Origin of the sequence: Stenotrophomonas sp. SMYL20 (genome assembly GCF_036320045.1) — a bacterium.
Taxonomy (GTDB): Bacteria; Pseudomonadota; Gammaproteobacteria; order Xanthomonadales; family Xanthomonadaceae; genus Stenotrophomonas; species Stenotrophomonas maltophilia_A.
The window spans coordinates 171,400-214,032 of the sequence record NZ_JAWIRT010000005.1 but is presented as its reverse complement, the minus strand read 5'-3'; the positions used below and the strand labels follow the sequence as shown (position 1 = coordinate 214,032).

The window sequence follows — 42,633 nt, the reverse complement described above, 5'->3', positions numbered from 1 at the left end:
AGGGCGCGCCAGTGCTGCGCCAGATGCTCTACATGGCCGCCATGGGGCTCAAGCGGTGTCGTCGGGGGCAACCGCTCTACGACGAGCTGTCAAAACGCGGTCACCCCAGCACCGCCGTCTTCAACATCCTGGCCAGAAAGCTGGCCAGGATCGCCTGGGGTGTCTTCAAAAGCGGCCGGGACTTCGATCCGGCCATGCTGAAGGTGGGTCAAGCCTGCTTCCAGCAGGCTTGACCACGAACATAGGATCTCGACTCTACAAAGCGGGCATGCAGGCCGGCACGATAGAATGGCCACCACTGAATCCTGCGGAGCCTCGCCCATGCCTTCCTTCGACGTCGTGTCCGAAGTCGACACCCACGAGCTGACCAACGCCATCGACCAGGCCAACCGCGAACTGGCCACCCGCTTCGACTTCAAGGGCGTGGACGCCAAGTTCGAACGCGATGGCGATGTCATCAACCAGACTGCGCCGACCGAGTTCCAGCTCAAGCAGATGAACGACATCCTGCGCGCACGCCTGGCCGCGCGCGGCATCGACGTGCTCAACCTGGAGTTCGGCGACATCGAAACCAACCTGGCCCAGGCCCGGCAGAAGATCACCGTCAAGCAGGGCATCGAGCAGAAGATCGCCAAGAAGATCGCGGCGGCACTGAAGGACGCCAAGCTGAAGGTGGAAAGCCAGATCAACGGCGACAAGCTGCGCGTGCAGGGCAAGAAGCGCGACGATCTGCAGGACGCCATCGCCGTACTCAAGGCCGGCAAGTTCGAGCTGCCGCTGCAGTTCAACAACTTCCGCGACTGATGCCCCCGCCGGGCCCTGCCCGGTGGACTACGCGGTCAATCGCGCAGCAGCTTGTACAGCGTGGTACGCGAGATTCCCAACTGGCGTGCGGCCAGGCTGAGGTTGCCGTCAGCGGCCAGGGCCGCGCGACGCGCGACCTCACGCTGCTGGTCACGCAGCAGCGGCGCGCCTGGATCTGCCGGGGTGCTTCGCACAGTAGACCGGTGCGCCGCGCCCCGCGGCCCCTGCAGACGCTGCAGGTAGACCGCACGGCCCTCGCCCAGCCGGACCCGATGCGCTGCGCCCGGTTGCAGCAGCCGACGCCGTTGCGCCGCACTGGCACCGGCAAACAGCGCTTCCAGACCCAGCAGCGGCAACGGCCCGCGCCGTGGCAGGCCCAGCAGGCGCCGTGCAACGCGGTTGGCTGCACGCAGCTGGCCATCCTCCTGCACCGCCAGCAGTCCCTGCAGCGGTGACGCCAGCCAGCGCGGATCATGTTGCACGGCCAGCAGGTGTACGTCGGTAAGGCTGTGGAACAAGCGATTTTCGCTAGCCAGCGCAGCCTGCCGGAAATAGCCCTGCAGCAGCGCGGGATCGCGCTCGCCAAGACCGGTGATGTCGATCACTCCGCAGACCCGACCGTCGAGATCGTGCAGTGGCTCGCTCAGGCAGAACACCGGCGCGAACCGCTGCAGGTAGTGTTCGTTGCCGCGCACCAGTGCCGGCACATCGTCGGCCAGGCTGACCGCTGGCGCGGTGGTGCCGATCTCGGTCTCGCCCAGCTGTCGCCCGACCTGGATCGGCCGCAGCAAGGGAGCATCTTCCAGCCCGTGGGCCTGCTGGGCGATCACCATGCCGTCGCGGTTGGCGCAGAACATCGTCCAGCCACGCCCACCGAAGGCCGCCCAGAGCTGTTCCAGCTCCGGCTGCACGCAACGCGCCAGGCGCCGGTCATCGGGATGGGACAGATGGCGGCCATCGCCCAGCAGCGGCCGATAGTCCGGCTCCTGCCCCGGCTGCAGGCCCGCCGCGCGCGAACGCAGCCATGACTGCTGCAGCGGCAGCGGCAACACGCCCAATGAGCGCGCATCGCCGTCGGCGAAAGCGGCACGTGCCGCCACCAGTTGTTGCTGCCCGACTGTCGTGGCCATCATGGACGCAGCGTACACCCGCCAGCGGCAACGCCATGTTACGTCTCGGCAACGGAGCGTTTCCGTTTCAAGACGCGTTCAAACAAAGGGGCAGAGCCGTTATGGAAAACGGATCTGCCCCATGCAGGCCAGCGGCCGGCACTACCAACAAGGGAAACTACGCCGCGATGCGCAGCACCGGCTTCAGGGTAATGCCACGGGTACTGTCTTCGGCGGCCTGGTTGATCTGTTCCAGCGGATAGAACTTCACCAGTTTGTCGAACGGGAAGCGTCCCTGCTGGAACAGGGTCACCAGCTGCGGAATGAACACCTGCGGCACACTGTCGCCCTCGACGATGCCGCGGATGCTGCGACCGCCGAGCAGCAGGTTGTTCACATCGAAACTGGCGGTGGTGCCCAGCTTCGGCGCACCGACCACGCCCATCATGCCCAGCCCACCGAGCGCTTCGATGCCAGCGGACAGCACGTCCGGACGACCGGTTGATTCCAGCGCGAAGTCAGCACCCCCACCCGTGATCGCACGCACCGCCTCGACCACATCGGTCTGCCGGCTGTTGACCACGTGGGTGGCCCCCAGCTCCAGAGCAAGCTCCAGGCGCGAAGGCACCACGTCGATGGCAATGATGGTGGTGGCCCCGGCCACCTTGGCCGCCATCACCGCGCTCAGGCCCACCGCACCGGCACCATAGCTTGCAAAACTGCTGCCCGACCGCACCTGCAGCGAGTTGAGCACCGCACCGGCACCGGTCTGGATGCCGCACCCCAGCGGGCCCAGCAGTTCCAGTGGTGCGTCATCAGGCACCTTGATCGCATTGATCTCGCGGGCCAGCGCGTAGGTGGCAAACGAGGACTGGGCGAAGAAATGATCGTGCAGCGGCTGGCCCTGCGCATCGGTGATCGCGGTATGGCCGTGGCCATCATCGCCACCGAAGTTCAGGGCGAAGAAATCCCTGCAGTAAGCACCGTGTCCCCCCCGGCAGGGATTGCAGTGACCACAGGCGCCGTAGGTCAGCACCACGTGATCCCCCGCCTTGAGGTCGCGCACGTTCGGGCCAACCGCTTCGACGATGCCCGCCCCCTCATGGCCCAGCACCGCCGGCAGCGGCACCGGATAGTACTGATCGCGCACGATCAGGTCGGTATGGCACAGGCCGGTGGCCACCACCTTCACCAGCACCTCGTCGTCCTGGGGACCGCGCAGCGTCGCCTGCTCGATGACGAAGGGCTGCTCCTTGCCGCGTACCACGGCGGCGGTGATCTCACGCGTTGCGTTGTTGTCGTTCATCGTGATGGCTCCTTCGATCAGATCGGGTATGCGGGCGCTTCGCCCTTGACGGTCAACCACTGCCACTGGGTGAACTCCTCGCCGTTGGCCGGGCCACCGATGCTGGTGCCGTTGCCGGACGCGCCGACGCCGCCGAAGGGGTTGATCACCTCGTCATTCACGGTCTGGTCGTTGATGTGCAGCAGACCGGTACGCAGGCGCTCGCCGATCTTCAGCGCGCGGCCGACGTTGCTGGACACGATCGCCATCGACAGCCCGTACTCGCTGTCGTTGGCCAGGCGCACGGCTTCGTCGTCATCGTCGAACGGCACCACCACCGCTACCGGCGCGAAGATCTCCTCGCTGAAGGCCGGATTGTCGGCCGCAACGTTGCCGAGCACGGTGGGTGCGAAGAACAGCTCCCGGTGCGTGCCGCCCGCTTCCAGCGTGGCACCGGCCTGCACCGCCTGCTCGACCACGCGTGCAGCATGGTCGCGCTGGCCAGCATTGATCAGCGGGCCGATCGCCACGTCCTCACGTGCCGGGTCGCCTACCTTCAGCGCGTTGGCCTTGGCCACCAGTTTCTGCAGGAACGTGTCGTGGATCTTCCGGTGCACCAGCACGCGGCCGGTCGCCATGCAGATCTGGCCCTGGTGCAGGTAGACGCCCCACGCGGTGTTGGCCACCGCCAGGTCCAGGTCCGCATCGTCCAGGATGATCAACGAATTCTTGCCACCCAACTCCAGCGAAACCTTTTTCAGGTGCTTGCCCGCCGCTTCGCCGACCTTGCGCCCGGCGGCGGTGGAACCGGTGAACTGGATCATCGCCACGTGCGGGTCACTGGTCAGCGCAGCCCCGGCCGCGCCATCGCCGGGCAGCATGTGCAGCACGCCTGCCGGCAGGCCCGCCTGCTCGAACAGGCGTGCGATCACCGCGCCACCACACACTGCCGTACGCGGGTCCGGCTTGAGAACCACAGCGTTGCCCAGCGCGATCGCCGGGGCCACCGCACGCATCGCCAGATAGAGCGGGAAGTTGAACGGCGAAATGACCCCGACCACACCCAGCGGGCGGCGCCGCGCCAGATTCAGCTTGCCCGGCTCGGAGGGCAGGATCTCACCCGTGCTGCGCGACGGCAGTGCGGCGGCCTCGTGCAGCGCCTTGATCGTCACCTTGGCCTCGAAGCCGGCCTTCAGGCGGGTCGAGCCGCTTTCGCGCACCAGCCACTCGACCAGGGTGTCGATGTTTTCTTCGGCCAGACGCGCGGCCTTGCGCAGCACGTCGGCACGCTGTTCGTAGGGCGCCGCCGCCCAAGCCTGCTGCGCCTGTGCCGCGGCAGCCGCCGAACGCGCGATCTGCGCCGGGTCGGCCAGGCCGATCTCGCCCAGCTCCCGGCCAGTGGCCGGTTCAATCACCGGGTGCCGTTGCGGGGCAGCCTGCCAGTGGCCATCAAAGAAGGCGCCGGCCCAGAGGGCGTCCGGCAGCCACGGGGAAGATGCAGTCATGGGTGTCCTCCTGTGTCGTGCATCCATTCCACGCCGGTCGCCCCGGACTGGCAATCGGCCATCCATCGGTAGCGCGCAACGGTTTGAATCTTCAGGAATTTCCAGCTTCGCCACTGTCCAGTTCCTGCACAGTGGACAGCGCAGCACCGGCACACTGCCTACAATGGCGGCCCCGCCAGCCCACGTGCCCGCCATGACCGATTCCCACCTGCCCACCGATGACCCGATCGCCGCCACCCGCCTGTGGCTGGAGCGCATCGTCATCGGCCTGAACCTGTGCCCGTTCGCCAAGGCGGTGTACGTGAAGGACCAGGTCCGCATCGTGCTCAGCGATGCGACCACGCCGGAAGCGCTGGTTGAACAGCTGGCCGAGGAGCTGGTGCTGCTGCGCGATACGCCGGCCGAGCAGATCGACACGACGCTGATCGTGCATCCGCAGGTGCTGACCGATTTCCTCGACTACAACGATTTCCTCGACAACGCCGATGCGGCGATCGAGGCACTGGACCTGCAGGGCATCCTGCAGGTGGCCAGCTTCCACCCGGACTACCAGTTCGATGGCGTGGCCGCGGACGACGCCAGCAACTACACCAACCGCGCACCCTTCCCCACCCTGCACCTGCTGCGCGAAGACAGCGTGGCACGCGCGGTGGATGTCTATCCGGACCCGGACGTGATCGTCGAGCGCAACATCCAGACCCTGGACCGCATCGGTGTGGACGGCTGGCATCGCCGCCTGCGCGGCGAAGACCTGACGTGAGCACGGTGCCGCCGATCGCCGCATGGCCGGCCGCGCCACTGTCGGGCAAGGTTGTGCTGGTCACCGGCGGTGCCAACGGCATCGGCCGTGGTATTGCCCAGGCCGTACTTGGTGCCGGTGGACGCGTGCTGATCGGCGACCTGGACGTGGAGGCCGGAGAAGCGTGTCTGGCGGAATGGCCGCGCGGCGAGGATGCCGCGTTCCAGCGCCTGGACATCACCGACGAAGCCAGCGTGCGCGACTTCATCGCCGTGGCCCAGCAGCGTTTCGGCCGTATCGACGGACTGGTGAACAACGCGGGCATCGCCGGTCCACACGGCACAGGGTTGCAGGATATGGACTGGGACGAGTGGCAGCGCCGGCTGTCGTCACTGCACGGTGCATTCCTGTGCAGCAAGCACACGTTGCCAGCACTGATCGCCAGCGCCGCCGGTGCGATCATCAACATCGCCTCCACCCGCGCCTGGCAATCCGAAGCACACAGCGAAGCCTACGCGGCAGCCAAGGGTGGGCTGGTGGCCTTCACCCATGCACTTGCGATCAGCGCCGGCCCGGCGGTGCGGGTGAACAGCATCAGCCCCGGCTGGATCGGCACCACTGCGTGGCAGGCCCCCTCACGGCGCCACGCGCCGGAATACTCAGCCATCGACCATGCGCAACACCCGGTCGGCCGGGTCGGCCGCCCCGAAGACATCGGTGCACTGGCGGTGTACCTGCTGTCGTCGCTGTCCGGTTTCACCACCGGCCAGGACTTCATCGTGGACGGTGGCATGACCCGGAAGATGATCTACGCCGAATGACCCCAAGGCGCGACGCCCGGTAGAGGCCAACCTTGGTTGGCCTGGGCTTTTCGCCAACCAAGGTTGGCGCCTACCAAGGCGTTACGCCATGTCCGAACATTCCGATAGATCCACGCCATGCGTGGATAACGGTAACGTGCCAACCAAGGTTGGCACCTACCAAACACCTTACGCCATGCCCGAGTGGCGCAGCAGCGCGTCGATCTGCGGTGCGCGGCCGCGGAAGGCCTTGAAGTTCTCCGCCGCCGGGCGGCTGCCACCGCGCGACAGGATCTCTTCGCGGAAGCGCGCGCCGGTTTCAGCCAGCGCCTGCGGTGCTTCCTCGAACGCCGCATAGGCATCGGCGCTCAGCACCTCGGCCCACTTGTAGCTGTAGTAACCGGCTGCGTAGCCGCCGGCGAAGATGTGGCTGAACTGATGCGGGAAGCGGTTCCAGACCGGCGGGTGGTTCACCGCCACTTCCGCGCGCACACGATCGAGCAGTGCCAGAACGCTGTCCTGCGCCGGCTCGAACTGGCTGTGCAGCAGCATGTCGAACAGGCCGAACTCCAGCTGGCGAACGGTCGCCATGCCGCTATGGAAATTGCGTGCGGCCAGCATGCGCTCGTACAGCGCGCGCGGCAGCGGCTCACCCGTTTCCACATGCGCGGTCATGCCCTGCAGGTGGTCCCATTCCCAGCAGAAGTTCTCCATGAACTGGCTGGGCAGCTCCACCGCGTCCCATTCCACGCCGTTGATGCCGGCCACACCCAGTTCGCCGATGCGGGTCAGCAGCTGATGCAGGCCGTGGCCCATCTCATGGAACAACGTGGTTACTTCGTTGTGGCTGAAGGTCGCCGGCTTGCCGTTGGCACCACGGCCGAAGTTGCACACCAGGTAGACCAGCGGCGTCTGCACGCTGCCGTCGGCACGCTCGCGGCGGTTACGGCAATCATCCATCCACGCGCCACCGCGCTTGCCTTCGCGCGCGTACAGGTCCAGGTAGAACTGGCCCACCAGCCCGCCCTGCGCATCGACCAGGCGGAAGAAGCGCACATCCTCGTGCCACACCGGCGCGCTGTCCTCCTGCACGCGCAGGCCGTACAGCTGCTCGATCACCGAGAACAGGCCGCCCAGCACCTTCGGTTCGGTGAAGTACTGCTTCACTTCCTGTTCGGAATAGCTGTAACGCGCCTGCTTCAGGCGATCGGCAGCGAATGCCAGGTCCCAGGCCTGCAGGCTGTCGATACCGAGTTGCTCGCGTGCGAACTGTTCCAGTTCAGCACGGTCCTTGGCCGCGAACGGCTTGGCGCGCGAGGCCAGGTCACGCAGGAAACCGAGCACCTCGGCCGGGTCCTGCGCCATCTTGGTGGCCACCGAATAGTCACCATACGAACCGAAGCCGAGCAGTGCGGCGAGTTCCGCGCGCAGGGCGAGGATGCGGTCGATGTTGCCGCTGTTGTCCAGCGTGTCATCGCCGAATTCGGACGCACGCTGTGCGCTGGCACGGTACAGGATCTCGCGCAGGTCGCGGTCCTCACCCCAAGTCTGCACCGGCAGGTAGCACGGCATCTGCAGGGTCAGTTTCCAGCCAGACTTGCCGTCCTTCTGTGCTGCGGCATGCGCGGCGGCCTTCACGTCTTCCGGCAGGCCGTTCAGTCGCGCTTCGTCCTCGATGATCAGCGACCACGCGTCGGTAGCGTCGAGCACGTTCTGCGAGAACTTCGCCGACAGTGCCGACAGCTCCTCCTTGATCGCCGCGAAGCGCTGCTGTGCCTCGGGCGCCAGCTCGGCACCGCCAAGGCGGAAGTCACGCAGCGTGTTGTCCAGCACCTTGCGCTGGGCCTCGTCGAAGCCCGCGGCCTCCGCGCTGGCGGCCAGTGCCTGGTACTGGCGGTACAGCGCCAGGTTCTGGCCCAGCGCACTGGCGAAGCGGGTCACCCGCGGCAGGTTGCTGTTGTAGGCCTCACGCAGTTCCGGGGTGTTGACCACGCCCTGCAGGTGGCCGACCAGGCCCCAGGCGCGCCACAGCCGCTCGGTGGCATCGTCCAGCGGGGCAACGAAGGTCTCCCAGCGCACCGGCTGCACCTGCTCGGCCGCGCTGACGGCGGCTTCGGCCTCGGCCAGCAGCACGTCCAGCGCCGGCGCCACGTGCTCGGGGCGGATGGCCTCGAAGCGCGGCAGGCCGGAAAAATCGAGCAGGGGGTTGGCAACGGTCACGGTAGATCTCCAGGGTACGGGCCCGGCGGGCGGGCAGCATGCAAGATATGGCGCTGGCAGGCGGGGCTGACAAGGGGGCACGGCCCGGCATTCACGTCGGCCTTACGGTCCCGCGCTGAAGCTCTGGCTGCGGGGGAGTCCGCAGCGGTACGCACCGAACGAGGCCCTACATGGAAGGTCTGGCTGCAGTTGCATCCGCCTCACCGGCCCGGTCACTGGCATTGTCTGCCAGCCCGGCCGAACTGACCTGGATCGCCGCATTGTGCGATGCCGGCGACGACGCCCCGCGTCACCTGCAGCAACTGCAGGCAGTGCTGCAGCAGGGCGGCATGTTCAACGATGCCCAGGAGTGGTACCCGTTCGAGGTGATCGAACGTGGCGCCAGCCAGCTACGGCTGGGCCATGAGCGCGAGTTCGTGATCTGCGTGCTGCTGTGGCTGCAGGCGCTGGCCCAGGGCCGTGCCAGCATCCTGGACCCAAGCCTGCATCTGGATGATCGCGCGATGGACATCGAGGCCTTGCCCGATGCGCTGCGAGATGCAGTGCTGGATGCGTTCACCGCGGCGGGGTATTGATCGGGGTACGACACACCGCTGCGCTCGCCGGGCATGGCCCGGCGGAAACGCCTGCCGGCTACAACGCTTCCAGGCTGCACCACGGCAGTTCGGGCAGTCCCTGCCCAGCCACCGCCGCTGCCAGCTGTGCATCGGCGCCGTCGACATCGATGCCCTGGCGCGCGTACCACGCCGGGTCGTAATAGCTCTGCGCGTAGCGCTCGCCACTGTCGCACAGGATGCTGACAATGCTGCCCTGGTGGCCCGCGTCTCGCATCCACTGCGCGGCCTGCAGCACACCGATGAAGTTGGTGCCGGTGGAGCCACCGACACGGCGGCCGAGCTGGCGGCTGACATGGCGCATCGCGGCCAGGCTCAGCGCGTCGGGCACCTTCACCATCGCATCGACGCTGGTCGGGATGAAGCTCGGCTCCACCCGCGGCCGGCCGATGCCTTCCACGCGCGAACCACCACTGCAGGTCAGGCCACGCCAGTCCTGCTCACCGGCCACGGCGGCCTGGTAACCGTCGAAGAACACCGACACTTCCGGGTCTGCACAGAGGATGCGGGTGTCGTGCCGGCGGTAGCTGACATAGCGGCCCAGCGTGGCCGCAGTACCGCCGGTACCGGGGCTGCACACGATCCATTCCGGAACCGGGCTGGGCTCCTCGGCCATCTGCTTGAAGATGGACTCGGCAATGTTGTTGTTGGCGCGCCAGTCGGTCGCCCGCTCGGCATAGGTGAACTGGTCCATGAAGTGGCCACCGGTTTCGCGGGCCAGCTTCTCCGATTCACCGTTGAGTTCGCAGGCGCGCTCGACCAGGTGGCAGCGGCCCCCGTGGAACTCGATGGCGGCGATCTTCTCCGGCGAGGTCGTGGCCGGAATCACCGCGATGAACGGCACCCCCAGCAGGCGCGCGAAATAGGCTTCGGAGACGGCGGTCGAGCCGCTGGAGGCCTCGATCACCGGCCGTCCTTCGCGCAGCCAGCCGTTGGTCAACGCATACAGGAACAGCGAGCGCGCCAGCCGGTGCTTGAGGCTGCCGGTGGGATGGCTCGATTCATCCTTCAGGTACACATCGATGCCCGCGAACCCGGGCAGCGCCAGCGGGATAAGGTGGGTATCGGCGGAACGGTTGAAATCGGCTTCGATCTTGCGGATGGCGGCAGCCACCCATTCACGCTGCGACATGGCGGGCAATGCTCAGAACGGAACGGTGCGATCCGCCCATTGTACGTCGCGGTGCCGTCAGGTGACGGCCGGTAGAATGGCCCCATCCGGCCAGCAACGGCCCTGTCTGAAGGACCTCCCCCATGACCATTCCCGCCCTGCGCGATGTCCCCGGCGTCGCCGCCCAGGCCCCGGCTGAGACCACCGGCTTCGTGTTCAACCACACCATGCTGCGGGTGAAGGACATCACCGCCTCGCTGGACTTCTACACCCGCGTGCTCGGCTACCAGCTGATCGACAAGCGCGACTTCGCCGAAGCCCAGTTCAGCCTGTACTTCCTGGCCTACGTACCGGCCGGCGCGGTGGTGCCGGAAGACGACAGCCAGCGCCGCGTGTGGATGGCCGGCCTGCCGGGCGTGCTGGAACTGACCCATAACCACGGCACCGAAACCCAGGACGGCGCGGTCTACCACGACGGCAACAGCGACCCGCGCGGCTTCGGCCACATCTGCGTGTCCGTGCCGGACATCGAAGCCGCCTGCCAGCGCTTCGAGGACCTGGGCGTGACCTTCCAGAAGCGCCTGACCGACGGCCGCATGAAGAACCTGGCCTTCATCAAGGACCCGGACGGCTACTGGGTCGAGATCATCGCCAACGTCTGACCCAAAAAGGGGACGGAGGGGATTAAGTCGTTTCTGGCACTATTGGCTGGAAGCGACTTAATCCCCTCCGTCCCCTTTTTTGCGAGGTTCGTATGGAAACGATGGAACTGCACCGTGGCCGCCTGATCGACCACATCCAGCTGGTGGTGCGCGACCTGGCCGCCAGCCGGCGCTTCTACCAGGCGGTGTTCGATACGATCGGCATCCCGATCGCCGGCGAAGGCGAGGATTACTTCTGGGCCGATGAGCTGTTCATTTCCAGCGCCAGCAGCGAGGCCGCCGCCGGCCAGCTGACCGGGCGCCACCATCTGGCCTTCCAGGCACGCGACAGCGCCACCGTCGATGCCTTCCACACCGCGGCCATCGCCGCCGGAGGCAAGGACAACGGCGCGCCCGGCGAGCGCCCCTACCATCCCGGCTACTACGGCGCCTTTGTGCTCGATCCGGATGGCAACAACATCGAAGTGGTCTATCACGGTCCGGCGAACTACAGCGCCGATTCGGTGAAGGTCACTTTCTGATATCACCGAAGCCGTGAACGAAGAAGCCGGGCAATGCCCGGCTTCTCTGCATCCAAGGGTCCAGCCCTCAGTGGGCGGCCATGTAGATGTCCTGCAGCACGGCCTTTTCCAGCTCCAGCTCGCCCAGCAGGTTCTTCACGATGTCGCCCAGGCTGAGGATGCCCACCAGCAGGGTGCCTTCGGTGACCATCAGATGACGGCGCCGCGAGTATGTCATCAGCGACATGGCCTGCTTCAGGGTCGCTTCCGGCGCAATACCTTCCAGGCCGGTGGACGGCAGGCTGGAGATCACCCGGCGGCCGGCCTGCGGGCCGTCGTCGGCCAGGGTGCGCACGATGTCCTTCTCGGAAATGATGCCGACCGGGGCATCGTCCTTCATCACCACCAGCGCAGCGATCTTGTTCGCGCTCATCTTGTGGGCGGCGGCACCGATAGTGTCTTCGGCGTCGATGGTGATGACAGCTTCTTTCTTGGATTGCAGGAGTTCGCGGACGTTCATTCTTGTTTCCTGGTGCAGGTCACTGAAGTCAAAAAAGTGTGCTCTTCCGATACGCCCCCTCCCCGGGAACAGACCTTTCAGCGCACGTCTGGCGCACCCGGCTGCCGGTGGAAATGGATCGGCAGACGACGTGCTGCAACGCGAACGAGGTGGGTTCAACCGCTCAACCCGGCCCTCGGTCAAATCGATTCTACGACTGCGACCATCGGTCACTACCGGCATCGATAGGACAGTTCGTCGTGGGAACCAACTGACGATCCAGAGAATGGCACCGCGGCTGAAACCGCCGCTGAATACAGGCGATGCCGCGCATTAAAGATTGATTGCCTGCTGCCGACGGCGGACAGAACACCCGGCGGCTGTCCCACTTGGCACGACCACCGGCGCAAACGAAAGGGGCCCACGTGGGGCCCCTTTCGCATGCAGCTTCCAGCGGTTCCGGCGGAGTTACTCCACCGTCACGCTCTTGGCCAGGTTGCGCGGCTTGTCCACGTCGGTGCCACGTGCCAGTGCGGTGTGGTACGCCAGCAGCTGCACCGGGATGGTGTGCACGATCGGGCTGAGCACGCCGGCATGGCGCGGCGTACGGATCACATGCACGCCTTCGGACTCGTTGAAATTGCTGTCCTGGTCGGCGAATACGAACAGCTCGCCGCCGCGCGCGCGTACTTCCTGCATGTTCGACTTCACCTTCTCCAGCAGGCTGTCGTTGGGCGCGATCACCACTACCGGCATGTCCTCGTCCACCAGCGCCAGCGGGCCATGCTTCAGCTCGCCCGCCGGATAGGCCTCGGCGTGGATGTAGGAGATTTCCTTGAGCTTGAGCGCGCCTTCCAGCGCGATCGGGTAATGCAGGCCACGACCCAGGAACAGTGCGCTGCTCTTGCGCGCGAAACGCTCGGCCCAGGCGGCGATCTGCGGCTCCATGTTCAGCGCGTGCTGCACGCTGCCCGGCAGGAAGCGCAGCTGCTCCAGGTAGTCCGCTTCCTGCGCCGCGTCGATGCGGCCATGCAGCTTGCCCAGCACCACGGTCAGCTGGAACAGTGCGGCCAGCTGGGTGGTGAAGGCCTTGGTCGACGCCACGCCGATCTCGGCGCCGGCACGGGTGTAGCAGACCAGCTCGCTGGCGCGCGGAATCGCGCTTTCCGGCACATTGCAGATCGACAGCGTGTGCTTGTGGCCCAGCGACTTGGCGTACTTCAGCGCTTCCATCGTATCCAGCGTTTCGCCGGACTGGGAGATGGTGACGATCAGGTGCTTCGGGTTGGCATACGCGGCGCGGTAGCGGTACTCGCTGGCGATCTCCACGCTGCACGGCAGCCCGGCGATGGCTTCGATCCAGTAGCGCGCGGTCAGGCCGGCGTAATAGCTGGTGCCGCAGGCGATGATCTGCACGCCTTCGATGCCTGACAGCACGGCCTCGGCATTCTTGCCGAACAGTTCGGCCGGGAAACCACCGGCGTCGATCGCTGCCTCGATGGTGTCGCCCAGCGCGCGCGGCTGCTCGTGGATTTCCTTCTGCATGAAGTGGCGGTACGGGCCCAGCTCCAGCGATGCCAGCGATACGTCGGACAGGTGCACCTCGCGCTCGATCGGCTGGTCATGCTCATCGAAGATACGCACACCGTCGCGGCGGATCTCCGCGGTGTCGCCCTCTTCCAGGAAGATCACCTTGCGGGTGGCCGAGATCACCGCCGAAACGTCGGACGCCACGAAGTTCTCGCCCTCGCCCAGGCCGATCAGCAGCGGGCAGCCCATGCGCGCGCAGACGAAGCGTTCCGGCTCCGCGCGGCTGACCACGGCCAGTGCGTAGGCACCGGTCAGCTCCTTCACCGTATGCTGCAGCGCCACCAGCAGGTCGTCGCCGTCCTTCAGGTGGTGATGGATCAGGTGCGCGATGACTTCGGTGTCGGTCTGCGACTCGAAGGTGTAACCCAGGGCACGCAGCTTCTCGCGCTGCTCCTCGTGATTTTCGATGATGCCGTTGTGCACCAGCGCCACGCCGTGGCTGATGTGCGGATGCGCGTTGGCCTCGGTGACACCACCATGGGTGGCCCAGCGGGTGTGGCCGATGCCCAGCACTGCATTGAAGCCCTCGGCCTCGGCCGCAGTGGCCATTTCCGACACACGGCCGGTACGACGCACGCGGCGCACATCCGGCCGTTCGGCATGGTCGATCACCGCGATGCCCGAGGAATCGTAACCACGGTACTCAAGGCGCTTCAGGCCTTCGATCAGCACCGGCACTACGTCGCGATCAGCGATCGCACCCACGATTCCACACATGTCACGCGTTTCCTTGAAGACGATCGCCGCATTCTAGCCTGCGGGCCCGCGCTCCCCCTCCTGTCCGCTTAATGAAAGTGTCCGGAAAGGTGTCCGCGGACACCCGGACACTTCAGGGCGCCTCCCAACCCATTGACCCACAAGGAAATAAAGTTGGCACGCTACGTGCTTGGTACCCACTACCACCGTCAGGCACGCACCCGATGATCCGCGACACCTCCGCACAGGACCAGATCGTTTCCTCCGCCCCGGCCGGCACCACCCGCGCCAACTGGCAGCGTTACCGCTGGCCGGCACTGGGCGCCATCGCGCTGCTGGCCGGCATCGGCTGGGCCGTGTACGCCTGGTCCAACGCCAGCCGCTCCTACGACAGCAGCCGCGTGCGCATCGCCGAAGTGAAGCGCGGTGACCTGGTCCGCGACATCGCCGCCGACGGCCGCGTGATCGCCGCCAACAGCCCGATCCTGTACGCCATCTCGGCCGGTACCGTGGACCTGAAAGTCGTTGCCGGTGACGTGGTCAAGAAGGACCAGGAGCTGGCGGTCATCGACAGCCCGGAACTGCGCAGCAAGCTGGCCCAGGAGCAGGCCACCCTGGCCGGCCTGGAAGCCGAGGCCAGCCGCGCCGCGCTGGACGCCACCCTGGCCCGCGCCAAGTCGCGCAAGGAAACCGACCAGGCCACCATCGAGCGCCAGGCCGCCGACCGCGACCTGCAGCGCTACCAGCGCGGTTACGACGGCGGTGCAGTACCGCAGATCGATCTGGCCAAGGCCAAGGACTCGCTGAAGAAGGCCGATATCACCCTGGCCAACGCCACCACCGATGCCCGCCTGCAGAGCCAGGGCGCGGACCTGGACGCCCGCAACAAGCGCCTGCTGGCCGACCGCCAGAAGGCGGTGGTGGCCGAGGTGCAGCGCCAGGTGGACGCGCTGACCCTGCGCGCACCGTTCGACGGCCAGGTCGGCCAGGTGCAGGCCGTCCAGTCCACCAACCTGGCCGCCAATGCGCCCGTGCTGGGCGTGGTCGACCTGTCCAAGTTCGAGGTCGAGATCAAGGTGCCGGAGAGCTTCGCTCGCGACCTGGCGATCGGCATGCCGGCGCAGCTGACCGGCGGCAACGGCAAGCCGTTCCCGGGCGAGATCAGTGCGGTGTCGCCGGAAGTGGTCAACGGCGAGGTCAACGCCCGCGTGCGCTTCGCCAGCGCGCAGCCGGAAGGCCTGCGCCAGAGCCAGCGGATGTCGGTGCGCGTGCTGCTCGACACCCGCAAGGACGTGCTGAAGGTCGAGCGCGGCCCGTTCGTCGAACAGGGCAACGGCATCGCCTACGTGATGGATGGCCGCACCGCAGTGCGGCGTCCGGTGGAACTGGGCGTCAGCAGCCTGGGCGAAGTGGAAATCAAGTCGGGTGTGCAGCCGGGCGACCGCATCGTGGTCTCTGGCAGCGACCTGTTCAAGGACGCCGAACGCGTCTCCGTCAACTGATACCTGATACCTGAATCCTGGAGAGAGGACACCCCATGTACATGCTCGAAATGCGTTCGGTCGCCAAGGTCTTCCGCACCGAACAGGTGGAAACCCACGCACTGCGCTCGCTGGAACTGCAGGTCAAGGAAGGTGAGTTCGTCGCCGTCACCGGCCCGTCAGGCTCCGGCAAGACCACCTTCCTCAATATCGCCGGCCTGCTGGAAACCTTCACCAGCGGCACCTACATGCTTGACGGCCAGGACGTGAGCACGCTGGGCGATGATGCCCGCAGCCGCCTGCGCAACCAGAAGATCGGTTTCATCTTCCAGGGCTTCAACCTGATCCCCGACCTGAACCTGTTCGACAACGTCGACGTGCCGCTGCGCTATCGGAAGATGAGCGCCAACGAGCGCCGCGAACGTATCGAGAAGGCGCTGAGCCAGGTCGGCCTCGGCTCGCGCATGAAGCATTATCCGAATGAACTGTCGGGTGGCCAGCAGCAGCGCGCGGCCATTGCGCGTGCGCTTGCCGGCAGCCCGCGCCTGCTGCTGGCCGACGAACCGACCGGCAACCTGGACACACAGATGGCCCGCGGCGTGATGGAACTGCTGGAAGAGATCAACGCTGCCGGCACCACCATCGTGATGGTCACCCACGATCCGGAACTGGCCGCGCGCGCGCAGCGCAACGTGCACATCGTCGATGGCCAGGTGACCGACCTGGTGCGCGAGCCGGTGCTGGCCACCCCGCCGCGCCACATTGTCGCCGTCAACGAGTGAGGGCCCGACCATGTTCGCCTACTACGCCCGATTGGCGGTGCGCAGCTTCCGCCGCAACAAGGTACTGACCGCGTTGATGGTGGTTGCCATCGCGCTCGGCATCGGCGCCTCGATGACCACGTTGACCGTGTTCCACGTGCTGTCCGGTGACCCGATTCCCGGCAAGAGTGACCAGCTGTTCTATGTGCAGGTCGAGCCGCGTCCGCGTGGCGGCTATACCCCGGGTGAGGAGCCTGAGGAACAGATGACCCGGCGCGATGCCGAGACCCTGCTGCGCGAGAAGCGCGGCGTCCGCCAGGCGATGATGAGTGCGGGCGGCGGCACGGTGGAACCGGAGCTCAGCACGCTCAAGCCGTTCTCGGTGGATACGCGCTGGACGTCGGCTGATTTCTTCCCGATGTTCGACGTGCCGATGCAGTACGGGCGCGCCTGGAGCAGCAGCGACGATGAGAGCCGCAGCCGCGTGGTGGTGCTGTCGAAAGCGATCAACGACAAACTGTTCCAGGGTGCCGACAGCACGGGTCGCGAGATCCGCCTGAGTGGCCATTCACTGCGGGTGATCGGCGTGATGAAGAAGTGGAACCCCGAACCCCACTTCTTCGATCTGACCACCGGCAACTACGGCAAGGATGAAGACCTGCTGGTGCCGTTCTCGACCGCGATGGACCTGGAGTTCGGCAGCAACGGCAACATGAACTGCTTTGGCGAGAATCCCGATGGCAGCAGCAACTCGATCAGCGCGCCGTGCAGCTGGATCCAGTACTGGGTAGAGCTGGACCCTGCCAAGGTCGAGGACTACCGCAGCTACCTGGTCAACTACTCGGACCAGCAGCGCGCAGCAGGGCGTTTCGAGCGTCCCACCAACGTGCGGCTTCGCCCGGTAATGGAGTGGTTGACGTTCAAGAACGCCGTGCCCAGCGACGTGCGCCTGCAGATGTGGCTGGCACTGGGCTTCCTCGGCGTCTGCCTGGTCAACACGGTGGGCCTGCTGCTGGCCAAGTTCCTGCGCCGCAGCGGCGAAATCGGCGTGCGTCGCGCCCTCGGCGCCAGCCGGGGGCAGATCTTCCTGCAGTGCCTGGTGGAAGCTGGTGCAATCGGCGTTGCCGGCGGTGTGCTCGGCATCGGCCTGGCCCTGCTTGGACTGTACGCGGTACGCCAGCAACCCGTGGACTACGCGGATCTCGCCCACCTGGACGGCAGCATGCTGCTGCTGGCCATCGGCCTGACCCTGTTCGCCAGTCTCGCCGCCGGTTTCCTGCCCGCCTGGCGCGCGATGCAGGTCACCCCGGCCATCCAGCTCAAGTCGCAGTAAGCACGAGTACGAGGACCTCCCATGGATATCCGCCCCATCCTCAGCACCCTGCGCCGGCACAAGACGGCCGCCGCCCTGATCGTGCTGGAAGTCGCCCTGACCTGCGCCATCGTCTGCAACGCCCTGTTCCTGGTCACCCAGCGCGTGGAACGGATCAGCCAGACCAGCGGCCTGGCCGAGAACGAACTGGTGTTCGTCCGGGTCAGCGGCATCGGCAAGCAGACCAACGGTCAGTCCCGCACTCTGGAAGACCTGTCTGCCCTGCGTGCGGTGCCCGGCGTGACTGCCGCAGCCAAGGTCAACCAGCTGCCGTTCCGCCCGAACTCCTCCAATACCAGCGTTTCGCTTAAACAGGAGCAGGAGCGTCCGACCGCCTTCGTCACCATGTACATGTTCGGCGAAGGCGGACTGCCCACGCTTGGACTGCAGCTGACCGCCGGCCGTGACTTCCAGTCCAGCGAGTACAGCAACTTCGAGGACGCACAGAAGAACGCCTCGTCCAATACGGCGTCCTCGGTGATCATCAGCCGCACCCTCGCTGACAAGCTGTACCCGGGCGAGAATGCACTGGGCAAGACGTTCTACATGGGCAAGCAGCCGCTGCACGTGGTCGGCATCGTCGCCGCACTGGCAACGCCCACCGACTACAACAACAACACCACGCTGTCGATGGTGCTGCCGGTGCGAACTGATTTCACCCAGGGCCCCTATGTGCTGCGTACCGCCCCGGAACGGCGCGAGGAAGTACTCAAGGGTGCGATCGCCGCGCTTGAACGCAATGACCCCAATCGACTGGTGCGCGAGAAGGAGACCTACGAGGATCAGCGCAAGGACTACTTCAAGAACGACCGCGCGATGGTCGGCCTGCTGATCACCGTCTGCGTCTCGTTGCTGGTGGTCACCGCGCTGGGCATCATCGGCCTGGCCAGCTTCTGGGTGCAGCAGCGCAGCAAGCAGATCGGCATCCGCCGTGCGCTGGGCGCGACCCGCGGGCAGATCCTGCGCTACTTCCAGACCGAGAACTTCCTGCTGGCCACGCTGGGCATCGTGCTGGGCATGCTGGCGGCCTACGCGATCAATCTGGCCTTGATGAATCTGTACGAGCTGCCGCGCATGCCGCTGCTGTACCTGCCGCTGGGTGCACTGCTGCTGTGGGCACTGGGCCAGATCGCCGTGTTCGGCCCGGCCCGCCGGGCTGCGGCTGTCCCGCCGGCGGTCGCCACCCGGGGCACCTGAGGCTCCGCTCCAGACAGGCCGGGCCGTGTCGATGGCCCGGCCTCCGGCCTTCCCCGAGGGCCGCTCCTGCACAGCCACGGGTTTGGCTATGCTTGATGGGTGGCGCCGGGCTCTCCCGGTGCGTGGACACGAACGGCTCCAACGGCGCCGCCCATCCCTTTCTGCAGAACCGCTTGATGCCTGCGATCCTGATCATCGACGACAACGCCAGCGTGGGTACCGCGCTGGACGTGCTGTTCTCCCTGCACGACATCGACACCCTGCAGGCGCAGAGCCCGTCCGAAGGGCTGGCCCTGCTGGAGTCGCAGCCGGTCGACCTGGTGATCCAGGACATGAACTTCAGCGAGGACACCACCTCCGGCGAAGAAGGCGAGGCCCTGTTCGCGCAGATCCGCGCGCGCCATCCCGATCTGCCGGTGATCCTGCTGACCGCCTGGACCCACCTCAGCAGCGCGGTGGATCTGGTCAAGGCCGGTGCGGCCGACTACCTGGCCAAGCCCTGGGACGACCGCAAGCTGATGACCACGGTCAACAACCTGCTGGAACTGTCCGAGGCGCGCCGCGAACTGGACCGGCGCCGCAGCCGTGAACTGCGCCAGCGCAATGCGCTGGAAGAGAAGTACGACCTGTGCGGCGCGGTCTTCGCCGACCCCGCCAGCGAGCGCGTCATCGCTCTCGCCTGCCAGGTCGCACGCTCGGAACTGCCGGTACTGATCACCGGCGCGAACGGTGCCGGCAAGGAGAAGATCGCGCAGATCATCCAGGCCAATTCCCTGGTGGCCAAGGGTCCATTCGTGGCGGTCAACTGTGGCGCGCTGCCTTCGGAACTGATCGAGGCCGAACTGTTCGGTGCCGAGGCCGGTGCGTATACCGGCGCCAACAAGGCACGCGAAGGCAAGTTCGAGGCCGCCGATGGTGGCACCCTGTTCCTGGATGAGATCGGCAACCTGTCGCTGGGCGGGCAGATGAAGCTGCTGCGTGTGCTGGAAACCGGCCGCTTCGAGCGCCTGGGCTCCAACCGCGAACGCCAGGTCAAGGTCCGCGTGGTCAGCGCGACCAATGCCGACCTGCCGGCGATGATCCGCGACGGCACCTTCCGCGAAGACCTCTATTACCGCCTCAACACGGTGGAACTGGTGCTGCCGCCGCTGGCCGATCGCCCGGGCGACATCGTGCCGCTGGCCGAGCGCTTCCTGACCGCTGGCAAGCCCCTGTCCAGCGCCGCCACCGCCGCCCTGCAGCGGCACCCGTGGCCAGGCAACGTGCGCGAACTGCGCAACGTGATCCAGCGCGCCGAACTGCTGGCCACCGGCAACCGCATTGAAGTGGCCGATCTCAATCTGCCGCGCGCAGCCGCAGCACCGCGCCCGGCCCCCAGTGCGGGCAATGACCCCGACCGCGCGCGCATCGAAGAGGTACTGGCGCGCAACCATGGCGTCATCGCCCAGGCCGCCGCCGAACTCGGCCTGAGCCGCCAGGCGCTGTACCGGCGCATGGACCGCCACGGTATCCCGCGAGAATGAAACGGCGCTCGTTCACTTTCCGCCTGTTCCTGCGCCTGCTGCCGGTGCTGGCGCTGGCCGCCGCGTTGCCGTGGCTGCTGGCCTACTGGATGGACCATGGCTGGGTGGTGACCACGGTGTCGGCGTTGATCCTGCTGTCGCTGATGTGGTGGACCTTGCGTCGCGCTACCGCCCCGGTGCGGTCACTGATGCGGGCCCTGGCGGGCACCACCAGCAGCTATCGCGACGGCGAATACAACTTCGGCGTGCACTGGCCCGGCAATGACGAGCTCGGCGACCTGGTGCAGGCACACCGCGAACTGGGCGATGTGCTGCGTGCGCAGCGGCAGGGCCTGGTGCAACGCGAACTTCTGCTGGACACGATGGTGCAGAACACGCCGGTGGCGATGCTGCTGATCGCCTCGGGCGGTGATGGCATCGCCCGCGTGGTGTTCTCCAATCTGGCTGCGCGCAAGCTGCTGCATGGCGGCTGGAAGCTGGAAGGCCAGCGCCTGGAGGACGTGCTGGAACAGGTGCCGGTGGAGCTGCGCGATGCCATCGCCCGCGGTGGCGACAGCCTGTTCGCGGTGCATGCCGAGGGCGAGGACGGCGATGAGGACGACGAGCAGGTGTACCACCTCTCGCGCCGCGCCTTCCAGCTCAATGGTCGTCCGCACGACCTGCTGCTGGTGCGCCTGCTGACCGCCGAGCTGCGCCGCCAGGAAGTACAGACCTGGAAGAAGGTGATCCGGGTGATCAGCCACGAGCTCAACAACTCGCTGGCACCGATTGCCTCGCTGGCCCACTCCGGCGGTGTACTGGTGCAGCGTGAGCGCTTTGACCGGCTGCCGGAGATCTTCACCACCATCGAGGATCGTGCACGCCACCTGGAAGGCTTCATCCGCGGCTATGCGCGCTTTGCCAAGCTGCCGCAACCGCAGTTGCAGACCGTGCACTGGGCCCCCTTCCTGTCCAGCCTGCGCCAGCAGATCCCATTCGGCATGGAACGTGAGCCGGACGAGGAACTGAGCAGCCGCATCGACATCGCCCAGTTCGGGCAGGCACTGCTGAACCTGTTGAAGAACGCGCACGAAGCCTGCGCCGAAGCAGAACCGCCCAACGACGACGTACAGGTGCAACTCACGCGGCTGCCGCAGTGGCTGCGCCTGGACGTACTGGATCGCGGCAAGGGCATGAACGAGCAGGTGCTGCAGAATGCGCTGATGCCGTTCTATTCGACCAAGCGCAATGGCACCGGGCTGGGCTTGGCCTTGACCCGCGAGATCGTGGAAGCGCATGGCGGCCGGGTATCACTGCAGAATCGCGGCGATGGCGGGTTGTGCGTGTCGATCCTGTTGCCGGTGGGTTGAGCGGGTAGGTCCACGCCATGCGCGGATGTGCCGACCAAGGTCGGCACCTACCAAACCTGCCGCATCGCCACCCGCAGGTGCATCGGGAACCCGAGCGCAGCCTCTTCGGCCATCACCGCGCGCAGGCCATCGTTCCACTGCGCCTCGGGCACTACGTCGAATCCTTCGCTGGCATAGAAGGCCGCATTCCACGGCACATCGGACAGCGTGGTCAGCACCGCGGCCGCGTAGCCTCCCGCCCTCGCCTGCGCCAAGGCATGGCGCAGCAAAGCGCGGCCGTGGCCACGCCGCGCGTGTGCGGGATCCACGTCCATCTGCAACACATGGAATTCACCGCAGAGTTCACCGGCCAGCAGGTAACCCGCGATACCACCGTCAGCCGCATCCACCACCCACAACTGGCCACGTTGAAGGCCATCCTGCAGCGTCGGCAGGTCCAGACCATGCCCGGCAAACACCGGGTAGGCCTGGTGACCCTTCAGCAGTTCACCGGCACGTTGTTCAATTGCCGGCAGCATGCCGAGTTCGTCGGCATGCGGGATGCGTGGCTCAGGACTTCTTGAGCGGGCGCTTCCAGCCATCGATGGTTTCCTGTCGTGCACGTGCCAGTGTCAGCTTGCCATCCGGGGCGTCGCGGGTGATGACCGAACCGGCGGCAATCGTCGCACTGTCGCCAATGGTCACCGGCGCTACCAGCGAACTGTTGGAACCAATGAAGGCGTTGTCGCCGATGGTGGTGGTCGACTTGTTCACGCCGTCGTAGTTGCAGGTGATGGTGCCGGCACCGATGTTTACCTTGCTGCCGATCACCGCATCGCCCAGGTAGGTCAGATGGTTGGCCTTGCTGCCAACACCGAGGGTGACCTTCTTGGTCTCGACGAAGTTGCCCACGTGCACGCCGTCGGCGAGCACGGTCCCCGGGCGCAGCCGCGCGAACGGTCCCACCAGTGCTGCGCCTTCGGTGACCACGCCTTCAAGATCACAATGCGCGCGCACTTCGGTGCCCGGGCCAAGATTGACGTCCTTCAGCCGGTTGAACGGGCCCACGGTGACGCCGTCGCCGAGCACGATGTGGCCTTCCAGAACGACGTCGACATCGATCAGCACATCGCTGCCCACGGTGACGGTGCCACGGATATCCACTCGTGCCGGGTCACGCACGCGCGCGCCCTGCGCGCACAGGGCCCGTACCGCGCGGCGCTGCCAGGCACGCTCCAGCTGCGAAAGCTGCCAGGGATCGTTTGCCCCTTCGGCTTCCTGCGCGTCGGCCACCAGTGCCATTTCGGCCGGGGTGTACTCGTGCGCAGCAAAGGCGAACACGTCGGTCAGGTAGTACTCGCCCTGAGCGTTGCTGTTGGACAACTGCGACAGCCAGCGCCGCAGCGCGGTCGACTCGGCGGCAATGATGCCGGTATTGATCGTGCGCACACGCAGCTGGTCGTCGGTAGCGTCCTTCTGCTCGACAATGGAGCCCACCTTGCCTTCGGCATCGCGCAGCACGCGGCCGTAGCCGGTCGGGTCATCGACATCGGCGACCAGCACCGCCAGGCGACCCGGCTGCGCCAGCAGGTCGCGCAGGGTCTGCGCGCGGATCAGCGGCACGTCGCCGTACAGCACCAGCACCTGCGCGGCGTCGGGCACCTGCGGCATCGCCTGGGCCACCGCATGGCCGGTGCCCAGCTGCCGTGCCTGTTCAGCCCATTGCAGATCGGGCTGGTCGGCGAAGTGCTGGCGCACCGCTTCACCACCATGGCCGAAGACCACATGGATCGCCGAGGGCTGCAGTTCGCGGGCCGCATCGATCACATGCGCCAGCATCGGCTGGCCGGCGATCGGCTGCAGCACCTTCGGCAGCACCGACTTCATGCGCTTGCCCGCGCCAGCGGCGAGGATGATGACGTGCAGGGGTTGGGTCATGGAAACGGCAGTCCGTGGTTCGTTGCCGATGATTCTAGAGCGCGGGCCGTTAACATGTGCATCCCACCTCCTTCACCGCACTGATGGGCCTCGTCCGCCAGGGAAGCACCTATCTCATCATCGGGCTCGTGCAGCTGCTGCTCGACTGGCTGGTGTTCGTCACCGCGACCGCGCTGGGCCTGCCGGTGGTGCCTGCCAACATTGCCGGTCGCCTGGCCGGGATGCTGCTGGGCTTCTGGCTCAACGGCCGTTACACCTTTGCCAACGCAGGTGATGCGCGCCTTGGCTGGCGTCGATTTTCACGCTTCTTCGGGCTGTGGCTGCTGCTGACCGCGACAAGCACGTTGCTGGTGAGCCTGGTCGACCACGCGCTGGGCCTGCAGTACACCTGGCTCGCCAAGCCGCTGGTGGAAGGCGGGCTGGCGTGCGTTTCCTTCCTGCTGATGCGCTACGTGGTCTACCGCTGATACGGCGCTGGGATCGGGATCGGTAGAGTCGACTGTTGGTCGACTGCTCTTCCATCAGACTGCGGAAATCCCGCGCTGCGCGCGATAGTCGACTGACAGTCGACTCTGCCCAGCCGACACTCTACCCCGCACAAACAAAAACGCCGGCACAGGGCCGGCGTTCTCGTGGATGCAGCGCGAGAAACCTCAGTGCTTGAGGTTCTTGCGCAGGCGCTCCAGCGCCTGCAGCTGGACGACGGCTTCGGCCAGCTTCTGCTGGGCTTCAGCCACTTCCATCGCTTCGCCGCGGTTGGCCAGGATGCGCTCGGCTTCTTCCTTGGCCTTGCGGACCGAGGCTTCGTCGATGTCCTGCGCGCGGATCGCGGTGTCGGCCAGCACGGTCACCACCTGCGGCTGCACTTCCAGGATGCCGCCGGAAATGGCGAAATCCAGCTGCTCGCCGTTCGGCGTGGTCACCACCACCTTGCCCGGCTTCAGGCGGGTGATCAGCGGCGCGTGCTTGGGCGCGATGCCCAGTTCGCCCAGCTCACCGGTGGCCACGACCAGGGTCGCTTCGCCACGGAAGATTTCCTGCTCGGCGCTGACGATGTCGCAACGGATCGTGCTCATGCAAATCTCTTCGCTGTTCGCGGCGGCGCAATGCCACCGTGGGAGTCCACCGGCGCGGGCGGTTGCCCGGCGCCGGCGTCAGGTCGGGCAGGATCGCTCCCGCCCGTCCCGGATCAGGCCTTCTCGGCCATCTTCTTGGCCTTCTCGACCGCTTCTTCGATGCCGCCGACCATGTAGAACGCCTGCTCCGGCAGGTGGTCGTACTCGCCATCGACGATGGCCTTGAAGCCACGGATGGTGTCCTTCAGCGGCACGTACTTGCCCGGCGAACCGGTGAACACTTCGGCCACGTGGAACGGCTGGCTGAAGAAGCGCTCGATCTTACGGGCGCGCGACACGGCCTGCTTGTCCTCTTCGGACAGCTCGTCCATGCCCAGGATCGCGATGATGTCCTTCAGTTCCTTGTACTTCTGCAGGGTCTGCTGGACGCGCTGGGCGGTGTCGTAGTGCTCGTGGCCGATGACCAGCGGGTCCATCTGGCGGCTGGTGGAATCCAGCGGATCGACGGCCGGGTAGATACCCAGCGAGGCGATCGAACGCGACAGGGTGACGGTCGAGTCCAGGTGGGCGAAGGTGGTCGCCGGCGACGGGTCGGTCAGGTCGTCCGCGGGAACGTAGACGGCCTGGATCGAGGTGATCGAACCGTTCTTGGTCGAGGTGATGCGCTCCTGCAGGACGCCCATTTCCTCGGCCAGGGTCGGCTGGTAACCCACGGCGGACGGCATGCGGCCCAGCAGTGCCGACACTTCGGTACCGGCCAGGGTGTAGCGGTAGATGTTGTCGACGAACAGCAGGACGTCCTTGCCCTTGCCGTTCTCGTCCTTCTCGTCGCGGAAGTACTCGGCCATGGTCAGGCCGGTCAGGGCGACGCGCAGACGGTTGCCCGGCGGCTCGTTCATCTGGCCGTACACCATCGCCACCTTGTCGAGGACGTTGGAGTCCTTCATTTCGTGGTAGAAGTCGTTGCCCTCACGGGTACGCTCACCCACGCCGGCGAACACGGACAGACCGCTGTGCGCCTTGGCGATGTTGTTGATCAGTTCCATCATGTTGACGGTCTTGCCGACGCCGGCGCCGCCGAACAGGCCGACCTTGCCGCCCTTGGCGAACGGGCACATCAGGTCGATGACCTTGATGCCGGTTTCCAGCAGCTCGGTAGCCGGGGACTGGTCTTCGTACGACGGGGCCGCACGGTGGATTTCCCAGCTGTCGCTGGCGGCCACCGGGCCGGCTTCGTCGATCGGACGGCCGAGCACGTCCATGATGCGGCCCAGGGTGCCAGCGCCGACCGGCACGGAGATGCCGCGGTCGGTGTTGGTGGCGACCAGGTTGCGCTTCAGGCCGTCGGTGGAACCGAGGGCGATGGTACGCACCACGCCGTCGCCCAGCTGCTGCTGGACTTCGAGGGTGATTTCGGTGTTGTCGACCTTCAGTGCGTCGTACACCTTCGGCACCGACTCACGCGGGAATTCGACGTCGACGACCGCGCCGATGATCTGAACGATCTTGCCCTGACTCATTGCTGCATCCTCTAAATGTGTGCTTTGAACGAACGCGGTCAGACTGCTGCCGCGCCGCCGACGATTTCGGAGATTTCCTGGGTGATCGCTGCCTGGCGTGCCTTGTTGTAGACCAGCTGCAGCTCACCGATCAGCTTGTTGGCGTTGTCGCTCGCCGCCTTCATCGCGACCATGCGTGCGGCATGTTCGGAGGCAACGTTTTCCAGCAGCGCCTGGTACACCAGCGACTCGATGTAACGCGTCATCACGTGCTCCAGCACGGTCGCGGCATCGGGTTCGTACAGGTAATCCCAGTCGTGGTGAGCGACCTGCTTCTCAGCCGGCGGCAGCGGCAGCAGCTGATCGAAGCTGGCCTTCTGCGTCATGGTGTTCACGAAGCGGTTGTAGACCAGGTACACGCGGTCGACCTTGCCTTCGGTGAAGGCGTCGAGCATGACCTTGATCACACCGATCAGCGATTCCAGCTTCGGCACGTCGCCGATGTGGGTCACGCTGCCGACCATGTTGACCTTCACGCGGCGGAAGAAGGTCGATGCCTTCTGGCCGATGGTCACCAGGTCCACTTCCGCGCCCTTGTCCTGCCATGCCTTGGCTTCGCCCAGCATCCTGCGGAACAGGTTGTTGTTCAGGCCGCCGGCCAGGCCGCGATCGGAGGAGATCACGATGAAGCCGACCCGCTTGACCTGCTCGCGCTCGACCAGGAACGGATGCTGGTAGTCGGTGCTGGCCTGGGCCAGGTGACCGATCACCTGCTTCATCGCCTGCGCGTACGGACGCGAGGTCTTCATCCGATCCTGCGCCTTGCGGATCTTGGAGGCCGAGACCATTTCCAGGGCGCGCGTCACCTTGCGGGTGTTCTGCACGCTCTTGATCTTGGTTTTGATTTCGCGTCCGCTTGCCATCTCTTGTTTCCCGTGGCGCGGGGCTGCTGCCCCGCGTTGTTCAACCGTTTGTCATCTGGTCCAGCGGAGCCAGAGGCTCCGCTCTACAGGACCGCGATTACCAGCTGCCGGTGGTCTTGAACTCGGCGATGCCCTTCTTGAAGGCACCTTCGATGTCGTTGTCCCAACCGCCGGTGGCGTTGACCTTGCTGATCAGCTCGCCCTGGGTGTTGGCGAAGTGGGCGTGCAGGCCTTCTTCGAACGCCAGCAGCTTGTTGACCGGCACGTCGTCGAGGTAACCCTCGTTGACGGCGTAGATCGACAGCGCCTGGTTGGCGATCGACATCGGCGCGTACTGCTTCTGCTTCATCAGCTCGGTGACGCGCTGGCCACGCTCCAGCTGCTTGCGGGTGGCTTCGTCCAGGTCCGAGGCGAACTGCGCGAACGCAGCCAGCTCGCGGTACTGGGCCAGCGAGATACGGATGCCGCCCGACAGCTTCTTGATGATCTTGGTCTGGGCCGAGCCACCGACGCGCGACACCGAGATACCGGCGTTCACGGCCGGGCGGATGCCGGCGTTGAACAGGTCGGTTTCCAGGAAGATCTGGCCGTCGGTGATCGAGATCACGTTGGTCGGAACGAAGGCGGACACGTCGCCGGCCTGGGTTTCGATGATCGGCAGCGCGGTCAGCGAACCGGTCTTGCCGGTGACCTTGCCTTCGGTGAACTTCTCGACGTATTCCTCGGACACGCGGGCTGCGCGCTCGAGCAGACGGGAGTGCAGGTAGAACACGTCACCCGGGTAGGCTTCACGGCCCGGCGGGCGCTTCAGCAGCAGCGAGATCTGGCGGTAGGCGACGGCCTGCTTGGACAGATCGTCGTACACGATCAGCGCGTCTTCGCCGCGGTCCATGAAGTACTCACCCATGGTGCAGCCCGAGTAGGCGCTGATGTACTGCATGGCAGCCGATTCGGAAGCAGTCGCGGCCACCACGATGGTGTGGGCCAGCGCGCCGTTCTCTTCCAGCTTGCGCACGATGTTGGCGATGGTCGAAGCCTTCTGGCCGATCGCAACGTACACGCACTTGATGCCGGTGCCCTTCTGGTTGATCACCGCATCGATCGCCATCGCGGTCTTGCCGGTCTGGCGGTCACCGATGATCAGCTCGCGCTGGCCACGGCCGATCGGGATCATCGAGTCGACCGACTTGTAACCGGTCTGCACCGGCTGGTCGACCGACTTGCGCCAGATCACGCCCGGAGCAACGCGCTCCACCGGAGCGGTCAGGTCGGTGCCCAGCGGGCCCTTGCCGTCGATCGGCTCGCCCAGCGCGTTCACGACGCGGCCCAGCAGTTCCGGACCGACCGGCACTTCCAGGATGCGGCCGGTGGTCTTGGCGACGTCGCCTTCGCGCAGGTTTTCGTAGTCACCCAGGACCACGGCGCCGACCGAGTCGCGCTCCAGGTTCAGGGCCAGGGCGAAGGTGTTGTTCGGCAGTTCGATCATTTCGCCCTGCATCACGTCGGCCAGACCGAAGATGCGCACGATGCCGTCGGACACGCTGGTCACGGTGCCTTCGTTGCGCGATTCCGCGGCCAGCTTGACCTTCTCGATGCGGTTCTTGATCAGTTCGCTGATTTCGGAGGGGTTGAGCGTGGTTGCCATCGTCAAGTCCTAGTGCCGGCAGCGGGGCCGGACGTTAAATGAATTCAGTTAGCGAGCGCGGTCTGCAGACGGGCCAGCTTGCCCTTCAGCGAACCATCGATGACCACGTCGCCGGCGTCGATCACGGCGCCGCCGATCAGCGAAGCATCGACCGCGGTGGTCACGTCGACCTCGCGGTTGAAGCGCTTGCGCAGCGCAACCTTGATCGCGTCCAGCTCTCCGGCCGACAGCTCGGAAGCCGAGGTCACCGTGGCCTTGACCACGTGCTCGGCTTCGGCGCGCAGGGCGTCGAACATGCCGGAGATTTCCGGCAGCAGCGGCAGACGATGCGATTCGGCCAGGATGGCCAGGAAGCGCGAGTAGGTCTCGCCGTGGGACACCGGCGCCAGCAGGGCGACGGCGTCGTCACGACCCAGCTCCGGGTTGGCGAGCAGGGCCGCCACGCGCGGATCGGCGGCGACGTGGGCGGAGAACGCCAGGGCGTCCGACCACGGCGCGAACGCGCCTTCGTCGCGCGCGGTCGCGAACGCGGCGCGGGCGTACGGGCGGGCAAGCGTGAGGGCCTGGCTCATCCTTAGATCTCCGAGGCCAGCTCGTCGAGCAGCGCCTTGTGGGCGTTGGCGTCGATTTCGCGCTTGAGCAGCTTTTCGGCACCGGTCACGGCCAGCGCGGACACCTGCTTGCGCAGATCTTCACGGGCACGGTTGGCGGCGGCGTCGATTTCAGCCTGGGCCAGTTCCTTCTGACGGGTGGCTTCGGTGATCGCTTCGTTACGGGCAGCATCAACGATCTGGTTGGCACGTGCGTGGGCCTGATCGATGATCTCGTTGGCCTTGGTACGTGCTTCCTTCAGCGCTTCGTTGACCTTCTCCTGCGCCTGGGCCAGATCTTTCTGGCTGCGGTCGGCAGCAGCGAGGCCTTCAGCAATCTTCTGCTGGCGCTCTTCGATCGCGTTCATCAGCGGCGGCCAGATCTTGGTCGCGATGATCCAGATCAGACCAGCGAAGGCCAGCGCCTGCGCAAGAAGGGTGAAATTGATATTCATGGTTAGCTCGATCGCTGGTTTCGGGGTGGACGCGCCGCCGTAGCGGCGCATCCGGCCTTCATCCGAAACCGGGTGCATCAGCACCCGGTCGTCTCAAACCGCTGTATCAGCCGGCCAGAGCCTTGGTGACGGCGCCAGCAAAGGCAGCCGACAGCGGGTTGGCGAAGGCCAGCAGCAGGCCGACGGCGACCGAGATGATGAACGCGGCGTCGATCAGGCCGGCGGTGATGAACATGCGGACCTGCAGGACCGGGATCAGTTCCGGCTGGCGGGCGGCCGACTCCAGGAACTTACCAGCCATGATGGCCAGACCCAGACCGGCGCCCAGCGCGGCCAGGCCGATCATGATGCCGACGGCAAGGGCGGTGGAGCTCTGAATCTGCGCGAAGTTGGTCAGGACGGCGAAGTACATGGTTATCTCCAGGAACTTAAGTTGCTAAGGGTGATGAAACGGATGAAGGTTGAAACGCGTTGAAGCTTGAAACTCAGTGAGCGTCTTCCGACAGGCTCAGGTACACGATCGACAGCATCATGAAGATGAAGGCCTGCAGCGGGATCACCAGCAGGTGGAACAGCATCCAGCCGAGGCCGAACACACCACCGGCAATGGCACCGAAGAAACCGGCACCACCCAGCACCCAGATCAGCAGGAACACGATTTCGCCGCCGAACATGTTGCCGAACAGTCGCATCGCCAGCGAGATCGGCTTGCTCAGCCACTCGACGATGTTGAGGATCAGGTTGAACGGCATCATCCACTTGCCGAACGGCGCCGTCAGGAATTCCTTGATGAAGCCGCCCAGGCCCTTGGACTTGAGCGCGAAGAACAGCATCAGGAAGAACACGCTGATGGCCATGCCCAGGGTGGCATTGACGTCAGCGGTCGGGACCGGCTTCCAGTAGTGCACGCCCACCCATTCCAGCGGCTTGGCGATGAAATCGGCCGGGATCATCTTCAGCAGATTCATCAACAGGATCCAGAAGAAGATCGTGATGGCGATCGGCGTGACCAGCTTGCTCTTGCCGTGGTAGGTGTCCTTGGCCTGGCGGTCGACGAACTCCAGGCAGATCTCGACGAAGGCCTGCCACTTGCCCGGCACGCCGGCGGTGGCCTTGCGGGTGCCCAGCCAGAACGCGACAACGATCACCAGGCCCATCAGGACCGCGGTGAGGAAGGTATCGACGTGGATATGCCAGAACATACCCTCACCCTTGCCGACCGGCGCGGTCAGGTTGTGCAGGTGATGCTGGATGTAGCTGGTAGGGGTTAGAGCCTCGCCCGCCATGTGTCCGGAACCTTCAGTTAATTGAATTCTGTCAACGCCTGGCCATCGCCAGGACCTGGAACATCAAGCCGACGGCGATACCAGCCAACAGCGCCAATGCAGGCAGCTTGAAGACCAGGAACCCCACCAGCAGGACGCCGAAAACCACCACCCACTTGGCCACGATCGCAATGATCAGGCGAGCCATCGCCGAACCTGCGGCCAGTGCCCCACCGCCCAGTGCCATCCGTGCCGCCACCCAGCCACCGGCCGAAATGGCCACACCGGACGCCAGCGCGCCGAGGGCATATTTCGGACCTACCAGCAGGAAGGCCAGGGCCAGGACAGCCACTGCGGCCAGCGGGTAGACCGCGGCGCGCAGCATCAGTCGCCGACCCGCATCAACGGAGTTCAGCACAGGACGTCCCGCGTGGTTGCAAGTGGAGGGCTGAGGCGACTACAGCAGGGGGGCCTCATCGAGCCGCCAAATTATAGCAATGGGACAATTTGCGAGACAACCGCCCCCTGTTCATCCCGGGAGGCCGCAAGTTGCGGTAACGGTTACATTTTTGCGTGCCACTCAAGGGACAATGACGTCCGTATGATGTTGCAGCGCAGTATTGAACTTTGGTCGCAGGCGGCGGAACTTTCGCCGAATGCGCCGGTCCGATCTTTCGACCTGCCTGCAGCAACCTCGTCGACGCTCCGCCCCGCAGGTCCCACGATGGCCCCGAAGCCCGGCTCCGGGGCCATCTTTTTGCATCGTCGCGACAGCGCTGAACCGTGCACACTTCGTGGACCATACGTTCACGGATGGTGGACGGGCCTGTCCGGCACAGTGGTCTTCATTCTGATGAACCACTGCAAGGACTCTTCGATGCGCCCCGTACCCACCCTGCTCGCCCTCTCCCTGCTCGCCGCCGGCGCTTCGTTCGCCACTGCCGCCCACGCCGCTGAAGGCGACGACCGCTTCGCCCTGCGCCTGGGTGCGATGAACATCGACTCGGACAACACCCTTCGCGGCAAGACCAACGTCGCCGGCCAGGACATCGGCTTCTCCGAGGACTTCAAGCTGGGTGGCAAGGAATGGGAGCCACGCATCGATGGCATGTTCCGCATCAGCAACCGCCAGCGCCTGCTGTTCAACTACTTCAAGTACGACAAGGACCGCCGCGAGACCCTTGGCCAGGACATCTCCTTCGGTGACGTCAACGTGCCGTCCGGCAGCTTCGTCAAGGGCGAACTGAAATACCAGGTCGCCAGCCTGGTCTATGACTACTCGGTGGTGGACACCGATACCTTCGACCTCGGCCTGCAGCTGGGTGCCGAGTACGCCAAGGTCAGCACCAAGGCCTACGCCGATCTGGGCACCGTCTACGAAGGCCAGTTCCTCAATGAGAAGACGGACGGCGTGGCGCCGGTGGTCGGTGCGCGCCTGAGCTTCACCCCGTCGGAAAAGTGGATGATCACGCTGCAGGGCCAGTATCTCAACACGCGCTGGGGCAGCTTCGATGACTACAAGGGCGACCTGAGCCGCGCCAACGCCATCGTCGATTACCGCTTCACGAAGAACTTCGGTGTGTTCGCTGGCTACGACTGGTTCAAGCTCGACGCGGACAAGAAGGGCAGCGACGGCACCATCGGCCTGAAGCAGGAATTCAAGGGCCCGGTGGCCGGCGTCAGCTTCGTGTTCTGATCCCCCGCCCCTTCCACGGCACACTCTCTCCTGGCGCGGCCTCCGGAACATCGGGGCCGCGCTTTTTGTTGCCCGTTCAGTCAGGCGCGATTTTCATCTCGAAGGATCCAGGCCAACGTTTCCAGGAAGAGATCCAGACTGAAGATCCCGCTCGCTATCGTGGAAAGCGCCACGGCACCTGATGCATCCTTGATCGTGATGCGCTCGCTCCACTGGTTGATATCGACCTGGGCCAGCGTTGCCGTTGGAATGCGGCGCCCACCCACCTCGATGTGGTTGCGGGTCAACAGGATGGACTGGGTTGTGACATCAAGGTATTTCCCCAGGATGCGCTTTTTCCAGACCTGTGCGCTGGAGACGTAGTTGAAGGTAACCACTGAGTTCGAGCTCAATGCCGTGATCATCACCGGGAGGCGTTCCCGCACGTGCAGCTGGCAGACCAGCTGCATGAATTCGAGATGCCGCCCAAGATGTTGGTTTGCCCAGTGGAAGGCGGTCGTTGGTGCGAGGCGGTAGGCGACATCGGTAAGAAACCCCGCCGCTCCCAGCTTGCCTGTACCAAACAGGTAGAGGTCCTGCATCTCAGCGAACGCGATATAGGTGCGCTTCCTGCCGACAACCTCGGTGATCCCGCGCTCATAGACTTCATACCGCGCCTTGCGCAGCGTTCCCTGCCATACCGTCAGCCCCAGAACGGCCAGTCCGCACACCAGCACAAGTGCCACGCCCATGTGGATGGTCCTGTAGCCATCGACCGGTACGTGATTCTTCAGTACGAGCAGGAATGCAGCTGCCAGGAAAAATACCCCTGCCAATGCGTACATCAGTACAAGCGGCCACTTGCTGTATCTAAACGTTTCAATCAGCTCCCCGGTCTGAGGAGATTGCGGATGCGTCATGGTTGGGGTCGCCCCGGTTGGCCGATGATTGGGCGGGTGAAGATAGTTCCTGATTTCCGGCCATATCAAACAGCAACCTTTCACCACGATGAGGTTCGCCGCTCCATCCGAAGCGCCCGCAAGCGATACCGAGACGCGCCAGAGGCCGTACACGACATCCATCACCGCGATTGGCAGTGCGATACCCCTTTCTGCGCATTGAGAGCCACGGACGGGCTCCAAAAGGAACTCGCTACCGCGCGCCGGGTGCAAGGGTCGCCACAGGCCGCTTCAGGCCAAGTACGACAGAATCGAAGTGGTCAGACGACGATGGCGGGCAAGAAAAAACCCGACTCTCGCCGGGTTTTCCGTTTTACGTGGCAAGTCCGCCGGGCATGGCCCGGCGCCACCAGGGCCAAGTGCCTTACTTCTTCTTCGGCATGTACAGATCGGTGATCGTGCCGTCGTAGATTTCCGAGGCCATCGCCACCGACTCGCTCAGCGTCGGGTGGGCATGGATGGTGTGGCCGATGTCTTCCGCCTCCGCACCCATCTCGATTGCCAGGCCGATCTCGGCCAGCAGGTCACCGGCATGCACGCCAACGATGGCACCACCGATGATGCGGTGGGTCTCTTCGTCGAAGATCAGCTTGGTGAAGCCCTCGGTGCGGCCGATGCCGATCGCGCGGCCACTGGCGGCCCACGGGAACTTGGCCACGCCGACCTTCAGGCCCTTGGCCTTGGCTTCGGTCTCGGTCACGCCGACCCAGGCGATTTCCGGGTTGGTGTAGGCCACCGACGGAATCACGCGGGCGACCCATTCCTTCTTGTGGCCGGCAGCCACTTCGGCAGCCAGCTTGCCCTCGTGCGTGGCCTTATGGGCCAGCATCGGGTTGCCGACGATGTCGCCGATGGCAAAGATGTGCGGCACGTTGGTGCGCATCTGGCGGTCGACCGGAATGAAGCCGCGGTCGGTGACCTGCACGCCGGCCTTCTCGGCATCGATCTTCTTGCCGTTCGGCGAGCGACCCACGGCCACCAGCACGCGATCGAAGGTGCCCTGCGCCAGCGCAGGCGCTTGGCCTTCCTCGGCCGCTTCGAAGGTGACGGTGATGCCCTTGGCGTCGGCGGTGACGCCCGAGGCCTTGGTCTTCAGGTGCACTTCGATGCCCTGCTTCTTCAGGCGGTCAGCCAGCGGCTTGACCAGGTCCTTGTCGGCGCCCGGCATCAGCTGGTCCATGAACTCGACCACGGTCACCTTGCTGCCCAGCGCACCGTACACGGTAGCCATTTCCAGACCGATGATGCCGCCACCGACAACCAGCAGCGAGCCCGGCACTTCGGCCAGCTCCAGCGCGTCGGTGGAATCCATCACGCGCTTGTCGTCCCACGGGAAGTTCGGCAGCTTCACCGCCTGCGAACCGGCGGCGATGATGCACTTCTGGAAGCGCAGCAGCTGGGTGCTACCATCAGCGGCGGTGATTTCCAGCTCGTTGGCCGAAACGAATTTGCCGACGCCCTGCACGCTGCGGACCTTGCGCTGCTTGGCCATGCCGGCCAGGCCCTTGGTCAGCTGGTTGACGACCTTTTCCTTGTACTCGCGCAGCTTGTCCAGGGTGATGGTCGGCTTGCCGAACTCGACGCCGAAATCACCGGCGTGGGCCACTTCGTCGATGACCGCTGCAGCGTGCAGCAGCGCCTTGGACGGAATGCAGCCCACGTTGAGGCAGACGCCACCGAGGCTGGCGTAACGCTCGACCAGCACCGTATCCAGGCCGACGTCGGCAGCGCGGAAAGCGGCGGTGTAGCCGCCCGGGCCGGAGCCCAGCACGACCATTTCGCATTCGATGTCGGCTGGCTTGCCGCTGGACAGCGCCGGCTTCGGCGCAGCCGGTTCAGCCGGGGCGCGGTGCGACGGGGTCACCGGCGGCTTGCTGGCCGGAGCGGCCGCTGCCGGGGCCGGCGCGGCGGCCTTGGCCGGGACTTCAGCGGCACCTTCGGCGTCCAGCACCACGACCACGGCGCCTTCGGACAGGGTGTCGCCCAGCTTGACCTTGATTTCCTTGACCACGCCGGCAGCCGAGGACGGCACTTCCAGGGTGGCCTTGTCCGATTCCAGGGTCACCAGACCCTGATCCTTCTTCACCGTGTCGCCGACGGCGACCAACACTTCGATCACCGGCACATCGCTGTAATCGCCGATGTCGGGAACCTTGACTTCAATCGTGGCCATGGTGGGTTTTCCTCGTGCCCGCGCGACGGTGCCGGCGGGCTGTCACTGCATCTGTTCACACGGCCGCGCCAGGGGCGGCGGCCGCACGGTGGGGGCGAAGCGGTGCCTTACAGCAGCACGCGGCGCATGTCGGCCAGTACCTGCGACAGGTACGTGGTGAAGCGTGCGGCCAGTGCGCCGTCGATGACGCGGTGGTCGTAGCTCAGCGACAGCGGCAGCATCAGCTTCGGTGCGAACTCCTTGCCGTTCCAGACCGGCTGGATGGACGACTTGGAGACGCCGAGGATGGCCACTTCCGGTGCATTGACGATCGGGGTGAACGCGGTGCCGCCGATGCCGCCCAGCGAGCTGATCGAGAAGCAGCCGCCACTCATGTCGGCCGGGCCGAGCTTGCCGTCGCGCGCCTTCTTGGCCAGTTCGCCGGTTTCCTGCGCGATCTGCACCACGCCCTTCTTGTCCACGTCGCGAATGACCGGCACGACCAGGCCGTTCGGCGTGTCGGCGGCAAAGCCGATGTGGAAGTACTTCTTCAGGGTCAGGTTTTCACCGCTGGCATCGAGCGAGGCGTTGAACTCCGGGAACTTCTTCAGCGCCGCGGCGCTGGCCTTGATCAGGAAGGCGAGCATGGTCAGCTTGATGCCGGCCTTCTCGTTTTCCTTGTTCAGCGCCACGCGCAGGCCTTCCAGGTCGGTAATGTCGGCCTGTTCGAACTGGGTGACGTGCGGGATCATGGCCCAGTTGCGGGCCAGGTTCGCACCCGAGATCTTCTTGATGCGCGACAGCGGCTGGACTTCGGTCTCGCCGAACTTGCTGAAGTCGACCTTCGGCCACGGCAGCAGGTTCAGGCCACCACCGGCAGCAACAGCAGCACCGCCGGCAGCCGGCACGCCACCGCTGAGTGCGGCCTTGACGAACTTCTGCACGTCACCCTTGGTGATGCGGCCACCCTTCTCGGTGCCGTTGATCTGCAGCAGGTCCACGCCCAGTTCGCGGGCGAACACACGCACCGCCGGGGTGGCATACGGCACCTTGGCCGGCAGCACGCCATCGGCGTTGAACTGCACCGGCGGGCTGGACGGGGTACCGGCCGAGGCGACCTCGCGGGCCGCCAGCTTGTCCGGCTGCGCCGGCACAGCGACCGGCTCGACCTTGGTGGCGGTCTCGGCGGCAGCCGGAGCGGCAGCAGCGGCTGCCTTGGTCGGCGCCGGCGCGGCAGCGCCCTCGGCCTCGATGATGGCGACCACATTGCCCTGCGACAGAGTGTCGCCGACCTTGACCTTCAGTTCCTTGACCACGCCAGCCACCGACGACGGCACTTCCATGGTGGCCTTGTCGCTTTCCAGCGTGACCAGGCCCTGGTCCTTCTTGACCGTGTCGCCGACGGCGACCAGCACTTCGATGACCGGAATGCCGGAATAGTCGCCGATATCCGGCACCAGCGCTTCAACCGCACCACCGCTGGCAGCCGGAGCGGCCGGCGCAGCTGCGGCCGGGGCCGGCGTGCTCTGGGTGGCAGCGGCCGGCGCTGCGGCCTTGGCCGGTGCCGGGGCGGCAGCGGCCGGCTTGGCAGCCTCGCCTTCAGCCACTTCGATCAGCGCCACGACCTTGCCCTCGGACAGGGTGTCACCGACCTTGACCTTGATCTCCTTGACCACGCCGGCGACGGCCGACGGCACTTCCATGGTCGCCTTGTCGCTTTCCAGCGTCACCAGGCCCTGGTCCTTCTTGACCGTGTCGCCGACGGCGACAAGCACCTCGATTACCGGGATATCGCTGTAGTCACCGATATCGGGGACAAGTGCTTCCTTGATTTCGGCCATGGGGATAACTCCGGCAATCTGGTGTAGGGAAACGTCTATTGTGCGGCCAGCGGGGGCCAGCGCCAACCGTTACAGGTGTTTTCAGTACTCACGCAGCCGGGACACGCTGTTGCTCATGGGTTGCGGCCGCGACCAGTCGGTAGCGTATTGTCCGGACGATGTCCGCTTCATGTCGCCAGTGCGTCGGCTACCGGCTGCCAGGCCTGGCGCAGCCGCGGCAGTGACCAGGCCGCGTTGGCCGGGCTGGTGGACGGCAGCGCCAGCAGCCTTGGCGGCGCCTCCAGGCCGGGCAGCACCCAACGCTGGAATGCCTTCAGCGATGCCGCACCGTTGCAGCCGATCAGCTCCAGCTCAGGAAGCGAAGCGATCAATGCCGGCAGCGCATTGGGTACTTCCGTGCCACGCACGATGTCGGCATCCAGGCTGCCACGCCGCTCGCACTGACCGATCACATCCCACAGACCCACACCGGCTGCCTGCAGTGCGCGCAGCCGTTGCGGGTACGCCAGGGCCACATCGAAGCCACAGATATCGGCCAGCACAGGCCAGAAGCGATTGCGCGGATGTGCGTAGTAGCGCTGCTCCTGCAATGACGCAACGCCGGGCATCGAACCCAGCAGCAGCACCCTGCAATCCGCCTTCACCTGCGCTTGCAGGCCGATGCACACCGTTGCTTCGCTCACATCTTCTCCAACTGCATGAATGTCGCCGAAGGCCGAAAAGCCCATGAAAACAGGCTTTTCGCTCCAGTCGCTGAACAAGGGAAACTATTTTTTAACGTGCGTCGGATTCGATTCATGTTGGGGCGACTACGGTGTGCTCGCCCCGCAACCGGGGGCCCAAAACAAGAAACATTAGGAGATACCCCCATGCGCTCCATCCGTATCCTGAGTCTCGCCCTGCTGACCTCCGCCGCCTTCGCGCCGGCCGCTTTCGCCCAGGACAGCAGCAGCACCGACACCGCTTCGGGCAAGCATTTTGCCGTTGTTGGCGGCATCTCGCTGCTGGAACCGAAGAACGACCCGATCACCGGCGTCAAGAAGACCGATGGTGGCCCGGCGCCGACCGTCAGCTTCAGCTACTACATCAACGACAACTGGGCCGTTGAACTGTGGGGCGCTGCCGACAAGTTCGACAACAAGTTCAAGGGCCCGAACAACGCCCGCCTGGGCTCGGTCGAGCAGCAGCCGATCGCGCTGAGCGGCCAGTACCACTTCGGTCAGGCTGACAACGTGTTCCGTCCGTTCGTGGGCGTGGGCTACTACCAGTCGAGCTTCAGCAACGAGAAGCTGGGCAACGGCGCTGACACCGACATCCGCTTCAAGGATGCCAAGGGCGTGATCGGCACCGTCGGCGTGGACATGAACATCAACTCCACCTGGTTCGCCCGTGCTGACGCCCGCTACATGCGCGCCCGCCCGGACGTGAAGGTTGGCGGCGAGAAGATCGGCGAAGCCAAGATGGATCCGTGGACCGTCGGCTTCGGCATCGGCGCCCGCTTCTGATCCAGGCTGCACCTGCTTCACTGATGTAACGCGACGGGCCCTTCGGGGCCCGTCGTCGTTTCCGTCACCCGCGTTCTGTAGAGTCGAGCTTGCTCGACTGCCTTTCGTAGAGTCGAGCTTGCTCGACTTTTGCAACAGCAGTCGACTGACAGTCGACTCTACACACACAGGATGCGGAGGCGCGATGCACGACGTCGACCTGCTGGTGATCGGTGGCGGTATCAACGGTGCCGGCATCGCCCGTGATGCCAGCGGCCGCGGCCTGCGCGTGCTGTTGTGCGAGCAGCACGACCTCGCTGCGCATACCTCCAGCGCCAGCAGCAAGCTGATCCACGGTGGCCTGCGCTACCTGGAACAGCGCGAGTTCGGTCTGGTACGCAAGGCCTTGGGCGAACGCGAGGTGGTACGCCGGCAGGCACCCTATCTGGTCCGCCCGCTGCGTTTCGTGCTGCCGTGGGAACCGCACCTGCGCCCACGCTGGATGCTGCGCGTGGGACTGTGGCTGTACGACCACCTGGGCCCACGCAGCCCGGCATTTCCCGCCTCGCGCGCCCTGGACCTTCAGCATGATCCGCTCGGCCCCTGGCTCTCCCCGGATCTGCGGCAGGCCTTCAGCTACGCCGACGCGCAGGTCGATGACGCGCGTCTGGTACTGCTCAATGCCCTGGATGCTGCCTCGCGTGGCGCACAGGTACATGTGCGCAGCCGCTGCATCGAACTGCGCCCTGTGCAGGGCCGTTGGCAGGCCGTGCTGGAATCCGCCGATGGCCAGCAGCATGTGACCGCGCGCGCCGTCGCCAATGCGGCTGGCCCATGGGCCGGTGGCCTGCTGGAGCAGATGGAGGCCCGCAGCGGCGGCCCCGCGCTGCGGCTGGTACAGGGCAGCCACATCGTGCTGCGCCGCCCCTGGCCCGATGACCGTGCCTGCCTGCTGCAGCAGCCCGATGGCCGCGTGGTGTTCCTGCTGCCGTTCACCCACGATCATCTGCTGATTGGCACCACCGACACCGACTACCGCGGTGACCCGGCGCGCTGCAGCGTGCTGCCTTCCGAGGTGAGCTATCTGTGCGCGGCCGCCAGCCGCTATCTGCGTGAGCCGATCACTCCGGAAGACGTGGTCTGGCAGTTCGCCGGTGTACGTCCCCTGCTGGCCGACCCGGACCCGCGTGCGGCAACGCTGAGCCGCGACTACCGCCTTCAGCTGCAGTCCAACCCGGCGCCAGCGCTGCATGTGCTGGGCGGCAAGCTGACCACCTACCGGGTGCTGGCCGAGGAAGCGCTGAACCTGCTGCGCCCTGCCCTGCCACAGATGAGACCGGCCTGGACGGCAGGCGGAGACCCGCTGCCGGGCAGCGACTGGGGTGACGCCACACAGGCGCGCTCCCGCCTGCAGGCGCTGGCACCGTGGTTGCCCGTGGAGATCGCACGGCGTTGGGCCGAAGCCTACGGCAGCCGCAGCGCCGCCCTTCTGCAGGGTGCACGGGGCATGGACGATCTTGGAGAGGACTTCGGCGGCGGCCTGCATGCGCGGGAAGTGGCTTTCCTGCGCGACCACGAATGGGCCTGGGACGCCGAGGACGTGCTGTGGCGGCGGAGCAAGCTGGGGTTGCGGCTGGATGCTGCGCAGGTGGCGCGGCTGCAGGCGTGGATCGATAGACGGTAGAGTCGAGCTTGCTCGACTGACATGAAAAGCAGTCGAGCAGGCTCGACTCTACCAACACCATCGCTACCGGAGACGCTGCATGACGCCCCGCTACGTGCTGGCCATCGACCAGGGCACCACCAGTTCGCGCGCGATCCTGTTCGACCGCGCCGGCGACATCGTCGGCAGCGCGCAGCGCGAATTCGCGCAGATCTTCCCGCAGCCGGGTTGGGTCGAGCATGACCCGCGCGAGATTCTCACCAGCGTCTATGCCACGCTGACCGAACTGCTCAGCCGCGGGCAGATCGACCCGCGCCACATCGCCGCACTGGGCATCACCAACCAGCGCGAAACCACCGTGGTCTGGGACCGTGCCACCGGACAGCCGATCCACAACGCCATCGTCTGGCAGTCGCGGCAGAGCCACGCCATCTGCGAGCGGCTCAAATCCGAAGGGCATGAGGCGCTGATCCGCGAGCGCACCGGCCTGCTGATCGATGCCTATTTCTCCGCCACCAAGGTGCGCTGGATCCTCGACCACGTGGAGGGCGCGCAGCAGCGTGCCGAGCGCGGCGAGCTGCTGTTCGGCACCATCGACAGCTGGCTGGTCTGGAACCTCAGTGGTGGCCAGGCGCATGTGACCGACTACAGCAACGCGGCGCGCACGCTGCTGTTCAACATCCACACGCTGGACTGGGATGACGACCTGCTGGCGCTGCTGGACATCCCGCGCGCGATGCTGCCGCAGGTGCGCGATTCCAGCGCGGTGTACGCGCATACCCGGCCGCAGTTCTTCTTCGATCACCCGATTCCGATCGCCGGCATCGCCGGTGACCAGCAGGCGGCGCTGTTCGGCCAGGCCTGCTTCCAGCCGGGCATGGTCAAGAACACCTATGGCACCGGCTGCTTCATGCTGATGCACACCGGCGCGCAGGCGGTGCGTTCGCGCAATGGCCTGCTGACCACCATCGCCTGGGGCCTGGACGGGCGCGTGGAATATGCGCTGGAAGGCTCGATCTTCATCGCCGGCTCGGTGGTGCAGTGGCTGCGCGATGGGTTGCGCATGATCGAACGCGCCAGCGACAGCCAGGCGCTGGCCGCGCAGGTGCCCGACAGTGGCGGTGCTTACCTGGTACCAGCATTTGTCGGCCTCGGTGCGCCCTATTGGCGCAGTGATGTGCGCGGCGCGATGTTCGGCCTGACCCGTGGCACTCGTAAGGCGCACTTCGTGCGTGCCGCGCTGGAGGCGATGGCCTACCAGACCCGCGACGTGCTCGATGCGATGCAGTCCGATGCCGGCATCGCGCTGACCGAGCTGCGCGCCGATGGCGGTGCGATCGGCAACGACTTCCTGGCCGGATTCCAGGCCGACATCCTTGGCGTGCCACTGCTGCGGCCGCGGCTGACCGAAACCACCGCACTGGGCGCGGCCTACCTGGCCGGGCTGGCGGTGGGGTTCTGGTCCAGCCGCGAACAGATCGCCGCGCAATGGGGCCTGGACCGGCGCTTCGAGCCACAGATGGAGGTGGCGCGGCGCGAGAAACTGTATGCGGGATGGCAGCAGGCCGTGGCGGCCACCCTCGCCTTCCACGTCGACTGACGGTAGTGGCGGGCGCGGGGCGGGCACCCCAAGGTGGGTGTGGGGGCCGGGAGGGTTGCGGCCCGGCGCCGG

The 42,633-nt window shown here is 65.7% G+C and carries 38 protein-coding genes and 2 pseudogenes; 18 read left to right on the top strand and 22 right to left on the bottom strand.

Annotated elements, in window-relative coordinates:
• Both V3B48_RS05880 and V3B48_RS05875 read left to right on the top strand, forming a co-directional pair.
• Positions 1 to 233 (top strand): annotated as a pseudogene (locus V3B48_RS05880) (IS110 family transposase); the annotation flags it as partial.
• Between the two features lie 88 nt (positions 234 to 321).
• Complete coding sequence (locus V3B48_RS05875) at positions 322 to 804, top strand: YajQ family cyclic di-GMP-binding protein (RefSeq protein ID WP_329893377.1); 483 nt, start codon at positions 322 to 324, stop codon at positions 802 to 804.
• A 35-nt stretch (positions 805 to 839) separates the two neighbouring features.
• On the opposite strand, the gene V3B48_RS05870 is transcribed toward V3B48_RS05875, so the two are convergent.
• From V3B48_RS05870 to V3B48_RS05860, 3 genes are all read right to left on the bottom strand, one after another.
• On the bottom strand, positions 840 to 1,934 hold the full coding sequence (locus V3B48_RS05870) for a helix-turn-helix domain-containing protein (protein ID WP_329893376.1): 1,095 nt from the start codon (positions 1,932 to 1,934) through the stop codon (positions 840 to 842).
• A 157-nt stretch (positions 1,935 to 2,091) separates the two neighbouring features.
• The gene (locus tag V3B48_RS05865) at positions 2,092 to 3,219 is read right to left on the bottom strand and encodes an NAD(P)-dependent alcohol dehydrogenase (protein ID WP_329893375.1); all 1,128 of its coding nucleotides are present in this window, start codon (positions 3,217 to 3,219) and stop codon (positions 2,092 to 2,094) included.
• A 17-nt stretch (positions 3,220 to 3,236) separates the two neighbouring features.
• Positions 3,237 to 4,703, bottom strand: coding sequence for a benzaldehyde dehydrogenase (locus V3B48_RS05860; protein WP_032129026.1), 1,467 nt, complete (start codon positions 4,701 to 4,703; stop codon positions 3,237 to 3,239).
• Between the two features lie 193 nt (positions 4,704 to 4,896).
• Between V3B48_RS05860 and V3B48_RS05855 the strand changes: the two genes are divergently transcribed.
• A complete protein-coding gene (locus tag V3B48_RS05855; RefSeq protein ID WP_032129027.1) occupies positions 4,897 to 5,463 on the top strand; it encodes a DUF1415 domain-containing protein in 567 nt (188 codons plus the stop codon).
• Positions 5,460 to 6,263, top strand: coding sequence for an SDR family oxidoreductase (locus tag V3B48_RS05850; protein WP_329893374.1), 804 nt, complete (start codon positions 5,460 to 5,462; stop codon positions 6,261 to 6,263). The genes V3B48_RS05855 and V3B48_RS05850 overlap by 4 nt, the downstream gene beginning before the upstream one ends.
• 168 nt (positions 6,264 to 6,431) lie before the next feature.
• Here the strand turns inward: V3B48_RS05850 and V3B48_RS05845 are convergent, their stop codons facing one another.
• Positions 6,432 to 8,462, bottom strand: coding sequence for a M3 family metallopeptidase (locus V3B48_RS05845; RefSeq protein WP_329893373.1), 2,031 nt, complete (start codon positions 8,460 to 8,462; stop codon positions 6,432 to 6,434).
• Positions 8,463 to 8,632: 170 nt separating this feature from the next.
• Between V3B48_RS05845 and V3B48_RS05840 the strand changes: the two genes are divergently transcribed.
• Positions 8,633 to 9,037 carry a hypothetical protein gene (locus tag V3B48_RS05840; protein ID WP_032129032.1) on the top strand — a complete coding sequence of 135 codons (405 nt, stop codon included), beginning with the start codon at positions 8,633 to 8,635 and terminating at the stop codon, positions 9,035 to 9,037.
• A gap of 58 nt (positions 9,038 to 9,095) precedes the next feature.
• Here V3B48_RS05840 and V3B48_RS05835 read toward each other — a convergent pair whose 3' ends face one another.
• The gene (locus V3B48_RS05835; RefSeq protein ID WP_285301735.1) at positions 9,096 to 10,208 is read right to left on the bottom strand and encodes a PLP-dependent cysteine synthase family protein; all 1,113 of its coding nucleotides are present in this window, start codon (positions 10,206 to 10,208) and stop codon (positions 9,096 to 9,098) included.
• A gap of 122 nt (positions 10,209 to 10,330) precedes the next feature.
• Between V3B48_RS05835 and gloA the strand changes: the two genes are divergently transcribed.
• Both gloA and V3B48_RS05825 read left to right on the top strand, forming a co-directional pair.
• Positions 10,331 to 10,849, top strand: coding sequence for a lactoylglutathione lyase (gene gloA, locus V3B48_RS05830; protein WP_071228879.1), 519 nt, complete (start codon positions 10,331 to 10,333; stop codon positions 10,847 to 10,849).
• A gap of 92 nt (positions 10,850 to 10,941) precedes the next feature.
• Positions 10,942 to 11,370, top strand: coding sequence for a VOC family protein (locus V3B48_RS05825; RefSeq protein WP_032129035.1), 429 nt, complete (start codon positions 10,942 to 10,944; stop codon positions 11,368 to 11,370).
• A 67-nt stretch (positions 11,371 to 11,437) separates the two neighbouring features.
• Here the strand turns inward: V3B48_RS05825 and V3B48_RS05820 are convergent, their stop codons facing one another.
• On the bottom strand, positions 11,438 to 11,869 hold the full coding sequence (locus V3B48_RS05820) for a CBS domain-containing protein (RefSeq protein ID WP_006394252.1): 432 nt from the start codon (positions 11,867 to 11,869) through the stop codon (positions 11,438 to 11,440).
• A gap of 447 nt (positions 11,870 to 12,316) precedes the next feature.
• Entirely contained in the window at positions 12,317 to 14,155 is a 1,839-nt protein-coding gene (gene glmS / locus V3B48_RS05815; protein ID WP_049399202.1) for a glutamine--fructose-6-phosphate transaminase (isomerizing), read from the bottom strand.
• 203 nt (positions 14,156 to 14,358) lie between these two features.
• Between glmS and V3B48_RS05810 the strand changes: the two genes are divergently transcribed.
• From V3B48_RS05810 to V3B48_RS05785, 6 genes and pseudogenes are all read left to right on the top strand, one after another.
• Complete coding sequence (locus V3B48_RS05810) at positions 14,359 to 15,636, top strand: efflux RND transporter periplasmic adaptor subunit (RefSeq protein WP_049399200.1); 1,278 nt, start codon at positions 14,359 to 14,361, stop codon at positions 15,634 to 15,636.
• Between the two features lie 35 nt (positions 15,637 to 15,671).
• Positions 15,672 to 16,397, top strand: a complete 726-nt coding sequence (locus V3B48_RS05805; protein ID WP_032129038.1) for an ABC transporter ATP-binding protein — start codon at positions 15,672 to 15,674, stop codon at positions 16,395 to 16,397.
• 10 nt (positions 16,398 to 16,407) lie between these two features.
• Positions 16,408 to 17,709, top strand: a complete 1,302-nt coding sequence (locus V3B48_RS05800) for an ABC transporter permease (protein WP_329893372.1) — start codon at positions 16,408 to 16,410, stop codon at positions 17,707 to 17,709.
• Positions 17,710 to 17,730: 21 nt separating this feature from the next.
• Complete coding sequence (locus V3B48_RS05795) at positions 17,731 to 18,945, top strand: FtsX-like permease family protein (protein ID WP_285301738.1); 1,215 nt, start codon at positions 17,731 to 17,733, stop codon at positions 18,943 to 18,945.
• Between the two features lie 176 nt (positions 18,946 to 19,121).
• Complete coding sequence (locus V3B48_RS05790; RefSeq protein ID WP_032129058.1) at positions 19,122 to 20,468, top strand: sigma-54 dependent transcriptional regulator; 1,347 nt, start codon at positions 19,122 to 19,124, stop codon at positions 20,466 to 20,468.
• Positions 20,393 to 21,817, top strand: a pseudogene (locus V3B48_RS05785) (HAMP domain-containing sensor histidine kinase); the annotation flags it as partial. The gene V3B48_RS05790 and the pseudogene V3B48_RS05785, both read left to right, overlap by 76 nt.
• Before the next feature lie 47 nt (positions 21,818 to 21,864).
• Here the strand turns inward: V3B48_RS05785 and V3B48_RS05780 are convergent.
• Together V3B48_RS05780 and glmU are read right to left on the bottom strand one after the other, a co-directional pair.
• On the bottom strand, positions 21,865 to 22,398 hold the full coding sequence (locus tag V3B48_RS05780; protein WP_032129042.1) for a GNAT family N-acetyltransferase: 534 nt from the start codon (positions 22,396 to 22,398) through the stop codon (positions 21,865 to 21,867).
• The gene (glmU, locus tag V3B48_RS05775) at positions 22,367 to 23,734 is read right to left on the bottom strand and encodes a bifunctional UDP-N-acetylglucosamine diphosphorylase/glucosamine-1-phosphate N-acetyltransferase GlmU (protein ID WP_329893371.1); all 1,368 of its coding nucleotides are present in this window, start codon (positions 23,732 to 23,734) and stop codon (positions 22,367 to 22,369) included. The genes V3B48_RS05780 and glmU overlap by 32 nt, the downstream gene beginning before the upstream one ends.
• Positions 23,735 to 23,817: 83 nt before the next feature.
• Between glmU and V3B48_RS05770 the strand changes: the two genes are divergently transcribed.
• Positions 23,818 to 24,201 (top strand): GtrA family protein, encoded by a 384-nt coding sequence (locus tag V3B48_RS05770; protein WP_121504337.1) that lies wholly within the window; start codon positions 23,818 to 23,820, stop codon positions 24,199 to 24,201.
• Between the two features lie 186 nt (positions 24,202 to 24,387).
• Here V3B48_RS05770 and V3B48_RS05765 read toward each other — a convergent pair whose 3' ends face one another.
• The 9 genes from V3B48_RS05765 to V3B48_RS05725 all read right to left on the bottom strand — a co-directional run bounded on the left by V3B48_RS05765 (position 24,388) and on the right by V3B48_RS05725 (position 31,605).
• Entirely contained in the window at positions 24,388 to 24,810 is a 423-nt protein-coding gene (locus V3B48_RS05765) for a F0F1 ATP synthase subunit epsilon (protein ID WP_005419509.1), read from the bottom strand.
• A gap of 113 nt (positions 24,811 to 24,923) precedes the next feature.
• Positions 24,924 to 26,330: a F0F1 ATP synthase subunit beta gene (gene atpD, locus V3B48_RS05760; RefSeq protein ID WP_032129045.1), complete on the bottom strand. Its 1,407-nt coding sequence runs from the start codon at positions 26,328 to 26,330 to the stop codon at positions 24,924 to 24,926.
• Positions 26,331 to 26,368: 38 nt separating this feature from the next.
• A complete protein-coding gene (gene atpG, locus V3B48_RS05755) occupies positions 26,369 to 27,232 on the bottom strand; it encodes a F0F1 ATP synthase subunit gamma (RefSeq protein ID WP_032129046.1) in 864 nt (287 codons plus the stop codon).
• Positions 27,233 to 27,329: 97 nt separating this feature from the next.
• Positions 27,330 to 28,877 carry a F0F1 ATP synthase subunit alpha gene (gene atpA, locus V3B48_RS05750; protein WP_014038567.1) on the bottom strand — a complete coding sequence of 516 codons (1,548 nt, stop codon included), beginning with the start codon at positions 28,875 to 28,877 and terminating at the stop codon, positions 27,330 to 27,332.
• A gap of 44 nt (positions 28,878 to 28,921) precedes the next feature.
• Entirely contained in the window at positions 28,922 to 29,449 is a 528-nt protein-coding gene (locus V3B48_RS05745) for a F0F1 ATP synthase subunit delta (RefSeq protein WP_032129048.1), read from the bottom strand.
• A 2-nt stretch (positions 29,450 to 29,451) separates the two neighbouring features.
• The gene (locus tag V3B48_RS05740) at positions 29,452 to 29,922 is read right to left on the bottom strand and encodes a F0F1 ATP synthase subunit B (protein WP_005419512.1); all 471 of its coding nucleotides are present in this window, start codon (positions 29,920 to 29,922) and stop codon (positions 29,452 to 29,454) included.
• A 106-nt stretch (positions 29,923 to 30,028) separates the two neighbouring features.
• Positions 30,029 to 30,334, bottom strand: coding sequence for a F0F1 ATP synthase subunit C (gene atpE / locus V3B48_RS05735; protein ID WP_005411133.1), 306 nt, complete (start codon positions 30,332 to 30,334; stop codon positions 30,029 to 30,031).
• A gap of 73 nt (positions 30,335 to 30,407) precedes the next feature.
• The gene (atpB, locus tag V3B48_RS05730) at positions 30,408 to 31,208 is read right to left on the bottom strand and encodes a F0F1 ATP synthase subunit A (RefSeq protein ID WP_010481316.1); all 801 of its coding nucleotides are present in this window, start codon (positions 31,206 to 31,208) and stop codon (positions 30,408 to 30,410) included.
• A gap of 31 nt (positions 31,209 to 31,239) precedes the next feature.
• A complete protein-coding gene (locus V3B48_RS05725; RefSeq protein WP_006394654.1) occupies positions 31,240 to 31,605 on the bottom strand; it encodes a hypothetical protein in 366 nt (121 codons plus the stop codon).
• A 459-nt stretch (positions 31,606 to 32,064) separates the two neighbouring features.
• Between V3B48_RS05725 and V3B48_RS05720 the strand changes: the two genes are divergently transcribed.
• Positions 32,065 to 32,883, top strand: coding sequence for a hypothetical protein (locus V3B48_RS05720; RefSeq protein WP_010481314.1), 819 nt, complete (start codon positions 32,065 to 32,067; stop codon positions 32,881 to 32,883).
• 80 nt (positions 32,884 to 32,963) lie between these two features.
• Here V3B48_RS05720 and V3B48_RS05715 read toward each other — a convergent pair whose 3' ends face one another.
• The 4 genes from V3B48_RS05715 to V3B48_RS05700 all read right to left on the bottom strand — a co-directional run bounded on the left by V3B48_RS05715 (position 32,964) and on the right by V3B48_RS05700 (position 38,497).
• Complete coding sequence (locus tag V3B48_RS05715; protein WP_329893370.1) at positions 32,964 to 33,944, bottom strand: hypothetical protein; 981 nt, start codon at positions 33,942 to 33,944, stop codon at positions 32,964 to 32,966.
• 241 nt (positions 33,945 to 34,185) lie between these two features.
• Entirely contained in the window at positions 34,186 to 35,994 is a 1,809-nt protein-coding gene (gene lpdA / locus V3B48_RS05710; protein ID WP_329893369.1) for a dihydrolipoyl dehydrogenase, read from the bottom strand.
• A 107-nt stretch (positions 35,995 to 36,101) separates the two neighbouring features.
• Positions 36,102 to 37,814, bottom strand: coding sequence for a dihydrolipoyllysine-residue acetyltransferase (gene aceF, locus V3B48_RS05705; RefSeq protein ID WP_049399181.1), 1,713 nt, complete (start codon positions 37,812 to 37,814; stop codon positions 36,102 to 36,104).
• A 167-nt stretch (positions 37,815 to 37,981) separates the two neighbouring features.
• The gene (locus V3B48_RS05700) at positions 37,982 to 38,497 is read right to left on the bottom strand and encodes a DNA-deoxyinosine glycosylase (protein ID WP_049460894.1); all 516 of its coding nucleotides are present in this window, start codon (positions 38,495 to 38,497) and stop codon (positions 37,982 to 37,984) included.
• Between the two features lie 186 nt (positions 38,498 to 38,683).
• Between V3B48_RS05700 and V3B48_RS05695 the strand changes: the two genes are divergently transcribed.
• The 3 genes from V3B48_RS05695 to glpK all read left to right on the top strand — a co-directional run bounded on the left by V3B48_RS05695 (position 38,684) and on the right by glpK (position 42,561).
• The gene (locus tag V3B48_RS05695) at positions 38,684 to 39,319 is read left to right on the top strand and encodes an OmpW family outer membrane protein (protein WP_032129052.1); all 636 of its coding nucleotides are present in this window, start codon (positions 38,684 to 38,686) and stop codon (positions 39,317 to 39,319) included.
• 184 nt (positions 39,320 to 39,503) lie between these two features.
• Positions 39,504 to 40,982, top strand: coding sequence for a glycerol-3-phosphate dehydrogenase (gene glpD, locus V3B48_RS05690; RefSeq protein WP_329893368.1), 1,479 nt, complete (start codon positions 39,504 to 39,506; stop codon positions 40,980 to 40,982).
• A 79-nt stretch (positions 40,983 to 41,061) separates the two neighbouring features.
• The gene (gene glpK, locus V3B48_RS05685; protein WP_132810822.1) at positions 41,062 to 42,561 is read left to right on the top strand and encodes a glycerol kinase GlpK; all 1,500 of its coding nucleotides are present in this window, start codon (positions 41,062 to 41,064) and stop codon (positions 42,559 to 42,561) included.
• The last annotated feature ends 72 nt before the right edge of the window (positions 42,562 to 42,633 follow it).

What these genes read in the sequence shown, in the direction of transcription:
- gloA (WP_071228879.1), top strand. Translation starts at nt 10,331, where the DNA reads ATGACCATTCCCGCCCTGCGCGATGTCCCCGGCGTCGCCGCCCAGGCC.
- V3B48_RS05695 (WP_032129052.1), top strand. Translation starts at nt 38,684, where the DNA reads ATGCGCTCCATCCGTATCCTGAGTCTCGCCCTGCTGACCTCCGCCGCC.
- aceF (WP_049399181.1), bottom strand. Translation starts at nt 37,814, where the DNA reads ATGGCCGAAATCAAGGAAGCACTTGTCCCCGATATCGGTGACTACAGC.
- V3B48_RS05765 (WP_005419509.1), bottom strand. Translation starts at nt 24,810, where the DNA reads ATGAGCACGATCCGTTGCGACATCGTCAGCGCCGAGCAGGAAATCTTC.
- glmU (WP_329893371.1), bottom strand. Translation starts at nt 23,734, where the DNA reads ATGACCCAACCCCTGCACGTCATCATCCTCGCCGCTGGCGCGGGCAAG.
- lpdA (WP_329893369.1), bottom strand. Translation starts at nt 35,994, where the DNA reads ATGGCCACGATTGAAGTCAAGGTTCCCGACATCGGCGATTACAGCGAT.
- V3B48_RS05740 (WP_005419512.1), bottom strand. Translation starts at nt 29,922, where the DNA reads ATGAATATCAATTTCACCCTTCTTGCGCAGGCGCTGGCCTTCGCTGGT.
- V3B48_RS05810 (WP_049399200.1), top strand. Translation starts at nt 14,359, where the DNA reads ATGATCCGCGACACCTCCGCACAGGACCAGATCGTTTCCTCCGCCCCG.
- V3B48_RS05820 (WP_006394252.1), bottom strand. Translation starts at nt 11,869, where the DNA reads ATGAACGTCCGCGAACTCCTGCAATCCAAGAAAGAAGCTGTCATCACC.
- V3B48_RS05840 (WP_032129032.1), top strand. Translation starts at nt 8,633, where the DNA reads ATGGAAGGTCTGGCTGCAGTTGCATCCGCCTCACCGGCCCGGTCACTG.
- V3B48_RS05715 (WP_329893370.1), bottom strand. Translation starts at nt 33,944, where the DNA reads ATGGATGTCGTGTACGGCCTCTGGCGCGTCTCGGTATCGCTTGCGGGC.
- V3B48_RS05805 (WP_032129038.1), top strand. Translation starts at nt 15,672, where the DNA reads ATGTACATGCTCGAAATGCGTTCGGTCGCCAAGGTCTTCCGCACCGAA.
- glpD (WP_329893368.1), top strand. Translation starts at nt 39,504, where the DNA reads ATGCACGACGTCGACCTGCTGGTGATCGGTGGCGGTATCAACGGTGCC.
- V3B48_RS05770 (WP_121504337.1), top strand. Translation starts at nt 23,818, where the DNA reads ATGGGCCTCGTCCGCCAGGGAAGCACCTATCTCATCATCGGGCTCGTG.
- V3B48_RS05745 (WP_032129048.1), bottom strand. Translation starts at nt 29,449, where the DNA reads ATGAGCCAGGCCCTCACGCTTGCCCGCCCGTACGCCCGCGCCGCGTTC.
- atpB (WP_010481316.1), bottom strand. Translation starts at nt 31,208, where the DNA reads ATGGCGGGCGAGGCTCTAACCCCTACCAGCTACATCCAGCATCACCTG.
- atpG (WP_032129046.1), bottom strand. Translation starts at nt 27,232, where the DNA reads ATGGCAAGCGGACGCGAAATCAAAACCAAGATCAAGAGCGTGCAGAAC.
- V3B48_RS05875 (WP_329893377.1), top strand. Translation starts at nt 322, where the DNA reads ATGCCTTCCTTCGACGTCGTGTCCGAAGTCGACACCCACGAGCTGACC.
- atpD (WP_032129045.1), bottom strand. Translation starts at nt 26,330, where the DNA reads ATGAGTCAGGGCAAGATCGTTCAGATCATCGGCGCGGTCGTCGACGTC.
- V3B48_RS05835 (WP_285301735.1), bottom strand. Translation starts at nt 10,208, where the DNA reads ATGTCGCAGCGTGAATGGGTGGCTGCCGCCATCCGCAAGATCGAAGCC.
- atpE (WP_005411133.1), bottom strand. Translation starts at nt 30,334, where the DNA reads ATGTACTTCGCCGTCCTGACCAACTTCGCGCAGATTCAGAGCTCCACC.
- V3B48_RS05870 (WP_329893376.1), bottom strand. Translation starts at nt 1,934, where the DNA reads ATGGCCACGACAGTCGGGCAGCAACAACTGGTGGCGGCACGTGCCGCT.
- glpK (WP_132810822.1), top strand. Translation starts at nt 41,062, where the DNA reads ATGACGCCCCGCTACGTGCTGGCCATCGACCAGGGCACCACCAGTTCG.
- V3B48_RS05780 (WP_032129042.1), bottom strand. Translation starts at nt 22,398, where the DNA reads ATGGCTGGAAGCGCCCGCTCAAGAAGTCCTGAGCCACGCATCCCGCAT.
- V3B48_RS05855 (WP_032129027.1), top strand. Translation starts at nt 4,897, where the DNA reads ATGACCGATTCCCACCTGCCCACCGATGACCCGATCGCCGCCACCCGC.
- atpA (WP_014038567.1), bottom strand. Translation starts at nt 28,877, where the DNA reads ATGGCAACCACGCTCAACCCCTCCGAAATCAGCGAACTGATCAAGAAC.
- V3B48_RS05865 (WP_329893375.1), bottom strand. Translation starts at nt 3,219, where the DNA reads ATGAACGACAACAACGCAACGCGTGAGATCACCGCCGCCGTGGTACGC.
- V3B48_RS05800 (WP_329893372.1), top strand. Translation starts at nt 16,408, where the DNA reads ATGTTCGCCTACTACGCCCGATTGGCGGTGCGCAGCTTCCGCCGCAAC.
- V3B48_RS05795 (WP_285301738.1), top strand. Translation starts at nt 17,731, where the DNA reads ATGGATATCCGCCCCATCCTCAGCACCCTGCGCCGGCACAAGACGGCC.
- V3B48_RS05825 (WP_032129035.1), top strand. Translation starts at nt 10,942, where the DNA reads ATGGAAACGATGGAACTGCACCGTGGCCGCCTGATCGACCACATCCAG.
- glmS (WP_049399202.1), bottom strand. Translation starts at nt 14,155, where the DNA reads ATGTGTGGAATCGTGGGTGCGATCGCTGATCGCGACGTAGTGCCGGTG.
- V3B48_RS05720 (WP_010481314.1), top strand. Translation starts at nt 32,065, where the DNA reads ATGCGCCCCGTACCCACCCTGCTCGCCCTCTCCCTGCTCGCCGCCGGC.
- V3B48_RS05790 (WP_032129058.1), top strand. Translation starts at nt 19,122, where the DNA reads ATGCCTGCGATCCTGATCATCGACGACAACGCCAGCGTGGGTACCGCG.
- V3B48_RS05860 (WP_032129026.1), bottom strand. Translation starts at nt 4,703, where the DNA reads ATGACTGCATCTTCCCCGTGGCTGCCGGACGCCCTCTGGGCCGGCGCC.